General features: G+C 59.7%; 58 protein-coding genes and 3 pseudogenes (2 of these 61 running past the window's edge). 32 read left to right on the top strand and 29 right to left on the bottom strand.

Features of this window, described 5'->3' with window-relative positions:
* Positions 1-1,187, bottom strand: the 5' portion of a protein-coding gene (locus PSPA7_RS00220) for an MgtC/SapB family protein (protein WP_003154008.1). Its footprint begins 67 nt before the window's first position; 1,187 of the gene's 1,254 nt are visible here — the first part of the coding sequence; its start codon is at positions 1,185-1,187; its stop codon lies beyond the left edge, outside the window.
* A 482-nt stretch (positions 1,188-1,669) separates the two neighbouring features.
* On the opposite strand from PSPA7_RS00220, the gene PSPA7_RS00225 reads away from it, so the two are divergent.
* From PSPA7_RS00225 to PSPA7_RS00235, 3 genes are read left to right on the top strand one after another with little or no spacing between them, the layout of a single operon-like run.
* Complete coding sequence (locus tag PSPA7_RS00225) at positions 1,670-2,356, top strand: CsgG/HfaB family protein (RefSeq protein ID WP_011979072.1); 687 nt, start codon at positions 1,670-1,672, stop codon at positions 2,354-2,356.
* A 30-nt stretch (positions 2,357-2,386) separates the two neighbouring features.
* A complete protein-coding gene (locus PSPA7_RS00230) occupies positions 2,387-2,740 on the top strand; it encodes a DUF4810 domain-containing protein (RefSeq protein WP_011979073.1) in 354 nt (117 codons plus the stop codon).
* Positions 2,737-3,402: a DUF799 domain-containing protein gene (locus PSPA7_RS00235; RefSeq protein WP_003154014.1), complete on the top strand. Its 666-nt coding sequence runs from the start codon at positions 2,737-2,739 to the stop codon at positions 3,400-3,402. Before PSPA7_RS00230 ends, PSPA7_RS00235 begins: the two co-directional genes overlap by 4 nt.
* 14 nt (positions 3,403-3,416) lie before the next feature.
* On the opposite strand, the gene PSPA7_RS00240 is transcribed toward PSPA7_RS00235, so the two are convergent.
* The 6 genes from PSPA7_RS00240 to osaR all read right to left on the bottom strand — a co-directional run bounded on the left by PSPA7_RS00240 (position 3,417) and on the right by osaR (position 9,165).
* A complete protein-coding gene (locus PSPA7_RS00240) occupies positions 3,417-3,833 on the bottom strand; it encodes a helix-turn-helix domain-containing protein (protein WP_003154016.1) in 417 nt (138 codons plus the stop codon).
* 375 nt (positions 3,834-4,208) lie between these two features.
* Positions 4,209-5,870, bottom strand: coding sequence for a PA0049 C-terminal domain-containing protein (locus PSPA7_RS00245; protein ID WP_011979074.1), 1,662 nt, complete (start codon positions 5,868-5,870; stop codon positions 4,209-4,211).
* A 534-nt stretch (positions 5,871-6,404) separates the two neighbouring features.
* Positions 6,405-6,833 (bottom strand): cupin domain-containing protein, encoded by a 429-nt coding sequence (locus PSPA7_RS00250; RefSeq protein ID WP_011979075.1) that lies wholly within the window; start codon positions 6,831-6,833, stop codon positions 6,405-6,407.
* Positions 6,834-7,085: 252 nt separating this feature from the next.
* Entirely contained in the window at positions 7,086-7,634 is a 549-nt protein-coding gene (locus PSPA7_RS00255; protein WP_011979076.1) for an RNA 2'-phosphotransferase, read from the bottom strand.
* A 38-nt stretch (positions 7,635-7,672) separates the two neighbouring features.
* Positions 7,673-8,179 carry a DUF1993 domain-containing protein gene (locus PSPA7_RS00260; RefSeq protein WP_011979077.1) on the bottom strand — a complete coding sequence of 169 codons (507 nt, stop codon included), beginning with the start codon at positions 8,177-8,179 and terminating at the stop codon, positions 7,673-7,675.
* A gap of 65 nt (positions 8,180-8,244) precedes the next feature.
* Positions 8,245-9,165 (bottom strand): oxidative stress response transcriptional regulator OsaR, encoded by a 921-nt coding sequence (osaR, locus tag PSPA7_RS00265; RefSeq protein WP_011979078.1) that lies wholly within the window; start codon positions 9,163-9,165, stop codon positions 8,245-8,247.
* Positions 9,166-9,272: 107 nt separating this feature from the next.
* On the opposite strand from osaR, the gene PSPA7_RS00270 reads away from it, so the two are divergent.
* The 4 genes from PSPA7_RS00270 to PSPA7_RS00285 all read left to right on the top strand — a co-directional run bounded on the left by PSPA7_RS00270 (position 9,273) and on the right by PSPA7_RS00285 (position 11,807).
* Positions 9,273-10,160 carry an MBL fold metallo-hydrolase gene (locus tag PSPA7_RS00270; RefSeq protein WP_011979079.1) on the top strand — a complete coding sequence of 296 codons (888 nt, stop codon included), beginning with the start codon at positions 9,273-9,275 and terminating at the stop codon, positions 10,158-10,160.
* A gap of 62 nt (positions 10,161-10,222) precedes the next feature.
* Positions 10,223-10,924, top strand: a complete 702-nt coding sequence (locus PSPA7_RS00275) for a DsbA family protein (protein ID WP_011979080.1) — start codon at positions 10,223-10,225, stop codon at positions 10,922-10,924.
* A gap of 83 nt (positions 10,925-11,007) precedes the next feature.
* The gene (locus tag PSPA7_RS00280; protein ID WP_003118563.1) at positions 11,008-11,463 is read left to right on the top strand and encodes an OsmC family protein; all 456 of its coding nucleotides are present in this window, start codon (positions 11,008-11,010) and stop codon (positions 11,461-11,463) included.
* A gap of 110 nt (positions 11,464-11,573) precedes the next feature.
* A complete protein-coding gene (locus tag PSPA7_RS00285; RefSeq protein ID WP_003157864.1) occupies positions 11,574-11,807 on the top strand; it encodes a DUF1161 domain-containing protein in 234 nt (77 codons plus the stop codon).
* Positions 11,808-11,819: 12 nt separating this feature from the next.
* Here PSPA7_RS00285 and PSPA7_RS00290 read toward each other — a convergent pair whose 3' ends face one another.
* Both PSPA7_RS00290 and PSPA7_RS00295 read right to left on the bottom strand, forming a co-directional pair.
* Positions 11,820-12,257, bottom strand: a complete 438-nt coding sequence (locus tag PSPA7_RS00290) for a PA0061/PA0062 family lipoprotein (protein ID WP_003157863.1) — start codon at positions 12,255-12,257, stop codon at positions 11,820-11,822.
* A 56-nt stretch (positions 12,258-12,313) separates the two neighbouring features.
* On the bottom strand, positions 12,314-12,730 hold the full coding sequence (locus PSPA7_RS00295; protein ID WP_003157862.1) for a PA0061/PA0062 family lipoprotein: 417 nt from the start codon (positions 12,728-12,730) through the stop codon (positions 12,314-12,316).
* 91 nt (positions 12,731-12,821) lie between these two features.
* On the opposite strand from PSPA7_RS00295, the gene PSPA7_RS00300 reads away from it, so the two are divergent.
* Positions 12,822-13,949 (top strand): aminopeptidase, encoded by a 1,128-nt coding sequence (locus PSPA7_RS00300; RefSeq protein WP_049792063.1) that lies wholly within the window; start codon positions 12,822-12,824, stop codon positions 13,947-13,949.
* Positions 13,950-13,958: 9 nt separating this feature from the next.
* Here the strand turns inward: PSPA7_RS00300 and PSPA7_RS00305 are convergent, their stop codons facing one another.
* From PSPA7_RS00305 to PSPA7_RS00315, 3 genes are read right to left on the bottom strand one after another with little or no spacing between them, the layout of a single operon-like run.
* Entirely contained in the window at positions 13,959-14,945 is a 987-nt protein-coding gene (locus tag PSPA7_RS00305) for a hypothetical protein (protein WP_011979082.1), read from the bottom strand.
* Positions 14,946-14,977: 32 nt separating this feature from the next.
* Positions 14,978-15,643 (bottom strand): HAD family hydrolase, encoded by a 666-nt coding sequence (locus tag PSPA7_RS00310; RefSeq protein WP_011979083.1) that lies wholly within the window; start codon positions 15,641-15,643, stop codon positions 14,978-14,980.
* Entirely contained in the window at positions 15,636-16,178 is a 543-nt protein-coding gene (locus PSPA7_RS00315; RefSeq protein ID WP_011979084.1) for a gamma carbonic anhydrase family protein, read from the bottom strand. The genes PSPA7_RS00310 and PSPA7_RS00315 overlap by 8 nt, the downstream gene beginning before the upstream one ends.
* Positions 16,179-16,255: 77 nt before the next feature.
* On the opposite strand from PSPA7_RS00315, the gene prlC reads away from it, so the two are divergent.
* The 11 genes and pseudogenes from prlC to PSPA7_RS00355 all read left to right on the top strand — a co-directional run bounded on the left by prlC (position 16,256) and on the right by PSPA7_RS00355 (position 32,854).
* The gene (gene prlC / locus PSPA7_RS00320; RefSeq protein WP_011979085.1) at positions 16,256-18,301 is read left to right on the top strand and encodes an oligopeptidase A; all 2,046 of its coding nucleotides are present in this window, start codon (positions 16,256-16,258) and stop codon (positions 18,299-18,301) included.
* Positions 18,298-18,573 carry a YheV family putative zinc ribbon protein gene (locus PSPA7_RS00325; RefSeq protein WP_011979086.1) on the top strand — a complete coding sequence of 92 codons (276 nt, stop codon included), beginning with the start codon at positions 18,298-18,300 and terminating at the stop codon, positions 18,571-18,573. Before prlC ends, PSPA7_RS00325 begins: the two co-directional genes overlap by 4 nt.
* A gap of 88 nt (positions 18,574-18,661) precedes the next feature.
* Positions 18,662-18,886: pseudogene (locus PSPA7_RS00330) on the top strand (PA0069 family radical SAM protein); the annotation flags it as partial.
* 85 nt (positions 18,887-18,971) lie between these two features.
* Complete coding sequence (locus PSPA7_RS31890; protein ID WP_011979087.1) at positions 18,972-21,326, top strand: site-specific integrase; 2,355 nt, start codon at positions 18,972-18,974, stop codon at positions 21,324-21,326.
* The gene (locus PSPA7_RS00335; protein WP_003152713.1) at positions 21,323-23,425 is read left to right on the top strand and encodes a tyrosine-type recombinase/integrase; all 2,103 of its coding nucleotides are present in this window, start codon (positions 21,323-21,325) and stop codon (positions 23,423-23,425) included. The genes PSPA7_RS31890 and PSPA7_RS00335 overlap by 4 nt, the downstream gene beginning before the upstream one ends.
* Positions 23,418-24,362 (top strand): hypothetical protein, encoded by a 945-nt coding sequence (locus PSPA7_RS31895; RefSeq protein ID WP_023083569.1) that lies wholly within the window; start codon positions 23,418-23,420, stop codon positions 24,360-24,362. The genes PSPA7_RS00335 and PSPA7_RS31895 overlap by 8 nt, the downstream gene beginning before the upstream one ends.
* Before the next feature lie 5 nt (positions 24,363-24,367).
* Positions 24,368-24,745: a VPA1267 family protein gene (locus PSPA7_RS31900; RefSeq protein ID WP_488400141.1), complete on the top strand. Its 378-nt coding sequence runs from the start codon at positions 24,368-24,370 to the stop codon at positions 24,743-24,745.
* A gap of 29 nt (positions 24,746-24,774) precedes the next feature.
* Positions 24,775-26,055, top strand: a complete 1,281-nt coding sequence (locus PSPA7_RS00340; protein WP_169311241.1) for a tyrosine-type recombinase/integrase — start codon at positions 24,775-24,777, stop codon at positions 26,053-26,055.
* 227 nt (positions 26,056-26,282) lie between these two features.
* Positions 26,283-28,259 (top strand): type I restriction-modification system subunit M, encoded by a 1,977-nt coding sequence (locus tag PSPA7_RS00345; RefSeq protein ID WP_011979090.1) that lies wholly within the window; start codon positions 26,283-26,285, stop codon positions 28,257-28,259.
* Positions 28,256-29,650, top strand: a complete 1,395-nt coding sequence (locus PSPA7_RS00350) for a restriction endonuclease subunit S (protein ID WP_011979091.1) — start codon at positions 28,256-28,258, stop codon at positions 29,648-29,650. Before PSPA7_RS00345 ends, PSPA7_RS00350 begins: the two co-directional genes overlap by 4 nt.
* On the top strand, positions 29,651-32,854 hold the full coding sequence (locus tag PSPA7_RS00355; RefSeq protein WP_011979092.1) for a type I restriction endonuclease subunit R: 3,204 nt from the start codon (positions 29,651-29,653) through the stop codon (positions 32,852-32,854).
* 31 nt (positions 32,855-32,885) lie between these two features.
* Here the strand turns inward: PSPA7_RS00355 and PSPA7_RS00360 are convergent, their stop codons facing one another.
* Entirely contained in the window at positions 32,886-33,107 is a 222-nt protein-coding gene (locus tag PSPA7_RS00360; RefSeq protein WP_011979093.1) for a helix-turn-helix domain-containing protein, read from the bottom strand.
* A 101-nt stretch (positions 33,108-33,208) separates the two neighbouring features.
* Between PSPA7_RS00360 and PSPA7_RS00365 the strand changes: the two genes are divergently transcribed.
* The 7 genes from PSPA7_RS00365 (at position 33,209) to PSPA7_RS32585 (ending at position 37,540) form a co-directional block, all read left to right on the top strand.
* Entirely contained in the window at positions 33,209-33,799 is a 591-nt protein-coding gene (locus PSPA7_RS00365) for a VspR family transcription factor (RefSeq protein WP_034065828.1), read from the top strand.
* Positions 33,796-35,196 (top strand): DEAD/DEAH box helicase, encoded by a 1,401-nt coding sequence (locus PSPA7_RS00370; protein WP_011979095.1) that lies wholly within the window; start codon positions 33,796-33,798, stop codon positions 35,194-35,196. Before PSPA7_RS00365 ends, PSPA7_RS00370 begins: the two co-directional genes overlap by 4 nt.
* Positions 35,197-35,350: 154 nt before the next feature.
* Entirely contained in the window at positions 35,351-35,614 is a 264-nt protein-coding gene (locus PSPA7_RS32885) for a BPSL0761 family protein (protein WP_011979096.1), read from the top strand.
* Positions 35,615-35,628: 14 nt separating this feature from the next.
* Positions 35,629-36,231 (top strand): DUF6088 family protein, encoded by a 603-nt coding sequence (locus PSPA7_RS30545; RefSeq protein WP_031300087.1) that lies wholly within the window; start codon positions 35,629-35,631, stop codon positions 36,229-36,231.
* A 184-nt stretch (positions 36,232-36,415) separates the two neighbouring features.
* Positions 36,416-36,667: a hypothetical protein gene (locus PSPA7_RS31905; protein WP_125093639.1), complete on the top strand. Its 252-nt coding sequence runs from the start codon at positions 36,416-36,418 to the stop codon at positions 36,665-36,667.
* Between the two features lie 18 nt (positions 36,668-36,685).
* Positions 36,686-36,919: a hypothetical protein gene (locus PSPA7_RS00385; RefSeq protein ID WP_003152701.1), complete on the top strand. Its 234-nt coding sequence runs from the start codon at positions 36,686-36,688 to the stop codon at positions 36,917-36,919.
* A 339-nt stretch (positions 36,920-37,258) separates the two neighbouring features.
* A complete protein-coding gene (locus PSPA7_RS32585) occupies positions 37,259-37,540 on the top strand; it encodes a hypothetical protein (RefSeq protein WP_003152698.1) in 282 nt (93 codons plus the stop codon).
* Between the two features lie 643 nt (positions 37,541-38,183).
* Here the strand turns inward: PSPA7_RS32585 and PSPA7_RS00390 are convergent.
* Positions 38,184-39,266: a DinB/UmuC family translesion DNA polymerase gene (locus PSPA7_RS00390; protein WP_011979100.1), complete on the bottom strand. Its 1,083-nt coding sequence runs from the start codon at positions 39,264-39,266 to the stop codon at positions 38,184-38,186.
* Between the two features lie 449 nt (positions 39,267-39,715).
* On the opposite strand from PSPA7_RS00390, the gene PSPA7_RS30565 reads away from it, so the two are divergent.
* Positions 39,716-40,078: a cupin domain-containing protein gene (locus PSPA7_RS30565; protein ID WP_071534424.1), complete on the top strand. Its 363-nt coding sequence runs from the start codon at positions 39,716-39,718 to the stop codon at positions 40,076-40,078.
* 83 nt (positions 40,079-40,161) lie between these two features.
* The gene (locus tag PSPA7_RS00395) at positions 40,162-40,665 is read left to right on the top strand and encodes a chlorite dismutase family protein (RefSeq protein ID WP_011914408.1); all 504 of its coding nucleotides are present in this window, start codon (positions 40,162-40,164) and stop codon (positions 40,663-40,665) included.
* Between the two features lie 144 nt (positions 40,666-40,809).
* On the opposite strand, the gene PSPA7_RS00400 is transcribed toward PSPA7_RS00395, so the two are convergent.
* The 8 genes from PSPA7_RS00400 to merT (PSPA7_RS00425) all read right to left on the bottom strand — a co-directional run bounded on the left by PSPA7_RS00400 (position 40,810) and on the right by merT (PSPA7_RS00425) (position 47,780).
* Positions 40,810-42,975 (bottom strand): site-specific integrase, encoded by a 2,166-nt coding sequence (locus tag PSPA7_RS00400; RefSeq protein ID WP_011914409.1) that lies wholly within the window; start codon positions 42,973-42,975, stop codon positions 40,810-40,812.
* A complete protein-coding gene (locus PSPA7_RS30570) occupies positions 42,972-43,991 on the bottom strand; it encodes a tyrosine-type recombinase/integrase (RefSeq protein WP_079262147.1) in 1,020 nt (339 codons plus the stop codon). Before PSPA7_RS30570 ends, PSPA7_RS00400 begins: the two co-directional genes overlap by 4 nt.
* Positions 43,992-44,046: 55 nt before the next feature.
* Positions 44,047-44,169 carry a hypothetical protein gene (locus tag PSPA7_RS31910; protein ID WP_432212398.1) on the bottom strand — a complete coding sequence of 41 codons (123 nt, stop codon included), beginning with the start codon at positions 44,167-44,169 and terminating at the stop codon, positions 44,047-44,049.
* 374 nt (positions 44,170-44,543) lie between these two features.
* Entirely contained in the window at positions 44,544-44,960 is a 417-nt protein-coding gene (locus tag PSPA7_RS00405; protein ID WP_008567175.1) for a hypothetical protein, read from the bottom strand.
* 18 nt (positions 44,961-44,978) lie between these two features.
* Entirely contained in the window at positions 44,979-46,661 is a 1,683-nt protein-coding gene (gene merA, locus PSPA7_RS00410; RefSeq protein ID WP_008567178.1) for a mercury(II) reductase, read from the bottom strand.
* A gap of 32 nt (positions 46,662-46,693) precedes the next feature.
* Positions 46,694-47,128: an organomercurial transporter MerC gene (gene merC / locus PSPA7_RS00415; protein WP_008567179.1), complete on the bottom strand. Its 435-nt coding sequence runs from the start codon at positions 47,126-47,128 to the stop codon at positions 46,694-46,696.
* Between the two features lie 12 nt (positions 47,129-47,140).
* Entirely contained in the window at positions 47,141-47,416 is a 276-nt protein-coding gene (gene merP, locus PSPA7_RS00420; RefSeq protein ID WP_008567180.1) for a mercury resistance system periplasmic binding protein MerP, read from the bottom strand.
* Positions 47,417-47,429: 13 nt separating this feature from the next.
* Positions 47,430-47,780, bottom strand: a complete 351-nt coding sequence (gene merT, locus PSPA7_RS00425; protein WP_008567181.1) for a mercuric ion transporter MerT — start codon at positions 47,778-47,780, stop codon at positions 47,430-47,432.
* Positions 47,781-47,851: 71 nt separating this feature from the next.
* On the opposite strand from merT (PSPA7_RS00425), the gene merR (PSPA7_RS00430) reads away from it, so the two are divergent.
* Positions 47,852-48,262 carry a mercury resistance transcriptional regulator MerR gene (merR, locus tag PSPA7_RS00430; protein ID WP_008567182.1) on the top strand — a complete coding sequence of 137 codons (411 nt, stop codon included), beginning with the start codon at positions 47,852-47,854 and terminating at the stop codon, positions 48,260-48,262.
* A gap of 358 nt (positions 48,263-48,620) precedes the next feature.
* Positions 48,621-48,808 (top strand): annotated as a pseudogene (locus tag PSPA7_RS30580) (DUF4113 domain-containing protein); the annotation flags it as partial.
* A gap of 17 nt (positions 48,809-48,825) precedes the next feature.
* Here PSPA7_RS30580 and PSPA7_RS00440 read toward each other — a convergent pair.
* The 7 genes and pseudogenes from PSPA7_RS00440 to merR (PSPA7_RS00470) form a co-directional block, all read right to left on the bottom strand.
* Positions 48,826-49,179 carry a hypothetical protein gene (locus PSPA7_RS00440; RefSeq protein ID WP_008567186.1) on the bottom strand — a complete coding sequence of 118 codons (354 nt, stop codon included), beginning with the start codon at positions 49,177-49,179 and terminating at the stop codon, positions 48,826-48,828.
* A gap of 71 nt (positions 49,180-49,250) precedes the next feature.
* Positions 49,251-51,104, bottom strand: coding sequence for a site-specific integrase (locus PSPA7_RS32590; protein ID WP_010794483.1), 1,854 nt, complete (start codon positions 51,102-51,104; stop codon positions 49,251-49,253).
* The gene (locus PSPA7_RS00450) at positions 51,085-52,701 is read right to left on the bottom strand and encodes a site-specific integrase (protein WP_011979104.1); all 1,617 of its coding nucleotides are present in this window, start codon (positions 52,699-52,701) and stop codon (positions 51,085-51,087) included. Before PSPA7_RS00450 ends, PSPA7_RS32590 begins: the two co-directional genes overlap by 20 nt.
* Before the next feature lie 10 nt (positions 52,702-52,711).
* Positions 52,712-53,869: a tyrosine-type recombinase/integrase gene (locus PSPA7_RS00455; RefSeq protein ID WP_010794485.1), complete on the bottom strand. Its 1,158-nt coding sequence runs from the start codon at positions 53,867-53,869 to the stop codon at positions 52,712-52,714.
* Positions 53,870-53,987: 118 nt separating this feature from the next.
* Positions 53,988-54,095: pseudogene (locus PSPA7_RS32785) on the bottom strand (Y-family DNA polymerase); the annotation flags it as partial.
* A complete protein-coding gene (locus PSPA7_RS00465) occupies positions 54,095-54,526 on the bottom strand; it encodes a LexA family protein (protein WP_034065824.1) in 432 nt (143 codons plus the stop codon). The gene PSPA7_RS00465 and the pseudogene PSPA7_RS32785, both read right to left, overlap by 1 nt.
* Positions 54,527-54,661: 135 nt before the next feature.
* Positions 54,662-55,096, bottom strand: a complete 435-nt coding sequence (merR, locus tag PSPA7_RS00470; RefSeq protein ID WP_003131969.1) for a mercury resistance transcriptional regulator MerR — start codon at positions 55,094-55,096, stop codon at positions 54,662-54,664.
* Positions 55,097-55,167: 71 nt separating this feature from the next.
* Between merR (PSPA7_RS00470) and merT (PSPA7_RS00475) the strand changes: the two genes are divergently transcribed.
* Together merT (PSPA7_RS00475) and merP (PSPA7_RS00480) are read left to right on the top strand one after the other, a co-directional pair.
* Positions 55,168-55,518, top strand: a complete 351-nt coding sequence (gene merT / locus PSPA7_RS00475) for a mercuric ion transporter MerT (RefSeq protein ID WP_003131974.1) — start codon at positions 55,168-55,170, stop codon at positions 55,516-55,518.
* Positions 55,519-55,530: 12 nt separating this feature from the next.
* Positions 55,531-55,574, top strand: partial view of a mercury resistance system periplasmic binding protein MerP gene (merP, locus tag PSPA7_RS00480; RefSeq protein WP_003131987.1) — the 5' end (the start) only. Its footprint extends 232 nt past the window's final position; 44 of the gene's 276 nt are visible here — the first part of the coding sequence; the start codon lies at positions 55,531-55,533; its stop codon lies off the right edge, out of view.

Consider the following 55,574-nt stretch of genomic DNA (forward strand, 5'->3'; position numbering starts at 1 on the left):
AGCCGCTTGCCGCCGACCAGCACGACCAGGCCGGCCTTGACCAGGCTGTTGCTCAGGGCGGCGAGGGCGATGCCGCGGCTGGCCACGCCGGGATCGAGTTCGCCCTGCGCTGCGCGGGCCAGGGACAGGGTGATCGCGTCGACGTCGGCGAGGCCGGAGAGCAGCGCGACCGCGTAGATGCCGGCATCGCCGAACAGTCGCCGGCCGGCCTCCACCAGCAGCAGGATCGCGCTGAGCAGGGCGGCGAAGCGCAGGGCCGGGAGCAGTTCGAAGGGGTTGCGCAGGCCAGGCTCGTCGGGCGCCTCCTGGCTGGCGCGGCCGCCGCGCAGGGCGTGGAACAGCGTGCCGCCAAGGTAGACGAGGGTGGTGGCGGCGAACGGCAGGGCCAGCTCCTTGAGCAAGGCCGGGTGTAGCGCGCCGATCTCGACGAGGATGCGCGGGAACATCAGCGCCGAGGTCGCCAGGAGGCCGCACGCCAGCAGCGCGTCGGGCATGCGCTGGCGCAGGCGCGCCAGGGTCAGGGTCATCACCGTGGAGGACACCAGGCCGCCGAGCACCGCGGTCAGCAGCAGGCCCTTGCGCGAGCCGACCAGGCGGATGGCCAGGTAGGCGGAGAAGCCGAGGGCGGCGATCAGCACCACCATCCACCAGGTCAGGTAAGGGTTGAAGAACGCCCAGGGGCCGTAGCCCCGGTCGGGCAGCACCGGCAGCAGGACCACGGAGATGAACAGCAGCTTCAGGGTGCCCGACAGCTCCTCGGCGGTCAGGCGCTTCAGCACGGCGTGGAGTTTGTCCTTGAGGCTCAGCAGCAGGGTCAGCACGATGCCGCCGGCGGCGGCCATCAGGCGCTGCTCGGTGAGGGCGAGGCTGCCGAGCAGGAAGGTCGTCAGCAGGGCGATCTCGGTGGTCATGCCCTGGTCGCCGCCTCGCCTGACGTCGCTCACGTAGCCGGCCACGACCAGCGCCGCCAGGGCCAGCAGCAGCGCCACCCAGACCGCGCTGCCGAGTTCGCCCGCGAGCAGGGTGGCGAAGCCGCCGAGCAGGCCGACCAGGCTGAAGGTGCGGATGCCGGCGATCTGCCGCGTATCTTCGCGGTCGCGCGCCTGCCAGCCGCGCTCCGCGCCGATCAGCAGGCCGATGGCGAGGGCCGTGCACAGGCTCAGCAACAGTTCCAGGGAAAGCGTCATGCTCGATTCCATTCGCCGGAAGAGAAGGTGGCAAGATGCCTGTGGGCACCATAGCAGCAGACGACCCCGCGGTGTTTTCCAACCTGGGGCATCCGGTCGAAGGTGTAGCGCTCCCCCGGGGGCCCGGCTTCCTTCGTATAAGCGAACGAGATGCAATCAGAATTCCCCGAATATGTTTCCTGCATAACGAAACGACCGGGGCAACTGTGGTAACTTTGCCGCCCACCGAGATGGCCTATTGATGGCGCATACGGTTCGTGCATCGCACGACCCTTTCGGATTTCCAAAGGCCGGCCGGGAGCGCCGGTTGTTCGACGCATTCGTATTTCAAGGAAAGAAATCGTGGCCACCCCATTTCGCCCCTCGCCTTGGCGCGCCGCCATGCCGCCCGGCCTTCCTCGACTTTCACCACGCCCTCTTTTCCGCACTCGGGACGGCTGGAAACCGTTCCGTGGCGCCAGCGTTTTTTCCAGGAGAACCCCATGAGTCATCGCGCCAAGAAAGCACTACTGCCGCTCCTCGCCGCCGCCACCCTGGCCGGCCTGGCGGGCTGCGCCACCGAGACCTCCACCGCGTTGCCGGTACAGCAGGTCGAGAGCGTCAACCGACCCTACAGCGGCGTGCGTTCGCCGATCGCGGTGGGCAAGTTCGACAACCGCTCCAGCTACATGCGCGGGATCTTTTCCGATGGCGTCGACCGCCTCGGCGGCCAGGCCAAGACCATTCTCATCACCCACCTGCAGCAGACCAATCGCTTCAACGTGCTGGACCGCGACAACATGAGCGAGATCCAGCAGGAAGCGGCGATCAAGGGCCAGGCCCAGCGCCTGAAGGGTGCCGACTACGTGGTGACCGGCGACGTCACCGAGTTCGGCCGCAAGGAAGTCGGCGACCGCCAGCTGTTCGGCATCCTCGGCCGCGGCAAGTCGCAGATCGCCTACGCCAAGGTGGCGCTGAACATCGTCAACATCTCTACCTCGGAGGTCGTCTATTCGACCCAGGGCGCTGGCGAGTACGCCCTGTCCAACCGCGAGGTGATCGGCTTCGGCGGCACCGCCAGCTACGACTCGACCCTCAACGGCAAGGTCCTCGACCTGGCCATGCGCGAGGCGGTGAACAAGTTGGTCAACGCGGTCGATAGCGGCGCCTGGAAGCCACAGAACCAATAATCCACCAGAAACCAGGGAATCACGGCACACATGAGCAAGACGATCACATGGACGGCGGCGCTGCTGGGGAGCATGGCGCTGGCCGGGTGCAGCGGACCGAAGACGCTGTACCAGTGGGAGGGCTACCAGGCCCAGGTCCATGAATACTTCAAGGGTGAATCCAAGGAGGCCCAGGCGCAGGCGCTGGAAGCCGACCTCGAGAAGATCCGGGCGAAGAACGGCGCGGTGCCGCCGGGCTATCACGCCCAGCTGGGGCTGCTCTATTCCAGCCTCGGCAAGGACGACCAGATGGTCCGCGAGTTCAAGACCGAGAAGGCGCTGTTTCCCGAGTCGGCCACCTACATGGACTTCCTGCTGAACAACGCCCGTGGAGGTGCCCGTTGAAACTCGCCCGACTGTCCGGCCTGGTGGCCGGTTTCACCCTGCTGGCCCTGCTCGGCGGCTGCGCGCCGACCAAGAGCGTCGACTACTCGGCGTTCAAGCAGGCCAAGCCGCGCTCGATCCTGGTCCTGCCGCCGCTGAACGAGTCGCCCGACGTGAAGGCGACCTACAGCATGCTCTCGCAGGTCACCTTCCCGCTGGCCGAGGCCGGCTACTACGTGGTGCCGGTGGCGCTGGCCGACGAGACCTTCCGCCAGAACGGCCTGACCAGCGCCGGCGACGTGCACCAGGTGTCCCCGGCCAAGCTGCGCGAAATCTATGGCGCCGATGCGGCGCTGTACGTCACGGTGAGCGACTACGGCACGCGCTACATGGTGATCAGCAGCGCGACCATCGTCACCGCCAGCGCCAGGCTGGTCGACCTGCGCTCCGGCACCACCCTGTGGACCGGCACGGCGACCGCCTCCAGCGAGGAGAACAACGGCGGCAACAACGGCGGCCTGGTGGGCATGCTGATCACCGCGGCGGTCAAGCAGATCATCAACAGTTCGGTGGAGGACGCCGGTTACCCGATCGCCGGGATGACCAGCGCGCGCCTGCTCTCGGCCGGCCAGCCGGGTGGACTGTTGTATGGCCCGCGCTCGCCGAAGTACGGCAGCGACTGAAGCGCGCGCCGAGGCTACGGCGGCGCGTCCGTGGCCTCGGCGCGGTTCGCCGGACGCACCGGTGGTGGCGGCGCCCCGGGCGCTGGCCGGGGCTTCGCTGGCAGGTTGCGCTTGGCCATGTACTGGCGGATCAGCTCGTCGAGCAGCGCGCGGATGGCGCGCCGCTCGTCCAGCCGCAGACGGCCGATGGCCTCGAACTGCAATTGCAGGTCTGCCTGCAGCGCCCGCCGTTCGCCGCGGTCGCAGATCAGCCAGTCGAGGGACACCCCGAAGCGTCCGGCGAAGGTTTTCAGTACCGCCAGCGACGGCTGCCCGCCTTTGGTCTCGAAGTGGCGGAACTGGCTCAGGGTGACGCCCAGCCGCTCGGCCATCTGCCGTTGGGTCAGGGCGTTCTGCCGGCGCAGGCGCAGGACGTTCTGCGAGAAGCTCATGGATATCTCTCCGGGTCAGGGCAAGTCGTGCCAGCGTCGAGGTGGTGCGAGCGTTGGCGGTTGTCTCCATCATCCGGCGTGGCGATTCGGGCTTCTGCCCTACCGTTCCGATGCGGGCCTGGGAAAGCGCCGTGTCGCGCGTCCGGGGTTTCCTTGCTCCAGTACAGACTCGCGTCGCTCGTGCGGGTCGCGGCAGCTGCGCTTGTGCGCGGCGCGACCGGATGCCGGCCGGGTCTCAGGCGGTGGACGCGGCCTCGCTTTTTCCGGCGCTCTTCTCTGACCTGCCGTGCTGGACTGGCGGGGGAAGGTCCTGGCCTCCGGGCTGGCGGCGGGAAGGCGCCGGCGCGTGGCGCGGAGCCTTCCACCTGGCGTCGGTTAGTCCGCTTTCGCGCCCTGCGCCAGGGCGTTGCCGACGCCCACCAGCAGCGCCCGGGTCTGCGCCACGATGGCGCTGCGGTAGGCCTCGTAGCGGGCGTCGCTGATGGCGTTGTCGTTGCGTGCGCTGCCGCCGCTCGCCGGTGAGCCGGTGTAGTAGTTGTTCATTACCGGGACATGGATATGGCCGGCGGGGATGTCCAGGCCGAACGTGTCGCGCAGCACGGTGTTGCGATAGGCGCTCTCGTTGGACAGGTAGTCGCCGCCGCCGCCGTTGCGTGCGCAGATCCGGCGGTTCGGCGGCAGGACCAGGGCGGGGTCGGGCATCGCGTTCATCACCCCGTTGCTCGGTACGCTCTCGGTTTGCGGCTTGGCGCAGTCGGGGAAGAAGGCGTAGTTGGTGTGCCAGGTGACGTCGAAGCCTTCCGCGGCCTGGCTGGTGGCCCCCGGCGGTCGCTCGATGCCGCGCCAGGTATCGGCGGCGAGCAGCTGGCGGACCGGCAGCGAGGCCCTGGAGAACTGCGCCGGCAGGTTCCGTCGCCAGTGGCTGGCGCTGTCGTAGCCGAGCCAGCGGCGCGGCGGGTTGATGTTGCAGCCGGAGCCGGGCAGGGAAATCGGCGCGCTGCCAGGGTTGGTCACGCTGCCCAGGGGCAGCACGTAGTTGGGCAGCGCCTTGTCGGCGGGGCAGTAGACGATGCCGTCGTTGCCGGCGGAGGAACCGTGGAAGCGGCCGTTCCAGGCTTCCAGCCAGAACTGGTTGGCGCCGCCCTGGCTGATGGTGATCGAGGCGTCGACCCGCCGCGGGCCGGGGCGGAACCAGGGGCCGAGGGTGTCTTCCTGCATGCCGCGGTTGAACGGGTCGTAGCTGACCGGTAGCAGGTAGGCCTCGATGCGCAGCAGGCTGCCGTCGCTCAGGCGGATTTCGCGGCCGTCCAGCGCCAGGGCGGTGGCGCCCGAGGGATTGCCGTTGCGCAGGCCGGTGTTCGGCGTGCCGGGAGCGCCCAGGGTGAAGACGTCGAAACCGCTGATGATCATGCGCCGGTAGCGCGAGCCGTCGGCGGCGTAGCGGCGCGGCAGGTCGATGTCCAGTTGCCCGCGCGAGGCGCGTTCGAAGCGCCATTGCAGCGCCTGGGCCTGGGCCTGGCTCAGGCGGAAGGACGGTGCCCACTGGCGCAGGGTGCGGGTCATGTAGGTGCGCGTCCAGTAGAGCATGCGGTCGTCGCTGGCCGGCAGCGCGCCGGCGGGGATGGCGCGGCGGCCCTGGACCCGGTCGACGGCGGCGCGCCACAGCGCGCGGCCCTCTTCGGTCACCAGTTTCAGCGCCTTGGCGTAGCTGGTGACAGGAGTGCGGCCATTGTCGGCGCACAGGCGTCTGGCGAAGGCCGGTTCGAAGCCGTCGAAGCCGGCGCCCTTGACGATGCGCTCGGCCAGCGGCGTCTGGTCATGGGTGACGACGTTGGCGCCGCTGAACGGCAGTGGCGTGTCGAGCCGGCGTTCCTCGTAGGAGAGCGGCACGTCGCGGTTCCAGGCGCAGGCGGCGCTGGGTGGCTTGCGGGCGGCGGCGCGCTCGCCGCTGGCGGCCCAGCTGGCGCCGGGCAGCAGGGCCGCCGCGACGGCCAGGGCGAGGAGGGAGTGTCGGCTTGCGAAACGGGCGTAGCGCATCGGTTGGACTCCTGTTCTTGTCCGGTACATGGGTCGATCGGTGCGGTGGGCGAAACGCGGGCGAGCGGCGTCCGCCGGCGCGGACGAAACGCGTGACCCGGTGGAACGCTTGCGGTTGGGGAACGGCTAGGGGGAGCGCGTCGCTGCGGGGCGGCTACGCGCGGAAAGCGGATTGCGTGGAGTGGCGGAAGCGCCGGGGGACGTCAGTTCCTTTGCCATGGATGCACCGATCGTTGTTCTTGCTGTTGTGGGGCGTCGGTGGGTGCACGGCCGGACTTCGCACCCGTGCGGCATTCTTGGAGGCGCCGGCGCGGGGCGTCCAACGAATTTATGTGGCCGCCGGGGATAGGAAAAGTTGATGGCGGACCGGTGCCGAAGCGCCCTGCCCCGGTGTTTTCGCCGGCGTTGCGGCAACCCACCATGGCGCGTGCGTCGACCGCGCTGGTCTTCGCTGGCAAGGGCCGTCGACCTGCGCATGCCCTTGCGGTAGTCCGCCTGTCTGCTCCGGGCATGCCGGGCGGCTCGCCAGGGCCTTCAACCGGCGGGCGTTTCGCCGCGGTCGCCGAGCCCGACCGGCATGCCCTCCACTCCCGCATGGAACAGCAACGCCTCCACCGGCTCGGCACCGGCGACCAGGCGATGGATGATATTCATCAGGCAGCCCGCCGCCTCGCCTTCCAGCACCCGGGTGCTCTGCGCGCCGTCGCGGGTCTCCAGGCGCAGTTCGCCCTTGAGCACGTAGAGCGCGCTGGGCATCGGATGGACCTGCCAATCCAGGCGTTCGTGGGCGGCCAGGCTCAGGCGCTGCACGGTGAGCTGCGGCTGGCCGAGGGGATAGCCGAGGTAGAGCGAGCCGTTCCAGGCGCAGCCGCTGCGCAGCAGGGTCTCGCGGTGCGGATGGGTTTCGGCCGGAAGGTCGCGGCTGGGTGGGAACACATGCACGTGGCTGGGGCGGAGGTCCATCGGGCGTCCTGCGCTTGTCGGTATTTCCCTTCAGTCAAGCCGGCTTTCGCCGCGCGCTCCACTGCCGCTTCTGCTAGGCGGCAGCGGGCCATCAAGGGGCGGTTGGTTCATCGCCAGGTGGCGGCCTCCTCCTTGAGCCTCGGCGTATCGGCGGATAACGCTGCGCGTTATGCGCCCTACGGTTTCCCGATGGTGGGTTGGGCGAATGGCCGTTTGCGGTTCCTCGGAGAAGGCCCCCGTAACGACGCCTTCTCAAGCCTCGCGGATGAACCGCACGGGCACCTGCCCGGCCAGCCAGACGCCGTTCTCCGCCTGGTGGAATAGGTGCCCGGCCAGGTGCATGTCGCGTGCGTCGACTTCCAGCAGCACCGGGCTGCCGTAGCGGCGGCCGACTTCCAGGGCGGTGGCGCGGCGGGCGGAGAGGTGGACGTGGTGGCGGCTGCCAGGAACCAGGCCGTGCTCGCGGATGGAGTCGAGGAAGCGCCGGGCGGTGCCGTGGTAGAGCACTGCGGGCGGGACCGCGGGGGCGTAGGCGATGGCCACCGCGGCATGCGAGTGGCCTTGCACGGCGCGGATGCGCTGGCCGTCGGCGGAGAAGGCGAAGCGCTGCTTGTCGTTGCTCCTGAGCACCGCGCCGAGCAGCGCGCGGTCGAGGGCGCGGCCGTCCCGCGCCGCGCCGGCGATCAGGGCGTCGATGTCGGCCCAGCCTTCGCCGTCCAGCGTCAGGCCGATGGCCTCGGGCTGGTGGCGAAGGACATGGCTGAGGAACCTGCTGGTGTCGTCGAGGGTTTTCCGATCCATTGCATGGTCCTGGTGCGTGCCATCCCGGCGCGGGAACCTCAGGCGCCGCCGAGGAAATCCATCTTGCCCAGTTCGACGCCGTTATGGCGGAGGATGGCGTAGGCGGTGGTGACGTGGAAGAAGAAGTTGGGCAGGGCGAAGCCGAAGAGATAGTCGCGGCCGTTGAAGCTGATCTCCTGGCCGCGCACCTTGAGGGTCACGTTGCGCTCTTCGGCGCCGTCCAGTTGTTCCTCGCGGATGCCCTCGAGGAACTCGACGGTGCGGGCGATGCGTGCCTGGAGTTCGTCGAAGGTGGTTTCCGTATCCGCGTAGCTCGGCACTTCCAGCCCGGCCAGTCGGGCGCCGGCACCCTTGGCGGCGTCGCTGGCGATCTGCACCTGGCGCGCCAGGGGGAACATGTCCGGCGCCAGCCGGGCGTCGATGAAAATGCGCGGATCGATGTTCTTCGCTTCGGCGTGGGCGGCGGCTTTCTTCAGGATCGCCGAGAGGTTGCCGAGGGTGCGCAGGAAGGTCGGGATCGAAGCCTGGTAGATCGACAGGGACATGGACGTGCTCCAGACAGGGGATAAAGGTGCGCCGAAGGCGGCGCGTCCAGCAGTCTACCCGGCTTTCACGCCAGCGCCAGCGGGCCCGCCTCGTCCCAGTGCGGATCGGCGGCCATCCGCTCGACCAGGAAGTCCAGCAGCGCCCGCAGCGCCGGTGGCATCTGCCGGCGCGAGGCATACACGGCGTGGATGCCGAGCACCTGTGGCGACCATTCCGGCAGCAGCGCCACCAGGCGTCCGCTACGGATCAGCGGGGCTGCCGAGTACAGCGGCTGCTGGCTAATCCCGGCACCGGCGGCGGCGGCCTCCAGCAGCACGGTGGATTCGTTGGCGCTGAGGCTGCCGCCCACCGGCACGCTGGTCGGCTCGCCATCGCGCTCGAACTGCCAGAGACTGCGGCCGAAGTAGGAGTAGGTCAGGCAGTTGTGCAGCGCCAGGTCCTCCGGGCGCCGCGGGGTGCCGTGGCGGCGCAGGTAATCCGGCGCGGCGCAGATCACCGAGCGGCATTCGCCGAGGCGGCGGGCGATCAGGTTGGGGTCGAGTTGGTTGGTGATGCGCAGGGCCAGGTCGATGCGCTCCTCCACCAGGTTGATCACCTGGCTGTTGACCTGCAGGTCGATGGCGGTGCCCGGAAAGCGCTCGACGAAGGCGGCGGCGGCGCGGGTCAGCCAGGCCTGGGCGAAGGACAGGCTGCTGGTGATGCGCAGGGTGCCGCGCGGGCTGTCGCGGCGGGTCTGGCCGGTGGCCTGCATGGAGTCGGCCACGGCGAGCATCTCGCGACACTGCGGCAACAGTTCCGCGCCGGCGTCGGTCAGGCTCAGGCGGCGGGTGCTGCGGTGCAGCAGGCGGGCGCCGACCCATTCCTCCAACTCGGCGAGGTAGCGCGAGACCATCGCCCGGGACATGTCCAGGCGCTCGGCGGCGGCGGTCTGGCTGCCGCTGTCGATGACTTCGACGAAGACGCGGGTAGCGGTCAGGCGGTCCATGATTCGCTCGATCCATGCAACAAAGCTGTGATTATCGCGGGGCTTTTTGCGCGCTTTCAAGCAACTAACATGGCAAGCCTCTGATCCCACTGCCTGGAGAACCGCTCATGTCGCGCCATGGATTGCTTCGTTCCCTGTTCGCCGCCGCCGCCCTGCTGGGTGCCGCCGGCGTCTTCGCCGCCAGCGCCGAGCCGCTGCGGCTGGAGGTCTACAACCCCGGCGAGAAGGCGATCTTCGCCGTGTCCTCGGAACTGCTGGTGGGCCAGCGCGAGGCGATGCTGATCGACGCGCAGTTCTCCCGCGCCGACGCCGAGCAACTGGTCAAGCGTATCCAGGCCAGCGGCAAGCCCCTCAGCACTATCTACATCAGCCACGGCGACCCGGACTTCTACTTCGGCCTCGACGTGCTGAAGGCCGCCTTCCCCGAGGCGAAGATCCTCGCCACGGCGCAGACCGTCGCGCACATCCAGGCGACCAAGGACGCCAAGCTGGCCTACTGGGGGCCGATCCTCAAGGACAACGCGCCGACCTCGCTGGTGGTGCCGGAGCCGCTGAAGGGCGACCAGTTGAAGCTGGAAGGCCATGCCCTGAAGGTGGTCGACCTGAAGGGGCCGAGCCCGAACCGCACGGTGCTGTGGATCCCGTCGCTGAAGACGGTGGTCGGTGGCGTGCTGGTGGAATCCGGTTCGCACGTCTGGACCGCCGATACCCAGACCAAGGCCTCGCGCCAGGCCTGGGTGGCGATGCTCGAGCGGATCGAGGCGCTGCAGCCGCGGCGCGTGGTGCCCGGCCATTTCACCGGCGAGGAGCCGAAGGGCCTGGACGGCGTGCGCTTCACCCGTGACTACTTGAAGGCCCTGGAAGCCGAACTGCCCAAGGCCAGGGATTCCGCCGCGCTGGTCGAGGCGATGAAGCGCCGCTACCCGAACCTGCCGGGCGAGGAAGGCCTGGAGCTGAGCGCCAAGGTGCTCAAGGGCGAGATGCAGTGGCCCTGAGCCGCGCCCGCCGCTAGCCGCTGATCGAGGCGTCCCCTGCGGGGCGTCTCGTGGAGACCGAGATGAACGACCTCACCCTGCATTACCTCTACGATCCGCTCTGCGGCTGGTGCTACGGCGCCTCGCCGCTGCTCGCCGCCGCCCGCGAGGTGACAGGTCTGGACGTACGCCTGCATGGCGGCGGCATGATGACCGATGCCAACCGCCAGCCGGTCGGCGCCGGCCTGCGCCACTACGTGATGCCCCACGACCTGCGGATCGCCCAGCTGACCGGCCAGCCGTTCGGCAAGGACTACTTCGACGGTCTGCTGCGCGACACCGGCGCGGTATTCGACTCGGCCCCGCCGACCGCCGCGGTGCTTGCCGCCGAAGCGCTCGGCGGCCTCGGCGCGGCGATGCTGGCGCGGATCCAGCGCGCCCACTACGTCGAGGGCCGGCGTATCGCCGAGCGTCCGGTACTGTTCGGGCTGGCTGCCGAACTGGGGCTTGGCCAGGGTTTCGCCGAGGCGTTCGACGCCTGCTCCGGCGAGCCGCTGCGCGTACACTTCGCCGACAGTCGGCGGCTGATGAACCGTCTCGGCGCCGCCGGCTTCCCGACCTTCGCCCTGGAGCGCGATGGTCGCCTGCAGGTGCTCGACACCGGGCGCTACCTCGGCCAGCCGGACGAGTGGCGGGCTTTCCTCGAGACGCAAAAGGACATCGCCAACTCTACCCTGACAAGCGGCGTGCCGGCTCCATTCTGCGGCATCGACGGTTGCCCCTGAATCCCGCCGCCGCGCAGGCGGACTGAACTTGTCCGGCTGCGTCGTCCTCCCATGTAGACATGCCCGCTCGCCGACGTGAGCGGCTGTCCATCCACAGCTCCGGAGGAGTCGACATGAAGAAGACGGCATCGGCGGTCTGGCAAGGCGGCCTGAAAGACGGCAAGGGCACCCTTTCCACTGAAAGCGGCGCGCTCAAGGACAACCCCTATGGCTTCAATACCCGCTTCGAGGGCGCACCGGGAACCAACCCGGAAGAGCTGATCGGCGCGGCCCACGCCGGCTGCTTCAGCATGGCCCTGTCGATGATGCTCGGTGAGGCCGGCCTGACCGCCGAACGTATCGAGACCCGCGCCGAGGTCACCCTCGACAAGCAGTCCGACGGTTTCGCCATCACTGCCGTGCACCTGGTGCTCAGGGCGCGCGTGCCGGGGGCGGACGCGCAGACCTTCGAGCAGATCGCCAACAAGGCCAAGGCCGGTTGCCCGGTATCCAAGGTGCTCAACGCGAAGATCAGCCTGGACGCCAGCCTCGACGGCTGAGCGGAACGCTTCCCCAGCCCGGCGAACTGGCCCTGGCCTGCCGCAGTCGAATGCGGCAGGATGCGCTGCGCAGCACTCGGCTGCCAGGCATCGACGAGGAGTGACGGGTCATGAAAACCATCGGGCTGGGGATAGCCGCCTTGCTGTTCAGCGCCACGGCGCTGGCCGCGCCGAAGCCGTGCGAGGAACTCAAGGCGGAGATCGAGACCAAGATCCAGTCGGCCGGGGTGATCTCCTACACCCTGGAGATCGTGCGCAACGACGAAGTCAGCGACCCGAACATGGTGGTCGGCAGTTGCGAGAACGGCACCAAGAAGATCATCTACCAGAAGAACGACGACTGAGCCGCTGCGTTGTCAGTACGGCGGGCAGCGGCTGGTCTGGAAGTTCGAACGGGCGACCACCGCGCCGCGTTCGTCGCTCAGTAGCGCCAGCGCCCTGCGCAATTGCGGGCGCACCTCCAGGCGATAGCGCCGGCCCGCCTCGAAGCCGTCATAGACCACCTGCTGGTAGCAGTTGATCTGCACCGGCTCGCCGAAGCCGCCGCCCCCGCCGCCGGAACCGCCATAGAGTTCGTACTGGAAGCGCACCTCCAGCACATGGCGTCCCGGCGTGACCTGGAAGTAGCGCCCGTCGCTCAACCGCTCGCCGTCCAGGCGCTCGGCCAGCAGGGTATTGGCCGGCGCGCTGCGCAGCTCGACCCAGGCCATCTTCGGGTCCGGCTGCGGCAGCGGTCCGGCGCAGCCGGCGAGGAGCAGCAGCGCGAGCGGGACGAGACGGGTGAATGGACGCATAGGGCGGGTTCCGGAGGGGGTTCAGCCCATAGCATAGCGCCCTCGCCTCGCGCCGTTCAGACCTTCGCGCAGCGCCCCTCGCGGCCGCGCGCCAGTTCCCTGTTGTCCTGGTCGTAGAGCTTCGCCCAGGGACGGAAGCCGATGTGCCCGGCCTCCAGGCGGTAGCGCTGGCCGGCGCTGAAGTCCTTGAACTTGAGGTTGAGCTGGCAATCGCGCCAGAGCGGGCTGTCCACCGGACCGATGTTGGTCGGGTCGACGGTGAACTGGTAGCGCACCGTGAGTTCGCGGGTGCCGGGATCGACCTCGAAGTAGCGCGTGCGGTCCCAGGTCTTGTCGTCGACTTCCACGGCGGCCAGATCGGCGTCGGGCTGGGTGGCGAGGTCGACCCAGGCGCGGTTCGGGTCGGGGGTGGGCATCAGCAGTGAGCAGCCGCTCAGGACGAGCAGGCCACCGGCAAGCAGCAGCGTACGCATAGAAGACTCCGAAGCTCCTTTAACCCGGCCGCCATCCGTCGCGCCTTGGAAAAACGCCTTGCGTTCCTCCGCCTCGCCGGATCGCGGACCGGTGCTGGTAGGGCGGCGGGCGGTCCGCGTGCTGTGCTATGTTCCGCCCATGCCACGCCGCCTTCGCCATCCGCTTGCTGACCTTCGACTGCCCCGCTGGGTTCCCTGCCTGGCGCTGTTGGCGCTGAGCGGTTGCTCGACCGTCTCCTACTACGGGCAACTGGCCAGCGGCCAGTTCGCCCTGCTGCGCGCCCGCGAGCCGGCCGCCGCGGTGATCGCCGACCCGCAGCGCGACGCGCGCTTGCGCGAACGCCTGGCGCGGGCGGAAAAGGCCCGGCAATTCGCCAGCGAACGCCTCGACCTGCCGGACAACCGCAGCTATCGCCTGTACGCCGATATCGGCCGGCCCTACGTGGTATGGAACGTATTCGCCACCCCGGAGCTGTCGCTGCAGCCGGTCACCCATTGCTTCCCCATCGCCGGCTGCGTGGCCTACCGCGGCTACTACAGCGAGGCCGCCGCGCGCGCCGAGGCGGCGCGCCAGCGGGCGCTCGGCGACGACGTCTACGTCGGCGGGGTGCAGGCCTACTCGACCCTCGGCTGGTTCGACGATCCGATCCTCAGCAGCATGCTGCGCTGGGACGACGAACGGCTGGCGACCTTGATCTTCCACGAACTGGCGCACCAGAAGTTCTACCTGCGCGACGACACCGCCTTCAACGAATCCTTCGCCACCTTCGTCGAACAGGAAGGTACCCGCCAGTGGCGCGAGTATCGTGGACTGCCGCCGGCGGACGGCCGCGAGGAGAAGCGCCGCGAGCAGTTCACCGCGCTGGTCCTGGCCAGTCGTGCGCGCCTCGAAGCACTTTATGCCGGGCCGCTGGACGATGCCGCCAAACGTGCCGGCAAGGCTGCCGAATTCCAGCGCCTGCGCCGCGAGTACGCGGCGCTGAGCCAGCGCGAATGGGGCGGCGAGTCGCCGTTCAAGGCCTGGATCGACTCGCCGTTCAACAATGCCAAGCTGCTTCCCTTCGGCCTCTACGACCAATGGGTGCCGGCGTTCGCCGTGCTGTTCCGCCAGGTCGGCAGCAACTGGCCAGCGTTCTATGCGCGGGTCCGTGCCCTTGGCCAGCTACCCCTGGCGGAGCGCCAGGCGGCGTTGCAGCGGCTGGCCGCCGCAGCGCCCTGACGCCTGCGTTCAGGCGGTGGCGAGCTGGTCGGCGTAGCACCAGCGCGCGGCCAGCCGGCCGATCGGCCAGAGCAGCGCCAGCAGGCCGACGCCGAGCAGCGCCACCAGCAGCGTATAGCCGATGCCAGCGGGCGCCAGGCCGAGGATCATCAGCAGCGCCAGCCCCCCGCCGACCGCCAGCAGCGCCACGCTCCACAGCAGCATGGCGACTACCGCGAGCAGCAGCGCGCGCCCGGCGGCGAAGCGTTGCAGGCGCGCCGGCAGGCGCGTGCAGATGGCGCCGAAGAGCAGCGCCGCGGGCAGCGCCACGCCACTCAGGTACAGGCCGTACAGCCAGGGCTCGTCGTAGCGCAGCAAGGCGTAGGGAAGGAACTGCAACAGCTTGAAGCACAGCGTGGCGAAACACAGCGCGGCGGCCAGGGCGACCTGCCAGGCGCCGACGCCAGCCTCCTCGCCCTCGGCCAGGCGCGGCGAGTTCACCCGGCTGCCGAGCAGCACCAGGCCCAGCGGCAGCAGACTGCCGAGAAGCAGGTAGACCCAGCTCATCGCTTCGTTGAACGCCAGCAGCCAGGCGGTGTAGCTGGCTTGCACCGTCGCCCACTGGTAGAACGGCAGCGTCAGCGGCGTCAGGCCGATCCCGGCGAGCATGCCGCAGACCAGGTTGAGCAGGCCGTAGCCGATCAGCAGCAGCGCCAGCGGGCGGAATTCGACCAGCCGCCGCTGTTCGCGGTAGGCGTGCAGCGCCAGGAGGTTGGCCGCCGCGTAGAACACCAGGCCGGTGAACCAGTGCGGCGCCGTCAGTTGCAGGTGCTCGGAGAAGCGCTGGCGGACCTCGCCGATGTCGTTGTACCACTGGATGCCCAGGCTCAGGGCGAAGGACAGGCAGGTGACCAGCGCCAGCACCGCGATGAACGCGTAGGGCTGGGTGGTCGCGGGCACCTCGCGGGTCGGCGGCTGCACCGGGGCGCTGGGGGTGGCGAAGGGATTGTCGGTCATGTCAGGCGTCCTTGTCTGAAACGGAGCATGGGTCAGTGGGATTCCAATACCTGCCGCAGGGCGGCGAGGTCGGCGCAGTAATGGGTCGGTTGGTGCGCGCGCAGTTCGTCTTCGCTGCCGAAGCCGTAGCCGACGCCGATGCAGGCGACACCGTTGCGGCTGGCGCCGAGCAGGTCGTGCATGCGGTCGCCGATCATCAGGCACTGCTCCGCCGCCAGGCCTTCGCTGTCGAGCAGGTGGCGGATCAGTTCGTCCTTGTGCGTGCGGGTGCCGTCCAGTTCGCTGCCGTAGATCGCCTTGAAATGACGGTCGAAGGCGAAGTGGCGGGCGATCTCGCGGGCGAACACGCCGGGCTTGCTGGTCGCGACGTAGAGCGTGTGGCCGCGTCCGACCAGGGCTTCGAGCAGCTCGGGAATGCCATCGAACACGCGGTTCTCGTAGAGACCGGTGACCCTGAAGCGCTCGCGGTAGTGGTTCACCGCCTCCCAGGCGCGCGCTTCGTCGAAGCCGTAGGTCTGCATGAAACATTGCAACAGCGGAGGGCCGATGAAGTGTTCCAGGCGCGCCAGATCCGGCTCGTCGATGCCCAGGCGGGCGAGGGCGAACTGCACCGAGCGGGTGATGCCCTCGCGCGGGTCGGTGAGGGTGCCGTCGAGGTCGAAGAGGATGTGCGGGTAGCGCAGCGCGGCGTCACGCATGGTAGCCCTCGGCGATGTGCTGGTCCTTGAGCTTCACGTAGTTGCCGGCGGTGTAGGCGAAGAAGCCGCGCTCCTTGTCGCTCAGCGGACGGGCCTTCTTCGCCGGGCTGCCGACGTAGAGGAAACCGCTCTCCAGCACCTTGCCCGGCGGCACCAGGCTGCCGGCGCCGAGGATCACTTCGTCCTCGATCACCGCGCCGTCCATGACGATCGAGCCCATCCCCACCAGCACCTGGTTGCCGATGCTGCAACCGTGCAGCAGGACCTTGTGCCCGACGGTCACTTCGTCGCCGATGCTCAGCGGAAAACCGTCCGGGTTGAAGGGGCCGGCGTGGGTGATGTGCAGCACGCTGCCGTCCTGGATGCTGCTGCGCTGGCCGATGCGGATGCGGTGCATGTCGCCGCGGATCACCACCAGCGGCCAGACCGAGCTGTCGGCGCCGATCTCGATGTCGCCGACGAGCACGGCCGAGGGATCGACGAAGACCCGCTCGCCGAGCAGTGGCGTTTTGCCCTGGTAGGAACGAATGGTCACGATAGTTTTCCTCAGGCTGCGGATGCCGCCGATTGTATTTAAGATGGTCGGGTATTTCCTTAGCCAAGGTTGCCAACGTGAGCGCGAATCCCCTTCTGCAGGCCTACGACCTGCCGCCTTTCTCCTCCATTCGCCCGGAACACGTGAAGCCGGCCATCGAGCGGATCCTCGCCGATAACCGCGCCGCCATCGCCCGCCTGCTGGAAACCCAGCGCGAGCAGCCGACCTGGAAGGGCCTGGTGCTGGCGATGGACGAACTCAACGAGCGCCTGGGCGCCGCCTGGAGTCCGGTCAGCCACCTCAACGCGGTGTGCAACAGCGCCGAGCTGCGCGAGGCCTACGAGGCCTGTCTGCCGGAGCTGTCGGCCTACTCCACCGAGCTGGGGCAGAACCGCGCCCTGTTCGAGGCCTACGAGGCGCTGGCGAAGAGCCCCGAGGCGGCCGGCTTCGACGTGGCCCAGAAAACCATCCTCGAACACGCCCTGCGCGACTTCCGCCTGTCCGGCATCGACTTGCCGGCGGACAAGCAGAAGCGCTATGCCGAGGTGCAGTCGCGCCTGTCCGAGCTGGGTAGCCGTTTCTCCAACCAGCTGCTCGACGCCACCCAGGCCTGGACCAAGCAGGTCACCGACGAAGCCGCGCTGGCCGGCCTGACCGATTCGGCCAAGGCCCAGATGAAGCAGGCCGCCGAGGCCAAGGGCCTGGACGGCTGGCTGATCAGCCTGGAGTTCCCCAGCTACTACGCGGTGATGACCTATGCCGATGACCGCGCCCTGCGCGAAGAGGTATACGCCGCCTATTGCACCCGCGCCTCCGACCAGGGCCCGAACGCCGGGCAGAACGACAACGGTCCGGTGATGGAAGAGATCCTCGACCTGCGCCAGGAGCTGGCCGGCCTGCTCGGCTTCGCCAACTACGCCGAGCTGTCGCTGGCGACCAAGATGGCCGAGTCCAGCGACCAGGTGCTCAGCTTCCTCCGCGACCTGGCGGTGCGCAGCAAGCCGTTCGCCGCCCGCGACCTGGAGCAGCTGCGCGCCTACGCCGCCGAGCAGGGCTGCGCCGAATTGCAGAGCTGGGACGCCGGCTACTACGCCGAGAAACTCCGCGAGGCGCGCTACAGCGTGTCCCAGGAGGCGCTGCGCGCCTACTTCCCGGTGGACAAGGTGCTTTCCGGCCTGTTCGCCATCGTCGAGCGCCTCTATGGCATCCAGATCCGCGAGTTGCACGATTTCGAGCGCTGGCACGCCGACGTGCGCCTGTTCGAGATCCTCGAGAACGGCGAGCACGTCGGCCGCTTCTACTTCGACCTCTATGCCCGCGCCAACAAGCGCGGCGGTGCCTGGATGGATGGCGCCCGCGACCGCCGGCGCGACGCCCGGGGCCGGCTTATCGACCCGGTGGCCTACCTGGTGTGCAACTTCACCCCGGCAGTGAACGGCAAGCCGGCGCTGCTGACCCACGACGAAGTCACTACCCTGTTCCACGAGTTCGGCCATGGCCTGCACCACCTGCTGACCCGCGTCGAGCATGCCGCCGCCTCCGGGATCAACGGGGTGGCCTGGGACGCCGTCGAGCTGCCCAGCCAGTTCATGGAGAACTGGTGCTGGGAGCCGGAAGGCCTGGCGCTGATCTCCGCCCACTACGAGACCGGCGAGGCGCTGCCGCAGGACCTGCTGGAGAAGATGCTGGCGGCGAAGAACTTCCAGTCCGGGATGATGATGGTCCGCCAGCTGGAGTTCTCCCTCTTCGACTTCGAGCTGCACGCCACCCACGGCGACGGCCGCAGCGTGCTGCAGGTGCTCGAGGGCATCCGCGACGAAGTGGCGGTGATGCGCCCGCCGGCGTACAACCGCTTCGCCAACAGCTTCGCGCACATCTTCGCCGGCGGCTACGCGGCCGGCTACTACAGCTACAAGTGGGCCGAGGTACTGTCCGCCGATGCCTTCTCGCGTTTCGAGGAAGACGGCGTGTTCAACCCGGATACCGGCCGCGCCTTCCGCGAGGCGATCCTGGCCCGCGGCGGTTCGCAGGAGCCGATGCTGCTGTTCGTCGACTTCCGCGGTCGCGAGCCGTCCATCGACGCCCTGCTGCGTCACTCAGGGCTGGTCGGGGAGGCCGCATGAGCCCGGTGGTCACCAGGAAGCGCTTCATCGCCGGGGCGGTCTGCCCGGCGTGCAGCGAACAGGACAAGATCCAGATGTGGGAAGAGGACGGCGTGCCGCACCGCGAATGCGTGGCCTGCGGCTACGCCGACACGCTCAACGCCCAGGGCCAGTCGATCCCGAAGGAGCTGGGTACGCGAGTCAACCAGAACGCGCCGAAGCCGGCCAACCCGAAGGTGCAGTCGGTGCAGTTCTTCCCCAATCCCAAGCTGAAGAAAAAGCCCGACGCCTGACCGCTCGCCGCCGACCGGCGGCGATGGCTGTGCGCCGGGGCCCGGTGCGATACTGTATCCATATACAGTATTTCGCCGGGTTTCCCTCATGAGCGCTCCCCTGCCCCCGCGCGGTCGCGGTACCGCCAGCAACCCCCTCAACCGCTTCGCCCCGACCCACAGCGAGGCCTTCGACGATGGCTGGGAGCAGGACGTGCCGCCGATCCAGCTCACCGAGGTGCGCGAGGAGATCGCCCGCACGGTGATCTCCCGCAACCAGTCGCCGGACCTTCCTTTCGATCGCTCGATCAATCCCTACCGTGGTTGCGAGCATGTTATCGTTGACAAAGAAATGTATGGCCAGAGTGTCTAGCTATCCTTGATACTGCTGGCTAGAGACCCATCCAAATGGACGTCAGATGCCTCGCAAGCCTTTCTCCAAGTCTGCACTTGAGTCGCGAGAACGACCGACCCTCCAGCGAAAGCTCCCAGAAAACACCCCCCAAGCGATTCAAGAAAGAAGCACTGCTAGGGGACAAGTCGATGTTTCAGCTCAAGGGTTGCTTGTCCGAAACAAGACTACTGGCACAAGGGAATACGTCCGTGACTTCACAGATCTTGTCACTGAGTATCCGCACCATAAATTAATTGTCCAGCAGTTACTTATAGGTGCGCAGCTCCATTCCGCAAAGAGATTGATCACATATCAATCCCATCAAGACATCTATTACTCAATTCAAGAGTTTGTGCTGTTTCTTAACAGCGCTGAGCCGATCAATAAATCAGTCAAAGGTGTTGCTGATGTCGATGGGCAGGTATGCGCGAATTTTAGGTCATTTCTAATTCGTTCGTATCCAGGTCGCACCGTAAATAGAAAAAGATACGGCGCATTAAAAAATATCTTCCTTTCGTTGAAAAATAAATATAAAGGGCAGGGCTGGGTCGGCAAAGGGTTTGAATGGCCGACTGGACCGGGGATGAACGAGCAAATAACAGAAGGATACAGCAGGGAGATTCATAATAAGCTTGTGGAGGGATGCCTGATCGATATTAAGTTTATTATGAAGTGGATGGAGAGTTACAACAGTGTAGTGGAAGGCGAGAAGCCAATTCTGGCATACGATCTTTCATTAGAAAACTTGATGTTTGATCTGGTTGTAAAAGAGCAAACTAAAAGATCCAACGGGTCAATCAAGGCGACACACATTAAAGGGTTTGAGTGGGTTATACGCTCCACTGGAGATGTTAAAGAATACATACGGGCAAATGGAATAAGTATAGAGAGGTTTCTGGGCATTTACCGAGCCCGCGCCCATGAACTGGCGGCTAAAGGTCGCCCTGTAGTTGGTACTGAGGTCAGTGAACGGGGGATGGTGTATGGCTGTGATCGAGAAGAATCTGGGCGAATTGCAACTGCAAATGTAGGAAGACTTTATCCTGATTGGCCTATGCAAGTGAGCTTCGAGGAAGCTGGACATCTCTTTTCCACTGAGTGGAGTAAAAACACCGCTCACGGAACAAACAAAAAATATTCTACGCTGGAAAAAAGATTACGGTCGGCCTTGATGTATATGAAGGTTGGGCCAGAGCACCTACCCTATGAAGTAGGTCAAATGGCATACTTCAGCAGAGTAGCCTTCACAATGGGAACTATATTCCCATTCTTTCTCTTCGTGATGTTGCAGACGGGCTGGAACTTTGAGGTCGTGGTATCGATAAGCGATAACCTAGACGACCACATTGAGGAGGACCTTCTGGATGATGACTATGTGATTATTTATGGGTACAAGGGACGGTCCAACAAAAGCCAAATGCATAGATCAAACAAGCGAGATAAGTTTGGCACGTATCAGATCTTGCGCTTTGTTGCCGCTGAAGTAACCAAGCATTTCTCGTCGCCTCATTATTTAAAGGGTAAATTATTTCAGTGTGTCATTTCGAAGAATCTGTGGAATAAGTTTGGCCGCTTATGCACGCCGGTGACCACTACGAATTTTGGGCACGCATCAACGGAGTTTCTACATCGCCACCGCATAAAATTGGATACGGATACCAAATCCCCCAGAATTGAAACGAAACGTCTTCGAACTACTTACGAAACTCGACGGAGAGAACAGGGTTTAGATATAGACGAAGTTTCGACAATGATGGGGCATTCGGATATCGATACCACAGTGAATCATTATGATAGTGACTGGGGGTCGGCAGAAATATTAAATGGGCGTCTAAGAAAGATTCAGAGAAAGCATGAAGAAGATTTTAGGCGTTACTCAGCAAATCTTCTTACAGATGTGTCTTTGGTTGAGCTGCGTGAAGCCACTCTACGCTGCGGTAGCAAAGAAAAACTACGGTCAGTTGTTGCACCATTAGTCGGCAGGCTGAATTCTTCTGAAGATTCGGTAATACAGTTGCTTTCTCCGGAAGGTCAGACATTCATTGCAAGTTGTCTAAATTCAAGACGACCAGATTGGCCAGGCGCTGAAAGTTTTCTTAGGACGGATACGCCTTGCAACTACTTCAATCGTTGCCCGTTATGCTCACAGTGTGTGATCTTCAAAGAAGCATTACCTTTTATTGCAAGAAGAATTTCCGACCTTGACGGTCTGAGGGAGCGGTTAAATCCCTTAGAATGGGAGAAAAGCTATCGCGCTGAGTATTTAGCGTGGAAGGGGGTTCTAGAGGGCTGGGGGGATCCGATTGAGGTTGCTGAGGCAATAGATCGATCAGTACATAACGATTTTGCACTGCCATTGACAATGATAGGGCTCTCATGACAACTCCAACACGTGACCAAATAAAAGCCGTTTTAGAAGAAATAAGGAATGGACTGGGTTGTCACGAGGAAGAGTCAGAGCCTATCGCTACTGAAGAAGATGATGAGATTCTGAGTGGCGACTCTTCACTTGGGATCATTTGCGATAGTATAAATTTACTCAATCTTTCCAGAATTGATAAGAACGAGTGGAGTTATATTAGGGTAAGTCCTAGAAGCTCTTTCGGCGATCCGGTTTGGGATTTTGGGGATTACCCCTCCCCTAATGGATTTCCCATACGTATCAATTTTGATTATGTGAATATGTATGGCGTGAATGTTTGTGGAGTAGGTCACGAACATTGGGTGAATATTGCTAGGGCGCTACTATTTTACCGTGTACCGCACTTCGGAATTCATGGTCGCATTAATGCTTATACATCTCTTGAGTCAGATAAAACAAAAGTATTAAGACTTGTCGGGTTGTTTCAAGCCGAAGGTCTATATTTAGGTTCGGAAAATTCACCAGATTTTAGGACGGTGAATGATTTGGCCAAGTCGAGTGTGGAGCACTATATAGAGTCGCTGCCCACATCTGGGATTAAGTGGGAATTCTGTTACTTAATGTCCTTCTGGCAGGGCGTGTCATCGATGGGTATGCTTCCGTCAGAGTACTCACTATACGATTCATACGTAACTAAAGAGCTTGTCGCCAAATATAGAAGAGAATACGACGAGTCCTCTCGACCTTTCGAACCCATTCCGCTCGATGACTATGCAGAAATATTTAGATACTGTGTGGGGTTTGTTGAAAACTATAGTGATGACGTCCTTTGGCTGTATAAAAATTTTGCGCCAACCATAGTAGGTGCTTTTGAGAACCCCGGAAAGCTTGCCGCGATGAATATTGGTGTGTCAACGGCGTCCGTTGAGGGAGTTAAAAGATTTAGGGCTTATAAACCTAAGTTACTAGATAGCGGTATTCCCTGGTGGGGAATAGAAATCAAGGAAAGAACGCATGAGAATGATGAGGGGGAGTATATAAATCAAACTGCTGTGATTAGCGTTGTTGTCTCTCTGATCGATGCGTGTATCGTGCTTCTTCTATGTCTTACTGGGATGCGCCGATCAGAGGTCATTGGTCTTAAGGTGGATTGTCTTTCGTTTAAGTCTGAGGGTTATTGGCTTACTTATACTGTTTTCAAAACCTCCATTTCGTCACAGGGCGACATTAAAACAATACCTATCCCAAAAATTGCTGCTGACGCAATTGAAGTAATAATTGAAATAGGGCGGGATGCTCGTGCTTACGGTAATCACGACTATCTGTTTGTCAAGATACCAAAGTTAAGTTTTGGAAACACTCCGCAGTCCACTGTGGTAGAGCGAGCTTGCAATCGAGTGGCAAACAACCTGGGTATTGATTATAGAGTACACCCACATCGTTTTCGGAAGTCACTTGCCCTTTATATAATTCATCAAGATTCGCGGAATCTTGAAATTATTAAACGCCTCTTTTCTCACCGCAGCTTAAAAATGACGTTAAGGTACATCCTTTCTTTACCAGGCATGAACGATGAAGTCAAAGCTACGTTGATTGAAGAAAATACGGAAATTCTCGTCGAGGTTTTGCAAGGTGTAATTTCTGGTCAAATTGGGGGCATTGGCGGCAAAAGGTTGGCCAAGACTGCTAATTCGTCTCCAATACTCAGGGCTAAATTGCAAAACGCGGGAAAAGAGAGTTTAAGTCAGTATGTCGCCTCTTTGCTTGATGAAGGTGTGAAGCTTCTGCATAGAACGAATCTTGCAATCTGTATGCGAACGCCGGGTCTTTCCAGCGAGTCACCTTGTGATGCTAAGAATGATAGCCCTGGGTCGAGGCTTCATCCAAACTTGTTTGCGTGTGACCCATATAATTGTAGATATGCTGCATTTGTCGAGGCCAATGCTCCATCATTAAAAAATGAGATAATTTTCCACGATAATATGATTAAGCATAGGTACTGTGGAGCGACTCAGAAGGAATATTCGCAGAGGCGTATCGCTGAAGCCTTTAAGCGACTTCACGAGGTTGTAGGGGATGAAGCACATAATTTCCTAAAGCAGGTAGCGCATGGCTAAGCAGGATCTCCTCAATCGGGTGTATGCGACTATTTCAGCGCTCCAAAGCGACGGCCGAAAAAAGTTATCAGTGATGGAAGTTTCTAAATTATCTGGTGTCGGTCGTGCAACAATCAATCAAAAGCATGATCCTGACTGGGTGAAGGTCAGAGAAGTCATAAAAGGAACAACTCATTCTGGGGTTTATACAAAGGATTCAAGTGAGGATGTCAAAAAGCCACTCAAAAATACTCAAGAAATACATCATCGACTGAAAGAGTTGGAGGAGCAGTTAGCCCTACTAAGGGAGCGCGCTAGCACCACATATAATCAGTTGATCGACAGGGTACAATATTACTTTGCGTTGGCTAGTGAAAAGCCTGCTAAGCAAGTTGAGAAGGCTAAGCTCCTTCAAGAGCTAACTCATCAGAAGAATCAGAACGCAATCCTACGTGCAGATCTCAAGGCGGCTCTTGCTGAATCATTAACTCCTGCGGTATCAGGATTTATCACTTCAAAGATTATTTTGGAAGTGCCTAATGCAGGCTCAGATTCTGAGGCCATTCTGAGTTTTTTGGAGAAACTGGATTCGTTATCTAGTCAGAATCGATCTTCACTTGTTACCGCAGTCTACATAATGTGTGGTCTTCCAATGTGCGGCAAGTCATCTTGGATTGATAATCACAAGCCACCTACTCCAGGCGTATCCTTATATGTCAGTGGGGCAAGTGATACAGTTTCAACTCGGAATTTGTTAGTTTCTAGGGTTAGGAAAGAATTTAACGCGCCTGTGCACTGTGTTCGATTTAGTCTAGGCCTTGATGCCTGTATCTCTAGGGCCGAAAAACAGTTCAATGGTGCGGCTCTTGAATTGAATATTTCATCCATCAAAGTTGTGGCTGCGCGGTTCGAAGAAATACAATTCAGCGAAAATTTCGACTCAATCATCTTGGCTTGAAATCAGTGAATAGTCTAAAGCGTTTCCAATCGTTTGTTGAAGAGCGACGTCGCATGGGAGACTGGGCTGATTTCGTTTCAGCAGATATGACTAGGCTTTCAAGAGTAAAGCTGGTTGAAGCGTGTGGGATTCAGCGAAGCATAATTTATCAAAACTCACAGGTAGTAACTCTGCTTCGTGATCTTGAGTCCGAATTAAGAGCGCATGGTGTTCTTTATGGGCGCAGTGCGGATGCCAATTGTGCTCACCAAAATGGTTTAACTCATGATGAAGAATTAGAGCAGCGGTTAGGAGATTTGTCTGCTTCGCTTTGTAAGTTTAATGACTATTTAAATGAAGTTTCTAATTCGCTTGTGGTGTACCCCTTGTCGAGGCCAAAATAGTTATGTGTATCCTTCATTTTGGAAACGGTTTGGCCAGCCACTCTGGCTATATGCGAGAGCGCGTAGGGATTTATTTTGATGATAATCATAACGTCCTTGAAGCACCGACCATGTGGGCGATGGCTGTCTCGAAGATACGTTCAAGGAGTGATGAAACGACAAGAAACTATGCGAATATCCTGAGAAGGTTTTTGCAGTGGTTGGACGATAGCCCAATCGAAGGGGCTGAAGTTGTATTTGGCGCGCAGAACTGGCAGTTGGTGGATGAGGATGTTTTTGATGCCTTCCTTGTTCACATAGCATCTCCAACGGATGCGCTTCCTGATGGTCCGTCTCACAAAACCATGTATCACATTGCGGCAAGGGTCTGGAGCTTCTATCAGTGGGCCGAAAAGCAGGGCTATAAACACTATTTGGATATCAGTAGGACTGATATCCGATACATGCTGAAAGACCAGAAACTCCTGGCCCATATCAACCCAGTGGTTAAAGTTACTACCTTGGGATTTAATCTGCCCAGTGGTAGACCAGCAATGCATCAACGAGAAATGCAGAAATTTGTAAGGCAAACTGATTATGAAATAGCTCTCAGCGTGTTGAATGATCCTGTTTATCAAATTATCGCAGCGATCATACGAATTACCGGGCTTAGACCGATTGATCTTTTTCAATTGCCTTACCGAGGGAGAAATGAAAATTATGGATTCATTCCTTATGATGAGGGTGAGTACCCAGAAGGGTTAGATAATGGCGCGATCTATTATTATTTTAGGTCCAAGGGAAAATGGCGCTCCATAGACTTTCCAGGGAAGCTGTGGAGAGTTATTTGCGAGTATTATTTACCCTTAAGGCGGCAACGAGCGAAGCTATATGAGGCTAAGCATGGCATTCCACCAAGGAATAGCGACTTGTTTCTTTCCGCTCGTGGTGATGTTGTTACTCATGGAATGCTTGGTTATAACTTTAGCAAGGTGGTTTCTGCAGCGAAGAACTCCGAGAGCGCTACTGATTTTAAAGCCATACGATTCAATGCACGAATGCTCAGGCACACCTGTGCGACATATTTTGTTTATGAGGCGTTGAAAGCCCAGAATAGACTTGGAAGGAGTTTTGTTTACGATGCAGCGCTCGACGAAGATCTCAGGAAAATGCTGGGCCACACTGATGTTAGAACTACACTTGAATACTATGTTCATCTAGTCAACCGATATGTGCACGACAATCTTCTGACTGATCTTCATCGTTCGCGCGTTGATGCTGGTTTGTCCGCTATTTTAGACCGACATAATTACTCTGAGATTGTGGTATAGAACAGGCACTAGACATGCTGCCTTCTTGGTGAGCAGCTCTGGACACGTCGATATGGGAGTGCATACGGTCAGGACAAATCGGGAAGGTGCCGCCGGCTGACTTGCCTCTGTAGATAGGTCTGGACGCATCAGCGCTTTAAACGCCAACGGCTTTGGGTTCGAAGTGATTTCGCCTGCCCCTCTTCAGTTACACTCGGCGCTTTGCACGCCTTTCAAGGAGCAGCTGCGTGAACACGGAAAACCATTCCCAGACCGCCGCCTTTCTCTGGTCGATTGCCGACCTGCTGCGCGGTGACTTCAAGCAGTCGCAGTACGGCCGCATCATCCTGCCGTTCACCCTGCTGCGCCGCATGGAATGTGTGCTGGAGCCGACCAGGGAAGCGGTGATCCGTGAGTCCTATGCGCAGGAAGGCCGGCCTGACCTGGTGCGTGAGCGCCTGTTGCTGCGCGCTGCCGGGCAGCAGTTCTTCAATGCCTCCAAGCTGACCCTGGGCACGCTGTCCGACACCCAGACCGCAGCCGACCTGATGAGCTACGTGCAGTCCTTCAGCAAGGACGCCCGCGAGATCTTCGAGCACTTCCACTTTGAAGACTTCGTGCAGCAGCTCTCCGCCGCCAACCTGCTGTATCAGGTGGTGCAGCGCTTTGCCGCGACTGATCTGAGCCCCGAGCGCATCAGCAACTTCGGCATGGGCATCATCTTCGAAGAGCTGATCCGTAAGTTCGCAGAAAGCTCCAACGAAACCGCCGGGGAGCACTTCACCCCACGCGATATCGTGCACCTGACCACCTCGCTGGTGATCACCGGGCAGGACGACAAGCTCAAGCCCAACAGCATCGTCACCATCTACGACCCGACTGCCGGCACCGGCGGCTTCCTCTCCGAGGGCGACGAGTACATCCAGTCCATCAGCCAGCAGGTCACCGTGTCGCTGCATGGCCAGGAGCTCAACCCCGAGTCCTACGCCATCTGCAAGGCGGACATGCTGATCAAGGGCCAGGACGTCACCAGCATCAAGCTGGGCAACACCCTGTCCGACGACCAACTGGCCGACAGCCGCTTCGACTTCATGCTCAGTAACCCGCCGTTCGGCGTGGAGTGGAAGAAGGTTCAGAAGCAGATCACCGACGAGCACAGCGAAAAGGGCTTTAACGGCCGCTTCGGCCCCGGCCTGCCGCGTGTGTCCGATGGCTCGCTGCTGTTCCTGCTGCACCTGGTCAGCAAGATGCGTGACCCGCGCGAAGGTGGCTCGCGCATCGGCATCATCCTCAACGGCTCGCCGCTGTTTACCGGTGGCGCCGGTTCGGGCGAGTCGGAGATTCGCCGTTACCTGCTGCAGAACGATCTGGTCGAAGCCATCATCGCCCTGCCTACCGACATGTTCTACAACACCGGCATCGCCACCTATGTGTGGGTGCTGAGCAACCACAAGGCCGCCGCGCGCCAGGGCAAGGTGCAGTTGATCGATGGCAGCCAGCACTTCGCCAAGATGCGTAAATCCCTCGGCAGCAAGCGCCAGTACCTCACCGAGGAGCAGATCGACGCGCTGGTGCGACTCTATGGCCGCTTCGAGGAAACCGCGCAGAGCAAGATCTTCCCCGTCGAAGCCTTCGGCTACCGGCGCATCACCGTCGAGCGCCCACTGCGCCTGAACTTCCAGGTAAGTAGCCAGCGCATTGAAAAGGTGCTGGAAGAAAAAGCCATCGAGAAGCTGGAAGCCCCGGCCCGCCAGCGCCTGATCGAAGCCCTGCAAGCCATGGATGCCAGCGTGGTACATCGCAACCGCGAGCAGTTCAGCAAGCTGCTGAAAAAGACGCTCAGCGCCCACGATGTATCACCCAGCACGCCCGAGCTGAAGGCCATCCTCAGCGGCTTAAGCGAGCGCGACTCCGAAGCGGATATCTGCATGGTCAAAGGCCAGCCGGAAGCCGATGCCGGCCTGCGCGACAACGAGAACGTACCGCTGGGCGAGTCGGTGTACGACTACTTCGAGCGCGAAGTAAAACCCCATGTGGCGGATGCCTGGATCGACGAAAGCAAGCGTGATGAACAGGACGGCGAAGTCGGCATCGTCGGCTTCGAGATTCCGTTTAACCGGCACTTCTATGTGTTCCAGCCGCCGCGCCCGCTGGAAGAAATCGACCGCGACCTGAAAGGCTGCACCGACCGCATCAAGCAGATGATCGAGGGGCTGTCGGCATGACGTTTCCCTGTTATCCAAAATACAGAGCTTCAGGGGTCGAGTGGTTAGACCAAGTGCCTGACCATTGGAGTAGTGTTCCCATTAAGTACATGGCGCTTGAGCGAAATTCATTGTTCTTAGATGGTGACTGGATTGAGAGCAAGGATATTTCGTCAGATGGGATTCGCTACATAACAACAGGGAATGTCGGCGAGGGTGCGTATAAAGAGCAAGGTGCTGGATTTATTTCCGAAGAAACTTTCCATGCCCTCAGATGTACAGAGGTTTACGAGGGTGACGTTCTGGTCTCTCGTTTAAACAACCCTATTGGGCGGGCCTGCGTGGTTCCAAACCTCGGTGGGAGAGTGGTCACCTCTGTTGATAATGTTATTTTTAGGCCGGACTTAAAGTTTTATAAGAAATTCATCGTTTATCTGTTTAGCAGTGAAGAGTATTTTAAGCACACGAGTAACCTTGCTCGTGGGGCCACAATGCAACGTATTAGTCGCGGGCTTCTAGGTAATATTCGAGTTGTTACGCCTTCGCTTGAAGAACAAACCCAAATCGCCCGCTTCCTCGACCACGAAACCGCCCGCATCGACGCGCTGATCGAAGAGCAGCAGCGCCTGATCGAACTGCTCAAGGAAAAGCGCCAGGCCGTCATCTCTCACGCCGTCACCAAAGGCCTCGACCCGACGGTGCCGATGAAAGACTCCGGCGTGGAGTGGCTGGGTGAGGTGCCGGCGCATTGGGAGGTCAGATCAATCTCATCGATAAGCAAAAAAATTACCAACGGGTATGTAGGGCCTACACGTGACATATTGGTCGATGAGCCAGGTGTTCGTTACTTACAGTCGCTACACATAAAGTCTAATAAGATAAAATTTGAAGTGCCGTATTTCGTGTCAGAGCAATGGAGCGCTGAGCATGCAAAATCAATCCTTGCTTCCGGCGATGTGCTAATTGTTCAAACTGGTGATATTGGGCAGGTCGCCGTTGTTACAGAAGAGCACGCTGGATGTAATTGTCATGCGCTGATTATTGTCTCGCCTGTCCGTGAGGTTGTTTTAGGCGAGTGGGTGTCATGGGTTCTAAATTCAACTTATGGATATCACAGCTTGCTTTCTATTCAAACGGGCGCGATGCACCCGCATTTGAACTGCGGCAATGTGAAATTTTTGAATCTCCCTATTCCCCCTCTTGAGGAGCAGGCTCGCATAGTCTCTTTCATTGAAAGTGGTGAGTTAGAGATGGACTCGCTAATGTCCGAGACCAAACGAAGCTTACTCTTGCTCCAAGAGCGCCGCACCGCCCTAATCTCCGCTGCCGTCACCGGCAAAATCGACGTACGCGGCTGGCAACCACCGGCCAGTACCCAAGCCCCCGAACCAGCAGTAGCAGAGGCCGACTAAATGGCGGACAGCAAGGAAGCCCAGTTCCAGCAGGACATCATCACCGCCATGGTCGCCCAGGGCTGGCTGACCGGCCCGGCCAGTGGCTATGACCGCCGCACGGCGCTGTATACCGAGGACTTTCTCGGTTACTTCAAGGACGCCTGGCCCGAGCGTTGGGACAAGTTCGCCAAAGCCAACCCGAACAACCCTGAAAGCGTGCTGGTGCAGAAGCTGGTGCGCGAGCTGGAGCAGGACGGCACCCTGGATGTGCTGCGCCATGGCTTCAAGCTGCCGGGGGTGAAGATCGAGGCATGCAGCTTCAAGCCCGACCACGGCATGAATCCGGACACCCTCAAGCGCTACCAGTGCAACCGCCTGCGCGTGGTGCAGGAGGTGTCGTACTCCCCCCACTGCCGTGAAGGGGAATACAACCCGCGTCTGGATCTGGTGCTGTTCGTCAACGGCATCCCCGTCGCCACGCTGGAGCTGAAAAGCGAGTTCAAGCAGAGCGTGGAAAATGCCAAGCGCCAGTATCGCTACGACCGCCCGGTGAAAGACCCGCTGACGCGCAAGCCCGAGCCGCTGCTGACCTTCAAGCGCGGCGCGTTGGTGCACTTTGCCGTCAGCCAGGATGAGGTGGCGATGACCACCCAACTGGCCGGCAAGGAAACCTTCTTCCTGCCGTTCAACCTCGGCAGCCTCGACGGCGGTGCCGGCAACCCGCCCGCGCCGGATGACAGCCAGTACGCCACCGGCTACCTGTGGCAGCGCCTGTTCCAGCCGGATGCCTGGCTCAAGGTGCTGGGCCGCTTCCTGCACCTGCAGAAGAGCGTGAAGGAAGATGCAGACGGCAAGCGCGTGACCAAGGAGACCCTGATCTTCCCGCGCTACCACCAGTGGGAAGTGGTCAACAGGCTGATCGAGACCACCCGCAATGAGGGGCCGGGCAAGCGTTACCTGATCCAGCACAGCGCCGGCTCGGGTAAGTCCAACTCGATTGCCTGGACGGCACACCAGCTGGCCTCGCTCTACGATGCCGAAGGCCAGCGCCTGTTCAACTCGGTGATCGTGATTACCGACCGCACCGTGCTGGACAAGCAGCTGCAGGACACCATCTACCAGTTCGAGCACGCCCAGGGCGTGGTCAAGTGCATCACCCGCGATATCGGCAGCCAGAGCAAGTCCGAGCAACTCGCCGAGGCGCTGGCCGAGCAGACGCGCATCATCATCGTCACCATCCAGACCTTCCCGGCGCTGTTCGATGCGCTGGACAAGTACCCCAAGCTGGCCAGCGGGCACTATGCGGTGATTGCCGACGAGGCGCACTCCTCGCAAACCGGCTCATCGGCCAGCAAGCTCAAGCAGATTCTCGGCAGCGATGCCGTCTTGGGCAAAGAAGGGGACGCGGAAGAAATCAGCGCCGAAGAGTTGCTGGATGCCGCCGTGGCCGCCCGTGCGCCCAACGAGCGCATCAGCTACTACGCCTTTACCGCCACGCCCAAGGCCAAGACCCTGGAGCTGTTCGGTCGCGTTCCCGACCCAACATTGCCGGCGAGCGCCGACAACAAGCCCGAGGCGTTCCACCTGTACTCCATGCGCCAGGCCATCGAGGAAGGTTTCATCCTCGATGTGCTGCAGAACTACACCACCTACAGCACCGCCTGGAAGATCGCCCACCCGGACGGCGACGACGAGGAAGTGGACTCGAAGAAGGCGCGCATGAAGCTGGCGCGCTGGGTGCGCCTGCATCCGTACAACATCAACCAGAAGGTGGAGGTGATCGTCGGACACTTCCGCGCCAATATCCGCCACCTGCTGGGCGGCCAGGCCAAGGCCATGGTGGTCACCAGCAGCCGGCAGGAAGCCGTGCGCTACCAGTTGGCAGTGCAGGCCTATGTGAAGCAGATGGGCTACACCGATGTGCACCCGCTGGTGGCCTTCTCCGGCAGTGTGCTGCCGGATGGGGTGATTCCCGAAGAGGTGACGGAAAGCAGCAGCCTGCTCAACCCCGGCTTGAACGGGCGTGATCTGGCTGAGGCCTTCGACACCCAGGACTTCAACGTGATGATCGCCGCCAACAAGTACCAGACCGGCTTCGATCAGCCCAAGCTCTGCGCCATGTACGTGGACAAGAAGCTGCAAGGCGTGGACTGCGTGCAAACCCTGTCGCGCCTGAACCGTACCTTCGGCGACAGCAAGCCGACCTTCATCCTCGACTTCTTCAACGATCCTCAGGACATTCTCGACGCCTTTCTGCCGTACTACACCAAGGCCGAGCTGACTGATGTGACCGACCCGCAGCTGATCTATGACCTGCAGAAGAAGCTGGATGCCGAGGGCATTTACCACTGGGAGGAAGTGGCGGCATTCGCGCTGGCTTTCTTCGACCCCAAGGCCGCCGCCAGCAAGCTCAGTTACTACTGCGCGCCGGCCAAGGAGCGCTTCGCCAAGCGCTACAAGCTGGCCCAGGAATCACGCCAGCACGCGCTGGACTTCAAGCGTACCGCCGAGCAGAACGGCGACAGCGCCGGCGTGAAAAAGGCCGAAGCAGCCGTGAAGGAAGCCGGCGAGCAGGTGGATCAGCTCGACCTGTTCAAGAAGAACCTGCAGAGCTTCGTGCGCCTGTACGAGTTCCTCTCGCAGATTATTCCGTATGAGGATCGTGAGCTGGAGCAGCTGTGCGTGTATGCCAAGCACCTGCACCCGCTGCTGCGTGTGGATCGCCTCGATCAGGAAGACGTGGACGTGGGCGAACTGCAACTGACCCACTACCGCCTGACCAAGCGCGCCGAGCACCAGCTGCGCTTGAGCGAGGAACAAGGCGACTACGGCCTCAAACCGCCTACAGGACTGGGCAGCGGCAAACCCCATGACCCGGAGAAGAAGCGGCTATCGGAAATCATCGAGGCGCTGAACGATATCTTCGGTGCCGAGGTGAGCGATGAGGATCAGCTGCAGTTCCTCACCGGCATCGCCAATCGCATCAGTCGTCAGGAGGATGTGATGGCCCAGGTCAACAACCACTCGGTCGAACAGGTGATGCATGGCCTGTTCCCCAAGCGCGTACTGGACACCGTGCTGGATGCCATGACCGACAACGAAAAGATGTCGTTGGAAGTGCTGGATAACGAGACCAAGAGCCGGGCGTTTGCGTTGGTGATTTTGAAGATGCTGACGGCGGCTGGAGGTTTGGGGCAAGGTATCAGCGGCGCTGCTGTCTGACCTTCTTGAGCGCTGGTATTACTTGCTCTGGTTAGATTTCAGACGGCTTTGGCAGAAGGCTTGAAGGATCGCAGGCGAGTTCGCCTGCGATGCGGTAGAGCTTCTCGACGGTGATGTTGACCTCGCCACGCTCGATCCGGCCTACATAGCTGCGGTCGAGACTGCACGCCAGCGCCAGTGCATCCTGGGAAATCCGGCAGGCCTTCCTCTGCATTCGGATGCGTTCCCCTAACGCCTTCGCCAACTTATCCATGACCGTCTCAATTCAACTTGAGGCGGCAATATCGTGCGTTTGCGGACGTACAAGCAACGGATTATAATCCGCATTTTCGCGCTATTTCTTCTGGTGCCTCAATGAAATCGGCCTCGTATATCTTCGACAGGCGTCTGTATGAGCTGCTTCAGGAGCCTGGGCGTACATCGTTTACGACCCGCGAACTGCGCGATGCCTATGCCGCTCGCTTGAGTGGCACACAATTCCGTATCGCCGATGTGCGCCGCTATGTGTATGAGCAGATACGCCGATTAGTGCGCGCGGGCTGGGTTTCACCGGACGAGGACCGCCGTGTTCGAGGGCAGGTTTACCACCTGCAGCCGATTCCGACACATCTGCAACTCGAACTGATAGACAACGGTTTTGAGAACAGCCTGATGGCCGCCGGAATGCCCGAGCCAGGCACAGCGGTACGCGATGCGGAAGCTTTGCCGCTTGAGTCGTCAGCCAATACGGATTTGCAGTTGGAAGCGCTCCACAAGGAAATCCGCTTGGACTTTCTCACTTCAATGGGCGAAGCGGAGCGATTCAAGCTGCTTCTGGACGAGATGCCGCATTTGCGGGACAAGCTTGAAGGCGATTATCTGGAGGCCAGGGATCGCAGTTCTCGCCTACTGGGGCATCTGCGCGCCATAGAAAAGACCCTCAAAACGCTCGCTGCGCCACGATGAGCAGCTCGCTACGGAGCTGGCAGAACAGCTGCATCACTCGGGCGTTGGAGCACTTCACCGTCACGCCGCACTTCTTCTGCCAGGCAACGCCGGGAGCTGGAAAGACGCGCATGGCTGCAGAACTGGCCATCCGACTGCTTGAGCAGGACAGAATTGATTTGGTGCTGTGCTTTGCGCCGTCCTGCCAGGTCGTGGAGGGTTTTCGTTCGACCTTTGCGGCTGTGCTAGGCAGGCGTCTCGACGGCCAGATAGGTGCCGTAGGCGCGGCTTATACCTATCAGGCTATGGAATACCGTGATGAGGGATTCTGGCAGCTGCTTGATGACTACCGGGTGTTCGTGGTCTTCGATGAGATCCACCATTGCGCCGGCCACGATCCGCTGCTCAGCAATGCCTGGGGGCAGCAGATACTGCATCGGATACAGGACCGGGCTGCCTTCACGTTGGCCCTGTCTGGCACGCCCTGGCGTTCGGACGACAAGGCCATCGCATTGGCTCGCTACTCTTCGCCCGAAGGGCATTTGATCTGTGATTACCGTTATGGCTTGAAAGATGCCATTGCCGACGACGTGTGCCGATCACCTCGCATTGTGTTGCTCGACAATCAGAAGGTGAAACTTACGGAAGAGCTTGGCGCGGATAGCTCCGTGAGGCTGTTTCCCAGCATCGCCAAGCTTTTAGGGGAGTCACCTGTCACCTATGAGGAACTTCTGCGTCATGACGAGGTGATCAATCCAATCCTCGATCTTGGCTGCAGCAAGCTGAACGAGCTACGCCAGATCAAACCTGATGCCGCTGGTTTGGTGGTGGCCACAGACATCGAACACGCCCAGCAAGTTGTACTGGCTCTGGAAGCAATGGGTGAAGAGTGCCGCATCGTGACCAACAAAACCCCGGATGCGCAGCAGGTGATCAACGCATTCCGGAGCAGCGCCTGCCGCTGGATTGTGGCCGTCGGAATGATCAGCGAAGGCACCGACATTCCCCGCCTGCAAGTGTGCTGCTACCTCAGCAGAATCCGTACCGAGCTGCATTACAGGCAAGTGCTGGGGCGGGTGCTTCGGCGAACAGGCGAATCCGATGATCAGGCCTGGCTGTTTATGCTGGCTGAGCCGACGCTGCAGAGCTTTGCAGAGCGAATTGCGGATGATCTGCCGGATGACTTGGCAGTGCTGAACGAGGTGCAGATGCCAGCGTCCACTTCAGGTTCAAAGGCCGGCTTGATTGGAGCTGCCGGTAATATCGATGGCCTGGATGACAGTATGAAAATTGGAGTTGAGCAGGTTATTGGAGCTGATACCGCGAACATCGTCTCGCTTGGAGGGGGCGCAGCTGGGCCAAGCTATCAGGTGAGTTTTTCCCAGCATTACAGGCAGCAATTGCTAGCTTGTTTTTAGTGCTGTGACACCATTACTCAAATGGAGTGGCGTCCGCTGTCGAAGGCGGACGGCTCGACCGCCGTAACGGTTAACAGACTGCTCGGAAGATGGGCATAGGGCTCAAGACACGGATTCCGATTGACGTGGTTGATTAAATCAGGAGATAGCCGCATTGACCCTTCCTCGCGAAAGAACCCGCAGCGTCATCAAGACCGAAGAATTCCTGCGAGAGCTGTCTCGTAATACTGAGCTACCCCAGGATATCCGCAGCTATGCGAAAAGCCTGCTCAGACATTACCCGTCGGCCGACCAGATTTACTCACTGGGCCGCCTCGAAGAGTGCCTGGTAGGTGATGCGCCAGATGATGTATACCGACGGAGAGTGATCGCCTTACATTGGCCACTGTTCAGCTCGTCATTGGACTTCATCGAGTAGAAATGAACGCCGCAATGTCCTGCACTGATTCTGCCCAGCCGGTATCCACTCGCATTGCGCAACGGGTCATGCGCCTACCCAAAGGGCAGCCCTTCAGCACAAGGCGTTTTGCGGCACTTGGAACGAGAAGCGCCGTATCTAAGGCAATAGCCCGTCTGGTCAGCCGAGGCGAACTTGAGCGGGTGCATCGAGGAGTCTACATGCGCCCGAAATCCAGTCGATACGTTGCACGGGTTCGCCCAAACGCATGGGAAGTGGTGAGCTTGATTGCCAGACAGAGCCGTCAGGCTCTGCAGATTCATGGTGCCAATGCGGTTAGAAGGTTTGGACTGAGCACCCAGATGCCACTCATTTCAATCTATTACACAAGCGGGTCCAGCCGATCGCTATTTATAGGGAAAGCTGAAGTCCGGCTGGTACATGCGGCACCAATGGTCATGCAGCAAGCCGGGACCGAGGTGGGGATGGCTATCAGCGCACTATTTTATCTCGGTAAAGACGGTTCTACCCCGGAATGCATTGCCGCGATCAAGAAGGTGCTCAGGCCTGAAGACCTAACCACATTAATGGCCTGCAAAATGCCGAAATGGATGCGCATGGCGTTGGAGCTGACATGACCTGCTCGAATCAGGTCGACCCGCAGGCGGCACAGCGTAGATGTGTCTGAGGGAGCAGTGTCAACGCTACTGAAGCAGTCTATAGCGGATCACCAACCAGAACCGCCCGACCCTTGTCCGCTTCGCATCCAGTTGGTGGCGACCAGCTCAAAGCCGCAGTTTTATCCTGTAGGTAAATCACCAGATGTCGTTCCAAGCACAGACCCATGGATCGCGCGCCAGCAGCTTCATGCTGCTGCCGGTGCATTTTCCATCCACATGCCGGAATTTCATTGACCCAGTTTCGAGCACCAAACGAGTTGTAGAATTTCGCTTTCAGACTGCTGGGTTGGGTCAGAATAGCGTCGGCACCTGGGTCAAAAATGCATTGGCGGTAACATTTGATGTTTGCGGCAGCACCGCCTCCTGTTCCGGATTGGCACAGCAAAAGACTTGATTCGAATTCGGAGGAAACATGGGTATTTCGTATTACCTTGCATGTTTGGAGACCCGGCAATATGTCTGGGTTGGCAGGCTTGACCCACAGGGGGAGGTGCCGGTGACGGATGTCGAAGGCTCCATCGCCATGTTCGCGCTGGTGAATCGGAACAAACCGTTGATCGTCGTGAGCGAAAGCCATCCGATCCTCGAAGAGGGAATGGAGTGGTCGCCGCCGGCAACGCAAGAAACGTGCAGCGGACAACCATGACGAACCAACGCCAACCGCATCTCCGGACACTCGTCGCGTTACGAGTCATGGCACAGGTCGTCGTTGGACAGCTTTAAGTGTTGGCGCTGATGGAAAATTGACCCAGTCGGATTGCGGATTTCTGCATCAGCAGCTGTTGATAAGCATATCAGCGCAGCTGCTTTTGAATCCTCCTTTGGATAGCCCAGTTCAGTTGTCGCAGACCTGCCATATCCACCGCTGGCATGGCGCACCAGACCATGCTTGAGCTAACGCAGCGGGGCTGGAGAATTGGCAAAAGGCGCTCCGTTGCGCAGTGCCCTCGGTTACCCTCTTTAATACGAACACGAGGACTGCCCGGTGACAGAGACCGATAAAGACACCATTTGCGATGTATGCGCTACCAATACGAGGGTGCCGGGATACGGCGAGCAGTTCGGGACGCTCCAGGCGCTCTGGGGCTATGGCGCAGGGCATGATGGCGAACGCTATCGAGTCAATCTATGCGAAAGTTGTTTTTTCGCGGCACTAGCGTTTTTGAAGCAGGAGCGCCGTACGCAGAATATGTTCAGCGATGAGCAGCCCTGCGAGGATCGCCCATTCGGACTAGTCGCCCGTGATGACTACTTTGGCGATTCGTAGCCATATCGCAGAGATGAGGTTATTGGCTCGCCAGCATCGAACTCAGGCCATGTCAGTACGACCTCTCGGTACAATGGCGTCACCCGCAATCGCTCTAGGGATCTCGCTTGACTGACGCAAAACTCACTGAAGTCGAGATGCGGCGCGCACTTGGCCTAGACCTCGCGCCTTCGAAATCGAAGCAGCCCATACCCAAACAGCACTCTACCTTCACACTCGTTGAATTGAGCGTGCGTAAGAACGGTGGTTCGCCATTCCACTTCGAGCACCGCTCCCGTTCCATCAGTACTCTCGCTGCCCAACTCGAGGCCGAGAAAGCAGCACGGGAGAAAGGGTATGAGGTCTGGGTCGTGTTGGATATCAGGCAGGTTTCATCATAGAGCCGCAAGAGCCGCCAGACAGTCCAGCCTCGCTGATTGCTCTGGGGCAATGAACGCTTGAGTCAACTAGAGCGAGTCAGTTCGCACTCGGGCAGCTCTTGGCCGGTTGTTGCCTACCTCGACCGATAGCTGTGGTTCGACTTCGGCCTGTCACGACCGGCAGCATCTGACTCAATGATAGTGGGTGCGTCACGCCCTCCTTAATCCTTGGTACGCCTGGTAGGTCGCTGTCAGCAACGGCGGCTCCCTCACCTGTTCATGTTCTAAAGTACCCTTGGCAGCTCGTCCCAGCGGCAGGTGTATCCCGGAGAACGCAGCTCCTGCTTCATCGACCAGCCGCCCAGGGCCGGCACGCGCGCCAGGCGCACGGTGCCGCGGCCCATGTTGGTGTTGATCCTGTCCACGGTTGCCATCAGCGCCGCGCTGCGCGGCCGCGGCGCCGGAGCGAACAGGTCGGCCTGTACCTGCCCGGGGCTGGCCAGGTTCATCAGCATCACCCCGGCTTTCTGGTACCGGTAGCCGGGCCGGTAGATACCCTCCAGCCCGGCCAGCGCCGCCTGCACCAGGTCGCGCGAGTCGTTGCTCGGCGTGTGCAGCGGCACGCTGGCGGTGCGCGCGTAGCGCGGCTCGTCCGGGTTGAACACCCCGGTGCGGATATACACCTGCAGCAGCTGGCACACATCGCCTTGCGCGCGCAGCTTCTCCGCTGCGCGGCAGGCGTAGCTGGCCACCGCCTCGCGCAGCGGCGCCAGCTCCGTCACCCGGCGCGAAAAGCTGCGGCTGCAGGTGATCATCTGCTTCGGCTCCGGCCCCTCGTCCAGGGCGAAGCACGCCTCGCCGCGCAGCTCGCGGATGGTCTTCTCCAGCACCACCGAGAACTGCTTGCGCATCGTCCAGGCGTCCTGCTGCGCCAGATCCCAGGCGGTTTTAACACCCAGCGCGCCCAGGTGCGCCTGCAGCTTGCGCCCCACGCCCCACACCTCGCCCAGCGGCGCGTCCTTGAGCAACGCCGCCTGCTGCTCGGGCCGCGTGGCCACCACCACCCCGCTCTGGCTGCGCCGCTTGGCGGCCCAATTGGCCAACTTTGCGAGGGTTTTCGTTGTGCTGATGCCGACCCCCACCGGCATGCCCGTCAGGCGCTGCACCTCCGCGCGAATGTGCCGCCCGTAGCCAGCCAACGGCCGGCCCAGCCCGGCCAGGTCGAGAAAGCTCTCGTCGATCGAATACACCTCAAGCCGCGGCGCCAGCTCGCGCAGCACCCGCACCACCCGGGCGGAAACGTCACCGTTTATGTGTAATAGAAAGTCAATAAGAACCGGGCCATGCTCGCCCTTGGAGCTTCTCATACCCAACCGGTATGGCTGTAGCTTCTGAGGAGATCGCCGTCGCTCACCGGATCATCCGGTCATCCTGTTAGTAACCGGTCAAAGCTGATCTGTTACATCGAAGGCGGACACCTGTCCATCGACAACACCCCTGCCGAGCGGTGAACCGCCCTCCCATGTACATATGACCAAAACGTCGCCGTTATCCTACCGTTCTGTCATGCCTACCCACGACGGAGTATTGACGGTCTCCGTCCTATAACATAGCTTTTCCGAAAGGCGCTCAAGTACATATCGTCATGTGCATACGAGCCTCGTGTCGTTAAAAGAAATGGTTGGTGCCGCATGAAAGTGCTCTTCATGATGCCGTTCGGCGTGTCGAGCTTCTCCGCCCCCATCAAGATCAAGGCTTCGTCTTGGTGTTAGTGCCAGATGCACGTCACCTTGCGGTGCAGGAATGGAGTGTGAACATGAAAGCAGAAACGGAATCGCGGATTTTTTCGGTGGACGAATATGTCCGTCCGTCTAACGGCGAACCGATCCGTTCAGTTGTTCTGGAGACCAACGATTCTGTCGTTGTAGTTTGGCACGCCTACCCTAGGCAGGAAATAGCTGCCCATGTCCATCCTCACGGCCAAGATACTTGGACGGTTATCTCAGGTGAGGCCAAGTATTATCAAGGCAACGGCGTAGAAATTCATCTTAAAGCTGGAGATATTGCCATTGCAAAACCTGGGCAAGTACATGGTGCCGTGAACTCTGGTCCAGGACCTTTCATATTTGTCTCCGTGGTTGCGCCGGGCAGTGCAGGTTTTGCGTTATCTGAGAAATAGGCGAAAGGCCTGAGAGGAACCTGATGAATACACGAGTATTTACGTTCGCTGGTGGAGAAACGGGGGTTTGGCGCGTTGTTGCGATGAATGCCGTGGCAGGAGCCCCTCTCCCTGGAATCCCACGGCTCAACGTAGCCGCTGGCTCTGTTTCGCCGCAGCCTCCGGGCACCAAATGGCTCCTTCGCGGGATAACGAGTAACGAGCGCTATGTCGTGCGTGAAGAGAAGGATCGTCTCGTGGCGAAGCAGCCAAGCTTGGGTCGAGCAGAGGCTACCTGCGCCGCCCTGATCCCTATCCGGAAAAACCCCTCATGGTGGGGACTGTCTCAAGACGAACGCCGGAAGATTTTTGAGGAACAGTCCCGTCACATTCACATCGGGCTCCAATATCTCCCTGCTGTGGCCCGCCGCCTCCACCATTGTCGGGACCTGGGCGAGAACGAACCCTTCGACTTCTTGACTTGGTTCGAATATTCCCCGTCTGATGAGACGGCCTTTAACAGGCTTCTGGCCGAACTCCGAGCCTCGGTGGAGTGGCAGTATGTCGACAGAGAAATCGACATCCGGCTAGTGCATGAGCCGGCCTAGCATCAGGTTTAACTTCGATCTACGTGCGGCACACTCCTGCGACACCCGCAGCCCAGCAAAACCCCGAAAAATCTAGTGTGTCGCATAACTTAGGAGTAACGCGACAGGTATGTCTAGCGAGCCACTAGTCGCTTAAGAACTTTTCTACTTATAGCCTCCTCTTTCTCTCATCGATCTCCTCGGCATCCTGCCGTCTAGAGCCGGCACATTGTCCAGCTTTCGAATGAGGCTCTCCAGCTTTTCCAAGTCGCCCTCGGCAATGGCTCGCTCGTCGGGAGTTAAAGGCACGGCCTCCAAGTACCGTCCGATAGACGATTTGCTTTCCAATGCTTGGGCCCTTGCGCTGGCTTTCGGCAAGTTGAAGTCACACCCCGCACAGGCCATGCGATGTGGGCAGCTGCTCCAGAAGGGATTTGAACAATACGAGTCGCCCAAGTCATAGAAGGTGTAGGGGGCATCTGAATGGCGAACAATTACGTCATGATCGATCAAAACGGAGACCATATGGGCCATTTGATCGGCTTTAACGAAGGATGCTGCCAGCTTGGTAGGCCGAATTCGAATGTAATGCAAAGTCGAATTCGGCGAGCTATGTCCCGACCACTGCATTAGCTCGATCAGCGACATGCCCTGAGGGACGCTGGCGAGCGCCGTCACTGCGGAGGCACGTCCCCGGTGGCTGGTGATTCGCCCGCGACTGTCCTCCAGTGGCACACCCGCCTTGGCGCATAGCATTGGAATGATGGTGCCATTAATGACACTGGAGCCTATGCGCTTGCCTCGAAACTGAAATAGGTAGCTAACTTTTTCCCCGGTTCGCTCATCCAGCAAAGCGGCCTGGTTAGCAGGCCTGTCCTCCAGCCAGGCGTCAATGCGCTCCTTCACGACCACCGCTACAGGTTTGACGAAAGCTTTGAACGTCTTGCTGGCAGGAATATCGAGATAGCATAAAGTTTTTGCTGGAACGATGGTCCCATCCTCGTGTACCACATCATTGGTCTGAGGATGCGCGCATCTTTTATCCAAGCGCATGATTTCATTGCTGCGCAAACCAGCGTGCGTCCACACTACAGCAATGGCTTGAACCATCGACAGCGGATAGTGAATCTCCGAAAGCAGATCACTACGCTCAAGATTTAGACTCGCCCAAATCAGCTTGAGCCAGGTCGAGTCATCAATTACCCGCGGGTTGATACCCGAGTTGAATGTCACGGATCGCGGGGTGGCGAGGTGATGCCGGGGGCTGAACTTCAAACGACCCCATCCCCAGAGTTCAAAGTCTGTAAAAAATCGTCGCAAGGCATGTAGAAAGCCGCGCTTCGAGTTGGCAGCGATAGGCTGACCAAGCCCCTTTAGCTGTGTTCCCTTCGCTGACTCCAAAGCCCACTCACCGACCGTCATCCGGTCGACGGCAGCAATAAATGCAGCGCAAGTGGACATGCTCCAATCGGTAGGCGCCGCCATTCCTGATTGCTCGCGCGCTAGCCAGACACCGGTCCTCAAGATAAAACTGTAATTGCTTTCACGTGTGCGTGGACGCAAGGTGGAAGTGTCTCGCCATCGACGGCACCACATTGCCCAAGTCGGATCGATGCCTTCGATGCTTTTCGCCCGCCAACAGGTATAGCCTCGCATGCGTAAAGGTTTCGCCAAAATCCCCATGGCAGCGAGGCCGTGAGATACCTTTCCGACCGATCTCGCGACACCTTCGCTTCGATGCTGTTGGCCCTTCAGTAGCAGTTCCTCGGTGAATGTCTCCAACCGCGGATCGCCGTTTTCCAGCATCAAGGCACCCAGCACGTTGGAAAGGAACTGCTCAAGATGGCGAGCAGCGTAGCCCAGCGATCTCAACGCTTGGCTCAAGCGAACGTGCTCATGTCTGAACACGGCATGGCCGAAGATAAAAGAAGCATATATCGCCGGCTGCCGGAATTTGGCGATACGCTGCGGGGTTCGAAAATCGCCGAGATGGTAAGCAACGGAAGCGAGATATGGTCGTGATCCTGCTCGATTACTGAGCAAGGTCAACCACTGCGACTCAGACCAACACCAGTAGGGTTTACCGGTTTTGCTGACATTCCAGAGAATGACTGCCACTGATGAAATGGCTAATCGCTGAGAAACGCCGCTGTGCGCCGCTATATCAGCTAGCGGCCTCATGAGCTCAGGTATCTCTGATTGGAGGTAGCCCCAGTCTGAACGGTGAGAGCGATTCGAAAGTATGCTCAGCTCGATTTTCGATAGATCGCTCTGACGTACGTACTTGCTCGCGTCGAACGGAACATAAGGGGTGACTGAGGGGGTGCTCATAGCAATGCCTCAGACCCAAAGAGTTCACAGAACATCCGAGCTTCGAGACTGCCGACGGAGTGCGCCATCTTTGCGGTTAAATCCGCGCCAGATAGGTGCAGGTAAATCAAAGTGGTTTTGGGGTCTCGATGTCCAGCATACGTGGTCAGTTCATGGAGCTTCCAGCCCGCACGGGCCAGATGGGTAAGCCGAAGGTGGCGAAAGGTATGAGTGCTCAGGTGCGATAGTTTCGCTTCCTTGGCCCACCCTTCAACCGTTTTACTCCACGCCCAACGGGACAGTGGCGAGCCTCGATTACGATCTGATGCTGATCGAAACAACGAACCTCGCATCCAGCCAGCGCCGCGAAGAGCATGTAGATGCTCTATCAAGACAGGTGCAATGTCTGGGCTGTAGCACACGACGCGGCTGCGTTTGCCTTTGGTCGTTTCCGCTCGCACCGAGATCAGTCGGTGTGCAACGTCTAAATCCTCAATACGCAAGGCCACCAACTCGGCACGGCGAAGAGCCCCGAAATACGCCAACGACAGCATTAGTCGATCACGGATAGACGACCTGGCCGCAATACTGAGAAAGTGTCGCCACTGCTCATCGGTGGGAATGTCTGGCAACTTAATCAGCCGTGGGAGCAAGCCCCTGACAAACCCTCCATGTCCAGGCACTTGGGCCAGCCGACCATGCTGTCCGCGGGGCACGGGGTTGTGCTCGCAAAGACCCTGAAAAACGAGGTGGTCGTACCACAACCGGATAGCAGTAAGCCGCTGGTGCAAGGTTGAATTCGCCACCGCGCTCTTTGCGCCAGGTAGCAGCTCACGGATGTAGAGCGTGACTTGTTCGAATGTCGCGGATTCGGGTTTCAGCCCACTCCCTTCGCAATGCAATAAGTAATGCGCAAGGGCACGGCCATAGGCGTCAAGGGTGGCCGGCGCACGCCCCAGATTACCCAAGAGCTCCAGCCAAGCTTGTACACTGGAATAACGACTTAACACTTGCTTGTGCAATGGGGTGGTGGTCATGGGCGCCCCCTGAGCGTCAACGGATTCAGCCTAGCTCAAAAGCATTCCACCTAACTTAATACAGCGCATAATTGCTGCTGAATGCCAGCACGCCGTGCGCCTGCACCAGGTCGCGGATCTTGAAGAAAGGCTCGCCCATTCCAATGCCCAGCGCCTTGGCCTCGTTGCTGCGGCTCACCACACAGCCGTCGTTGTATCTGAATGACGCTAACAGTTAGTAGTGCATAACATATTGATATTTAACGATATTGTTACGCTAACAATTTTTCGTCCTTCGCAGCCTAAATCAGGGCTTTTCAGTCCGACCCACCCCCATGCGGCCAACTAGCTGCCCGCCTCGAATGTCGTGTCCCTGGGGCCGCGAGGCCCCAAAAAACTTTGAATGAACTTCATGAGCGTGCACATCTGTTGTCGGCTGGAGTCGTTCGGTTGTTCGGAAGAGCAGGCGAAACCGAAAAGCACACGGAGTCCTCGCATAACGTCCTTGGCTCGCAGCACTATTACGGAGACCGAAGCGTTCCCGGCCAATCAGGGCTGCTGAGAGGGCCTACATCACCGACACTCCCGGCCTTCTCCGCACCCTGGAGCGCCAAGGTACTTTCGGCCGGCCAGGCGCTCGGGCAGCCAGATGAGCAAGGGTGCCGCCCCCAGTGCCAGCAATAGCCACAGTCTGGAGAACTGCTCGCCATGCGGGTCGAAGCCATAAGCCAGCAGCCCGCCGAGCGCGAGCAACAGGAAGTACGGCGCCGTGAGGTAGCAGTGAAGTCGGCGGCAGCGTGCGGCATTGACCAGGCAGGCGCCACCCATCACCGCCAGCGCGGCGCTTGCGGCCAGGAATAGCGTGGGGTGTCGATCTGCCAGAAGAATGGTTAGCGTCGCGACAACGGCAGGCAGCCCCCAGAAGCTGATCACCTGCCATGTCTGGCGCAGGCTGTCACCCCTGCCGAGTTCATTAGTCTTAATGTTCATGTTTGCACCTCGCATTCTTTACCCGGCGCAGCAGGACAATTGCTTCACGTCCTTACTGAAGGTTTGCGCCGCGAGCTTCAGGCCCTCGACCATGGTCAGGTAGGGGAACAATTGGTCGGCTAGTTCCTGCACCGTCATCCGGGCGCGGATGGCGAGGGCGGCCGTCTGAATCAGCTCGCCCGCTTCCGGGGTCACTGCCTGCACGCCCAGCAGTCGGCCCGAGCCCGTTTCGGCGACCAGCTTGATGAACCCCCGTGTGTCAAAGTTCGCCAGAGCGCGCGGCACGTTGTCCAGGGTCAAGGTGCGGCTGTCGGTTTCGAGGCCGGCTTGGTGCGCTTCCGCTTCGCTGAAGCCGACGGTGGCCACCTGCGGATCGGTGAACACCACGGCCGGCATGGTGTCGAGATTGAGCATTGCCTCGCCGCCGGTCATGTTGATCGCCGCGCGATTGCCGGCCGCCGCCGCGACATAGACGAACTGCGGCTGGTTGGTGCAGTCGCCGGCCGCATAAATATCCGCTTTGCTGCTGCGCATGCCCTGGTCGATCTGGATGGCACCGCGTTCATCCAGCTGCACGCCGGCCGCTTCCAGGTTCAGGCCGTGGGTGTTGGGCGTGCGTCCGGTGGCGACGAGCAGTTGGTCGACCCGCACTTCACCGTGCTTGGTGGTCAGCACGAACTCGCCGTTGGCATGGGCCACCTGGCTGGCTTGCGTCTGTTCCAGCACTTCGATGCCCTCCAGGCGGAAGGCCGCCGTCAGCGCTGCGCCGATGGCCGGATCTTCACGGAAGAACAGCGAGTTGCGCGCCAGGATGGTGACGCGGCTACCCAGCCGGGCAAAGGCTTGCGCCAGCTCCAAGGCCACCACGGATGAGCCGATCACGGCGAGCCGTTGCGGAATACTGCTGCTTGCCAGCGCCTTTTCCGAGTTCCAAAAGGGGGTATCTTGCAGTCCGGGAATCGGCGGCACGGCCGCACTGGCGCCGGTGGCAATCAGGCAGCGGTCGAAGGTCACGATGCGCTCGCCCCCCTCGACCAGTTCCACACTGAGCGTGTGGCTGTCCTGGAAGCGGGCGGAGCCACGCAGCACGGTGATGGCTGGGGTGCTTTCCAGAATGCCTTCGTACTTGGCGTGGCGCAGTTCGTCGACACGACCCTGTTGCTGGGCGAGCAACCGTTCGCGCAAGACAAGCGGCGGCGTGGCGGGCAGTCCGCCATCAAACGGACTTTCGCGGCGCAGATGGGCCACGTGCGCGGCGCGAATCATGATCTTGGAGGGCACGCAGCCGACGTTGACGCAGGTGCCGCCGATGATGCCGCGCTCGATCAGGGTGACGCGGGCCCCCCTTTCTACCGCCTTGAGCGCGGCCGCCATGGCGGCGCCACCACTGCCGATAACCGCCACGTGAAGCCTGTCACCCTCTTTCCCGGCGTCAGTGCCACCGCTCAGCCAGCCCCGTGCCTTATCGAGCAGGCCGGGACGGGTAGGTAGCGTGATGTCTTCGAACGCCGCTCGATACCCCAGGGCCTCGACGGCGGCCTGCATCTGTTCACGGCTTACGGCCTCGTCGACCTTCAATTCGGCCCTCCCACTGGCGTAGGAAACATCCGCCCGATGCACGCCCGGAATCTTCTCCAAGGCCTCTTTCACATGCACGACACAGGATGCGCAGGTCATGCCAATGATTTTCAGTTCGGTCATAACGTTACTCATTGAATCGTCTCTTGTCAGGTTCACTGGTTTGGCGGCGTCGGACAGGACGCCGGGGAGCAACGGCGGTGCGCGGGCGACACGAAGTCCCAGATGGACACCCCAAACATGACGGCCAGGCCGATATAGAGCAGCCAGCCGCTCCGCCAGCCGTGAGCCAGCATCAAAAACACCGCTACCAGCACCAGGGCCGGGCCGATCAGGCCAGGCGCAGCGCGTCGCCACTGCCGGTGACTGAACCAGCCGAGGGCATTGACGAGCAGAGCCACGCCGGCAAACAACGGCAACAGCGTGGTGATGAACAGGCCTTCCCATTGGCTCAAAAAGCCCAGTCCGATCGTGGCGCCCAGGCTGGCAAGGGCGGGAAAGCACGAGGCGCAACCTATGGCGGAAACCAGCACGCCGACGGAACCGGCTTTGTCACCGATCCGTGTGAACAGATTGAAAGAATTTGCCATCGGAATGCCCGCCTATTGCTTGACGCTGGACGGGTAGCCGGCGTCCTCTGTCGCCTTGGTCAGCGCCTGCGCACTGGTCTTGGCATCGTCGAAGGTGACGATGGCTTCGCGCTTCTCATAACTCACCTCGGCCTTGGTCACGCCCTCGACCTTGGTCAGCGCTTTCTTCACCGTGATTGGGCAAGCGGCGCAGGTCATGCCCGGCACCGACAGGGTGATGATTTGGGAGGCGGCCCACACTGGGGAAACCACGGCAATGAGGGCGAGAGCGGCAAGCAGCTTTTTCATGACCAACTCCTGATTAGTAGAACAAGGGGAGGATGTAGGGGAAAGCGAGCGCGACCAGCACCAAGGCCGTCACGACCCAAAAAACGAGCTTGTAGATGGTGCTTACCTGGGGATCAGCGCAGACCTCACCGGGTATGCAGACTTGAGCCGGGCGGAAAATGCGCCGGTAAGCGAAGAACAGCGCAACCAGTGCCGCGCCAATGAAGAACGGGCGGTAAGGTTCCAGAACGGTGAGGCTGCCGATCCAGGCACCGCTGAAGCCCAAGGCGATCAGCACCAGCGGCCCCAGGCAGCACGTGGACGCGAGGATTGCCGCCAGACCTCCAGTGAGGAGTGCACCGCGCCCATTTCGCGATTCAGACATACGTTCATCCTTCCGAGTGGTTGATCGATGGGTTAAGGTTATTTCCGTAGTTAGGTACGGGGTCAAGCGGCATGCACAACGCGGTGGAAAGCCTGACCATCGGCGCCTTTGCCAAGGCAGCCGGGGTTAACGTGGAAACCATTCGGTTCTATCAACGCAAGGGGCTGTTACCCGAACCGGACAAGCCCTACGGCAGCATTCGCCGCTATGGCGAGGCGGATGTCGCACGGGTGAGATTCGTGAAGTCCGCGCAACGGCTGGGCTTTAGCCTTGATGAAGTGGCCGGACTGTTGCGACTGGACGACGGCGCGCACTGCGACGAAGCGCGTGTGCTCGCCGAGCAGAAGCTTGAGGATGTGCGTGAGAAACTCGCGGATCTTCAGCGGATCGAGTCGGTCTTGGCGCAGCTGGTTGATGACTGTTGCGCGAGCCAAGGGACAGTGAGCTGTCCGCTGATCGTTTCGCTGCAAGCGAGCAAGTGACCGCCCGCACTTCGCGCGTTAGCCCACGATTTCCCGTTTGTCAGGGCTCTCTGTTTGTCGGTCTGAAGGTGGAAAGAGCGGCGCTCATTGAGCGCCGCTGACTGGGCAAAGGAGCACTTGCAAAGGCCCTAGGTTGGTACTGCTATTTGCCCTTGTGCATCAGTGGGGCGGGCCCACGTTGCATCTGGTCGAGTAGCACATATCTACCTTGCAGGCGGACAGCCGGGCTGCGCTTCGCTTCGCCACGGCCTGCCGCCGTGGCGCCCAGTTGTTCAATCTTCTTGACGGTTTCCGCCACTAGGATTGCGTCAGCCTTGTCGCGCATGGAGACAATCTGCTCGGTCGCTCTCGTGACATCGTGATCGCCGCCGTACAGCCCGTCGCCTCTGAGAAGGTCATGCAGGTGATGGATCGGATCAATTCCAAGTGGGGTCGAGGCACGCTCCGCCTGGGCGGGGTGCCGGTGACTCCTGACTGGGGATGTGTCGGGAAATGCTCGGCCCAAGCTATACCACACGGTTAGATCAGCTCTGGACAGTGAGGTGAGGCACACCCCAGCGCTGCTAGGAAGCCGGCTTACTGCTCAGAAGAACCACCTTACCAGTGGCTACGCCCTTCAGTTGAGCTAGTTCGAGAATCAGGGTCTGATTCACTGAGGCCAGTCGAGCCAGATCCTGGCTTAGCTGTGCGTTCTCCGCGCGCAATGCTCTGTTCAGCTCCCTCTCCTTCAACAATGCTTGGTGCTTCGAATCGCGCTGTGCTCGGACTGATTTCCCCATCAGACCACGAATGCGTTCAGCCACGGCTGGGTAGGTGTTGTGGATGAGACCTGGAGTGACCCCTGCCGCTTTCGCTACGCCAGAAATGGACAGCTTTCCGTTTGTTGAAAGGATGCCGTCGATGACCTTATCGAGCATCTCCGAGGTCTTCTGTCTGGAGCGTCCGGAGGATCGTTGCGCAGTTGGCTTATTGGTCAAAGTCGGCACCTTCAAGTTCGCGTTGGGTCACTGTCGCGAGCGTCCAAAGGAGACAGGCCAAGGCTGCTGATTACGTCGAATGCGACCTGCATATCACGTTTTGCCCGTTGCCTTACAGCCGGCCCGGCATCGTCGATTTCCATCAGCTCCAGCTGATGCGAGTAGATCCCCTGCCACGTGGTGGCAAAGGTCTCGTCAATCACAGAGTGTTTGCAGCCAGGACAACGGGTTGCCTCATACAAACCAGCCCCACCACAGCCCCGTTCTGTCGCGATGCACCAGCCATGACCAGTCGCTCGAATGTTTGCATGGGGGGCTGTCTGGGCCAGCAAGGCACTCCGATCTTTGATCGGAATGGCACGTAGCTCCATGATCCTCTCACCCGCCCCTCCAGCAAGTGGCTGATCATCCAACCACGACTCGATGAGATCGATCTTGAATTCCGTCATCTGTTGGAGGATTTCATCGAACAGGGTGAGATCCTGTAGGGGGTTGGAGGCATAGAGCTGAGTCATGCTCATACTGCTGTGTTTGAACTGCCACTTGAGGAAGACGAGCGAGGTACGCCCCATGCGAGACTCAACGAAGCACCGGGCATAGGTGCGACGGCACTGGTGAGTCCGCAATGGCCAATCACTTCCAGCCGCTTTTGCGACGCGCTTGAAGGCTTCATTGGAACCTGCGGCGCTGAGCACTTCGATGTGTCCAACACGTTCGGCTTTGTTGCCGTACCCATTCAAGCAGAGGAACAGTCTCTTCGAGTCCTTTCTGGCTTTCTCCAATCGAAGCAAAAGATCAGCGGAGTCAACTGAATTGCATGACAGTTCAAGGTCACTCAACTCCGCCTCGAGCTCCCTTCTCATGGGGGTTGAGCACATGGCGAAGAGATTCAACGCATCCAGCGTAAGCTCAGGGACAAGATAGTCGACTCGTCCCTTTCCCGTTTTATGCTCGGTCGTGGTTACCCAGCAGTAAGTAACGCCATCCACTACCTCTTTTCGCCACGCACCGACTTCAATCCCGATGACCTCTTCGTTACGCATGCCACTGGTAATGGATGCAATGTACAAAACAGCATCGCGGCAACGAATCATTTTGGGGCTGCGGCGAGTGAAAGTGTCAATTCCGGTGGCTTTCAGATCTTCTTTCGTCTTATGAACGATCTGCTCGCAATAGTTGAAGATCTTCGCCTGATCATCTGGCGGAATTATATCCGTTCTACCCGTATTCTTATTGGCAGCCGAAGTACCCCTTGCTTCTCCAATTCCGCTGACTCGCCACAGGGACGAGTCCCCCCACGGAAAACACTGAAGAGGGGAAAGGGTTTCGGCAGAGAATATCCATAAAAAGTCAATTATCCGCAGCCTGGAATAAAGAGGCATTGGTCTTAACGACTCTGACTTGCAATGGTGAATATAATTACTAATGTGTATGGGCCGAACATCGGAAAATCGTTCAAGCTCTAAATCGCTAAGCCAACGAATAAATGGAATGACACTGGCACTGACGAGAGTTGTAATACCCCGTGCGACAGGTGGCTTTGACCCTGGAAGCCCTCTCTTGAACCATGCATACGCAACTGCTTTGCAGTCATCAATCATCTCAGGTGGGAGATTAAAATCCCAACTGACGTACTTGTGCCCCTCGTTTACGTTAGATTGATCAAAGAAAGGTCGAAGATCCCAGCGAGCATCGCCAAAGCGGCTTAATACAAGAGTTTCGCCACGATCATTAACAATGGCACTAATAACTATCGCATCACGCTCAGCCTTGCTGAGGCCCGAGGCAGTTACAGGTTGCGCGAATAGCACATCATAGGCCTTAAGGGCGGCCCTAGAGTTCCGATTAGCCGACAAGAGCGTCACCTCGAACTTTCCTCATAAACTCAATCTTGCATCCCCAGAACGGATGAGGGGACGCTTTCGCTTTGGCTTTAGCCGCTTCGATCAGTTCAATCTTGAATTTTCGAGACGTAAACTCGTCAATAAGCCTGATGAAATCGCCCTGGCGTTTCCGCCATGCCGCCCACTCATCCGTTAAAAAATACTCCATCTCAGCGTGCAAAAACTGCTGATAGCTGAACAGTCGATACAAGTCTCCGAGAGTCCCTACAATTGCGTAACTAGGACATGTCAAGCAATGAATGAACTCGGAACAATGGGTAACGCCATCTTTGGGTGCCAGGCTTCCATAGAGGCTATCTTTGCAACCTCCTGGGGGTGTCGGTGTGACGTTGATGCCACGCAGCTGATCGGTGAATGCTTCCCCTACGAAGGTGGCACCCTCAACCTTGATCTCGTCATTTATCTTCAAATAGTGGTTATCAGCAACGCTAGGGGAATGGCCCATCACAGCGGACACCTCCAGTAGGTCGCCGCCGCTGAGCTTCCAAAGCCTACTTTCCATAGTCTTTCGAAGACGACTGAGATTAACGATCAGCGGTTGGCCCTGATCGTCCTTCAAAGCATGCCGCGCACAGATACTCTTTGTTGATTGAAATAGCGTACTGGAAGCCAGCGCGACTACCCTATGACCATGCCCATTCTGTCCGGCGCGGTAAAGCCAAACATGCGACTTAAGCTTTTCAGGCGCAAACCCAACCAGTGGCTCAGAAATTGCCAAAGCCTTATTTACAACAGCCACCCCATCTAAAGGAATTGGGTTATATCCGTCATGCAGTTCAGTTTTTCGAATGGTTTTGCTCTGAGCACCCTTGCCGCGTCTTTTTACGGTGTTCAAGAGCCAAAGATTGGGGATGAATGGATGCGGCTGGAGTGCATCTCTAGACATTTCCAGAAGCGGCGTAGTGTTAATTCCAGATCTGGCCGCAGTAATCAGCAATAAGACCGTCATTGCTTCGGCGTCATTTCCAGAGAATAAGCCCTTATGAATGGCTACTAAATCTGACTTTAGCGCAGTGATGAGCCCCTGCATTTCCGAGAGACTGAGCGGCTTCGCGTCATTGGTCGATTTCGCGGTATGGGGGAAAGGAACGGCTGGAAGTAGATCATCTTTATCCGCCTCAACGAATCCGTATTCAATTAGGCTGATGATCAATGACTTCAGCGACGTGTAATAGTTCTTCGCAGTTGACCCGTTTGGATACTTGAGCTTAAGCCACGAAACATATCGCTCAAGATGCCGCTTGGTCAGGCTGTTCGGGGTTGACGGCGGAGAATCAATCGTTCCGCTTTTCAGGAAGGCCATGAAATATCGAAGGCCATTGCTGGAGTACCCTACAAGAGTGGCCAGGGAGAAATTCCCTCCATTGACCAGTGCTCTGATTACATGAATACTCTGAATAGCCCATGCGTCAAAGCCAAACCCAATGTACTGAGAGTGATCAATCTTAGTTACATTCCGGGGATTTTTCGGAAGATCGATTCTAAGCTCATTCTCTACGGTCTCGAATCCTTTAGTGACCGATTGCATTTCAGCTTTATAGTTTTTCTTTCGGGCCAACAGTAGTACCTCAGATGCTTGGAGTAGAGACGGCCATAAACATCATGTCTATCTCGTCTTCATGAGCAAGGACAGACTGAGCCTCTAGCTGATTAATGAGATGCAGGTACACCATCGTTGTTTGAACGTCGGAGTGTCCCATCCTGTCTCGGACATAGAGCAATGGCTCTCCTTTAAAGTCTCGGCTTTTCCTCAGGGCAAGAAGGGTATAAGTCCCATAGGTATGACGAAGCATGTGGGCCCTAACATAAAATCCGCACTTGCGCTCATACGCCTTCATCACGTCGACGATGGAGTCTTTCGTGTACTGCCGCCCCTCCCTTGTCAGCACCAAGGCCGTGGCGCGCCCGTTGCCGGCCGCTTTCCGTACTTCGCGCTCATGAAGCGTGTACGACCACATTTCCTCCATCAGCGACCAAGGCACGTCAATTGTTCGAGGGCGGCCGTACTTGAGATGCATGTCCGATGGCTCGAGAGCCACGCTGATCATTTGCCCAGGGCGGAGGCCCTTCTTCAGCCGAGGATTAAAGACGTACTTGAAAGGGAAAGTGCGCGCCTCGCAGGAGCGAAGACCAGTGCGAACCATCAGATGGAACAAGATCCGGTGACTTGGATCGGCATCGAGGGCGAGGCAAACCTTAGCCTGATCTTTGGTCAGGAATTTGGTCAATCGCTTACGCTCTCGCACCATCACTGAGGGCTTCGTACTCTCGGCGTTAGGACGAGCTACGTGACTGAGGAAGCCGGAATGCGGAGTCGCTCTGACCCTTCGCTCGCCAAAGGGCAGCGCTGCGATCAGATCACGCTGCTTGGCCCATTGGTAGAACCTCACAATTAGGTTCAGTCGCTTGTTCAGAGTGCTGGGATCTAGTTCCAACTCACCGCTCGACCAGTCTCTATACCGCGACAGGACGCTCAGGCCATCTGCCTGACTCTCCTCATTCCAGGCCAGACCATTGGCCTCGAGGAAGGCGAAGTAGTCGAACAGACGGCGTCCATAGGCCTCCCACGTCAGAGCACTGAGTGCCTCACCTGACTCGACTAGCGTGTGCCAAAGGAAAGATTGCGCCGGCTCCACTGGCCAACCGTCGGCGCCAACCAACAGAGGGAAACCTTCGAATGATCGACCCGCTACAGCAAGGTCTTTTGTTGCGAACACCAGCCTCATTTCACAGCCTTAAACACCATCCAGATGACTCCCCTTCAGAGGCTGGAATGTAATTTCTCAGGCTTCTATCAAGGTGGTGCGGACTGTAATTCATTTACTAACGGAAGCAATCCCTCAGATCGTTGTTGCTCAGCACCACCATCGGCACCGCGCGCAGATCGGGGCGGAACAGCCGTTCGCAACTCACGTAGAAGTTGTTGCAGTCCACCAGGGCATAGGTCGGCATCAGAACCCCGGCAGCTTGTGAATGCAGCGCGTCACCACGCCGAACACCTCCAGGTCCTCGCCGTCGCGCAGGCGAATGTCCGGGTAGGCCTTGTTCGCCGCGCGCAGCACCGGCGCGCCGTGCTCATAGGCCAGCTGCTTGCAGGTGAACTCCCCGTTCACCACCGCTACCACCACCATGCCCGCGCGCGGCGTGATCGAGCGATCCACCACCAGGATGTCGCCGTCGAAAATCCCCAGGCCGGTCATACTGTCCCCCACCACCCGTAGAAAGAAGGTGGCCGCCGGGTGCACCACGCACAGCTCGTCCAGCGAGAGACTGGCCTCGATATGGTCCTCAGCGGGGGAAGGAAAGCCGGCGGCAACGCGGCTCAGGAACAACGGCAGCCGCAGACCTGGCCGCGACGGGCGGCCGATCACTGTCAGGGCCATAGATAACCTCACGAATACTGTATATTAATACAGTATTATCAAACCCCAACCTTGGCAACGACAACAGGCGGGGGGCACCCTATGTGCGGTGGCGTCGAAGTGGGGGTCGTCTCAGAAAACGGAAAATAAAGCACGCTAAGGCATAGCCGAACCTGCCAAGCTTGCTCCACCCTGTAGTGACGCGATCAGCGGGCAGGAAACGTTCCCCCTTCGCGCATGGCAGGCGCACACCAACTCAGACAGCACGGCCTCCATGCGCGCCAGGTCAGCCATTTTCTCGCGCACGTCCTTGAGCTTGTGCTCGGCCAGACTGCTGGCTTCCTCGCAATGGGTGCCATCCTCCAGCCGCAGCAGCTCGGCGATCTCATCCAGGCTGAAGCCCAGCCGCTGGGCTGATTTCACGAAGCGCACCCGCGTTACATCCGCCTCGCCATAGCGGCGGATGCTGCCATAGGGCTTGTCAGGCTCCAGCAACAAGCCCTTGCGCTGATAGAAACGGATGGTCTCCACATTGACCCCGGCCGCCTTGGCGAAAACGCCAATGGTCAGGTTCTCCAAATTGTTTTCCATATCGCTTGACTCCGTACATGAGTACGGAAGTAAGGTTACGCTATCCAATTTCAATTCGAAAGGACAAGCGCATGTCTGAACCAAAAACCGGGCGCGGCGCGCTCTTCACTGGAGGGCTTGCCGCCATCCTCGCCTCGGCTTGCTGCCTCGGGCCGTTGGTTCTGATCGCCTTGGGGTTCAGCGGCGCTTGGATCGGCAACTTGGCGGTGTTGGAACCCTATCGCCCCATCTTTATCGGCGTGGCGCTGGTGGCGTTGTTCTTCGCCTGGCGGCGCATCTACCGGCAGGCAGCGGCCTGCAAACCGGGTGAGGTCTGCGCGATTCCCCAAGTGCGAGCTACTTACAAGCTCATTTTCTGGATCGTGGCCGCGCTGGTTCTGGTCGCGCTCGGATTTCCCTACGTCATGCCATTTTTCTACTGATCGGAGTTCACCATGAAGAAACTGTTTGCCTCCCTCGCCCTCGCCGCCGTTGTTGC

Origin of the sequence: Pseudomonas paraeruginosa PA7 (assembly GCF_000017205.1) — a bacterium.
GTDB lineage: Bacteria > Pseudomonadota > Gammaproteobacteria > Pseudomonadales > Pseudomonadaceae > Pseudomonas > Pseudomonas paraeruginosa.

Excerpts from the sequence above, each read along its gene's own strand:
- PSPA7_RS00365 (WP_034065828.1), top strand. The coding sequence starts at position 33,209 with ATGAAATCGGCCTCGTATATCTTCGACAGGCGTCTGTATGAGCTGCTT.
- PSPA7_RS00245 (WP_011979074.1), bottom strand. The coding sequence starts at position 5,870 with ATGCGCTACGCCCGTTTCGCAAGCCGACACTCCCTCCTCGCCCTGGCC.
- osaR (WP_011979078.1), bottom strand. The coding sequence starts at position 9,165 with ATGGACCGCCTGACCGCTACCCGCGTCTTCGTCGAAGTCATCGACAGC.
- PSPA7_RS00455 (WP_010794485.1), bottom strand. The coding sequence starts at position 53,869 with ATGAGGCTGGTGTTCGCAACAAAAGACCTTGCTGTAGCGGGTCGATCA.
- merT (WP_003131974.1), top strand. The coding sequence starts at position 55,168 with ATGTCTGAACCAAAAACCGGGCGCGGCGCGCTCTTCACTGGAGGGCTT.
- PSPA7_RS00305 (WP_011979082.1), bottom strand. The coding sequence starts at position 14,945 with ATGACCGACAATCCCTTCGCCACCCCCAGCGCCCCGGTGCAGCCGCCG.
- PSPA7_RS00335 (WP_003152713.1), top strand. The coding sequence starts at position 21,323 with ATGACAACTCCAACACGTGACCAAATAAAAGCCGTTTTAGAAGAAATA.
- PSPA7_RS30565 (WP_071534424.1), top strand. The coding sequence starts at position 39,716 with ATGAAAGCAGAAACGGAATCGCGGATTTTTTCGGTGGACGAATATGTC.
- PSPA7_RS31905 (WP_125093639.1), top strand. The coding sequence starts at position 36,416 with ATGTCGTTCCAAGCACAGACCCATGGATCGCGCGCCAGCAGCTTCATG.
- PSPA7_RS00250 (WP_011979075.1), bottom strand. The coding sequence starts at position 6,833 with ATGGACCTCCGCCCCAGCCACGTGCATGTGTTCCCACCCAGCCGCGAC.
- merC (WP_008567179.1), bottom strand. The coding sequence starts at position 47,128 with ATGGCAAATTCTTTCAATCTGTTCACACGGATCGGTGACAAAGCCGGT.
- PSPA7_RS00465 (WP_034065824.1), bottom strand. The coding sequence starts at position 54,526 with ATGGCCCTGACAGTGATCGGCCGCCCGTCGCGGCCAGGTCTGCGGCTG.
- PSPA7_RS00270 (WP_011979079.1), top strand. The coding sequence starts at position 9,273 with ATGTCGCGCCATGGATTGCTTCGTTCCCTGTTCGCCGCCGCCGCCCTG.
- PSPA7_RS00325 (WP_011979086.1), top strand. The coding sequence starts at position 18,298 with ATGAGCCCGGTGGTCACCAGGAAGCGCTTCATCGCCGGGGCGGTCTGC.
- PSPA7_RS00395 (WP_011914408.1), top strand. The coding sequence starts at position 40,162 with ATGAATGCCGTGGCAGGAGCCCCTCTCCCTGGAATCCCACGGCTCAAC.
- PSPA7_RS00295 (WP_003157862.1), bottom strand. The coding sequence starts at position 12,730 with ATGCGTACGCTGCTGCTTGCCGGTGGCCTGCTCGTCCTGAGCGGCTGC.
- merT (WP_008567181.1), bottom strand. The coding sequence starts at position 47,780 with ATGTCTGAATCGCGAAATGGGCGCGGTGCACTCCTCACTGGAGGTCTG.
- PSPA7_RS00260 (WP_011979077.1), bottom strand. The coding sequence starts at position 8,179 with ATGTCCCTGTCGATCTACCAGGCTTCGATCCCGACCTTCCTGCGCACC.
- PSPA7_RS00400 (WP_011914409.1), bottom strand. The coding sequence starts at position 42,975 with ATGAGCACCCCCTCAGTCACCCCTTATGTTCCGTTCGACGCGAGCAAG.
- PSPA7_RS00285 (WP_003157864.1), top strand. The coding sequence starts at position 11,574 with ATGAAAACCATCGGGCTGGGGATAGCCGCCTTGCTGTTCAGCGCCACG.
- PSPA7_RS00290 (WP_003157863.1), bottom strand. The coding sequence starts at position 12,257 with ATGCGTCCATTCACCCGTCTCGTCCCGCTCGCGCTGCTGCTCCTCGCC.
- PSPA7_RS00230 (WP_011979073.1), top strand. The coding sequence starts at position 2,387 with ATGAGCAAGACGATCACATGGACGGCGGCGCTGCTGGGGAGCATGGCG.
- PSPA7_RS00310 (WP_011979083.1), bottom strand. The coding sequence starts at position 15,643 with ATGCGTGACGCCGCGCTGCGCTACCCGCACATCCTCTTCGACCTCGAC.
- PSPA7_RS00355 (WP_011979092.1), top strand. The coding sequence starts at position 29,651 with ATGGCGGACAGCAAGGAAGCCCAGTTCCAGCAGGACATCATCACCGCC.
- PSPA7_RS00255 (WP_011979076.1), bottom strand. The coding sequence starts at position 7,634 with ATGGATCGGAAAACCCTCGACGACACCAGCAGGTTCCTCAGCCATGTC.
- merA (WP_008567178.1), bottom strand. The coding sequence starts at position 46,661 with ATGACCGAACTGAAAATCATTGGCATGACCTGCGCATCCTGTGTCGTG.
- merR (WP_008567182.1), top strand. The coding sequence starts at position 47,852 with ATGCACAACGCGGTGGAAAGCCTGACCATCGGCGCCTTTGCCAAGGCA.
- merR (WP_003131969.1), bottom strand. The coding sequence starts at position 55,096 with ATGGAAAACAATTTGGAGAACCTGACCATTGGCGTTTTCGCCAAGGCG.
- PSPA7_RS00350 (WP_011979091.1), top strand. The coding sequence starts at position 28,256 with ATGACGTTTCCCTGTTATCCAAAATACAGAGCTTCAGGGGTCGAGTGG.
- PSPA7_RS00385 (WP_003152701.1), top strand. The coding sequence starts at position 36,686 with ATGGGTATTTCGTATTACCTTGCATGTTTGGAGACCCGGCAATATGTC.
- PSPA7_RS30570 (WP_079262147.1), bottom strand. The coding sequence starts at position 43,991 with ATGACCACCACCCCATTGCACAAGCAAGTGTTAAGTCGTTATTCCAGT.
- PSPA7_RS00390 (WP_011979100.1), bottom strand. The coding sequence starts at position 39,266 with ATGAGAAGCTCCAAGGGCGAGCATGGCCCGGTTCTTATTGACTTTCTA.
- PSPA7_RS30545 (WP_031300087.1), top strand. The coding sequence starts at position 35,629 with ATGTCCTGCACTGATTCTGCCCAGCCGGTATCCACTCGCATTGCGCAA.
- PSPA7_RS00240 (WP_003154016.1), bottom strand. The coding sequence starts at position 3,833 with ATGAGCTTCTCGCAGAACGTCCTGCGCCTGCGCCGGCAGAACGCCCTG.
- PSPA7_RS00360 (WP_011979093.1), bottom strand. The coding sequence starts at position 33,107 with ATGGATAAGTTGGCGAAGGCGTTAGGGGAACGCATCCGAATGCAGAGG.
- PSPA7_RS00405 (WP_008567175.1), bottom strand. The coding sequence starts at position 44,960 with ATGAACATTAAGACTAATGAACTCGGCAGGGGTGACAGCCTGCGCCAG.
- PSPA7_RS00275 (WP_011979080.1), top strand. The coding sequence starts at position 10,223 with ATGAACGACCTCACCCTGCATTACCTCTACGATCCGCTCTGCGGCTGG.
- PSPA7_RS00440 (WP_008567186.1), bottom strand. The coding sequence starts at position 49,179 with ATGCTCGATAAGGTCATCGACGGCATCCTTTCAACAAACGGAAAGCTG.
- PSPA7_RS31895 (WP_023083569.1), top strand. The coding sequence starts at position 23,418 with ATGGCTAAGCAGGATCTCCTCAATCGGGTGTATGCGACTATTTCAGCG.
- merP (WP_008567180.1), bottom strand. The coding sequence starts at position 47,416 with ATGAAAAAGCTGCTTGCCGCTCTCGCCCTCATTGCCGTGGTTTCCCCA.
- PSPA7_RS00370 (WP_011979095.1), top strand. The coding sequence starts at position 33,796 with ATGAGCAGCTCGCTACGGAGCTGGCAGAACAGCTGCATCACTCGGGCG.
- PSPA7_RS00225 (WP_011979072.1), top strand. The coding sequence starts at position 1,670 with ATGAGTCATCGCGCCAAGAAAGCACTACTGCCGCTCCTCGCCGCCGCC.
- PSPA7_RS31890 (WP_011979087.1), top strand. The coding sequence starts at position 18,972 with ATGCCTCGCAAGCCTTTCTCCAAGTCTGCACTTGAGTCGCGAGAACGA.